Raw genomic sequence first — 57,671 nt, 5'->3', positions numbered from 1 at the left:
TAATTAACCGCACACATTCTTCGTAAGTAATGCCGCTACTTCGAGCCATGCGGTAATAAGATAGTTTGACTTTTAAACAGTCGCCCTGTGAAGTAGATTCAGTTCCAGATTCAGCAGCAAAATATTGAATTAATCTGGCAAGACGAACAATAGCTCTTTCAGACACTAATCCGTGGACTGTTTCATGCAATTGCTGAATTCGACTGTTAAAAACCATCAACATTTGTAATGCAATTTCGGGATTTTGCCCAATAGCTTTTAATAAAGCATCTCGCTCTACAGTGAGAATCTCACAATCAGATTCAGCAGTCACAGTTGCCGGAGAAATTCCATTTCCTAACAAAGCAGGAGCCGCAAAAATTTCTCCAGCAGCTAGGGCGCGGAGAATCGTTTCTTTCCCCGTTATTGCTGTTTTGGTAACTTGAATTGCTCCGCTAACAACAGCATAGAGTTTTGCTGGTAAGACATCACCCTCATGCAGAATAATCTCTCCTTTGCGATAGCGTTGCACCTGAGTGTAAGGTTGCAAATTTACTTTATCTGCTGTTTCTAAACCTGCAAACACAATAATTTGCGAAAGTTGTTCCAAGGATGCCTGCATAGCCCTATATTGCAAAGGCTGGACGATGATGAATCCAAGGGTTAGCTGCTTCTAATTGGGCTGCTAGGCTAATGAGTGTGGCTTCAGCAGCAGGTTTACCAATTAGCTGCACACTGATGGGCAAACCCTTACTATCAAAGCCGACAGGAATTGCGATCGCAGGTTGTCCAGTTGCATTCGCAGGTGGACAAGGAGCAACCCACTCAATAATATTTTGGAATGTCTCTTCTGGACTCAGAGAAGCCCATTCGCCAACGCGGATAGGTGAATGTAGATAAACTGGCAATACCAGCACATCCACGGTATCGAAGAACGCCACAATTTGCCGCGCCACAATCTGCATTTGAGAAACTGCTTGGAGGTACTGGGCAACAGAACTTGTGCGGGCAAATAGCCAGCGATTCAATGGCTGCAAGGCTTCAACAGGAAGTCCTGATGCAGCTACCCCAGCTTGCCAAACGATTTGAAATGGTTCAACTAAACCGCTAAAATCTGGGGATTTCTGTTCAACTTGGTGGCCAAGTTGTTCTAATAACTGGACTGTTTGGCGGACACCTTGCTGACAGTTGGCATCAGCTTCTCCCAAAGGATAAATGCTAGTGTCAAAGGCAATTCTCAAAGCACCGAGTTTTGTCTTAGTGGCGGCGAGAAATGATGGTTCAGGATCCGGTAGCCAGTAAGGATCGCCTGTAACATAACCAGATATGGTATCCAAAAGGGCAGCAGCATCAGCCACAGTCCGGGCGATCGGGCCATTGGCGGCAATTCCAGCAAGACGTTCGCCGACGGGTGCTTTACTCACCCTGCCCCTGGATGGTTTAAGTCCCACCAAACCACAACAAGCCGCAGGCCCCCGAATCGAACCACCGCCATCAGAACCTTGAGCGATCGCACACAATCCTGCTGCTACCGCCGCCGCTGCCCCACCACTGGAACCGCCAGGGGTGTATTCTAAATTCCACGGATTTCTAGCTGGGGGGAAACCCGTAGGTTCGCTGTAAGGTAATGAACCTAATTCGGAAGTGGCTGTTTTACCGAGAATAGTAAACCCAGCTTGCTTAATCCTCGCTACAACACCATCATCATAGTTAGGGATATTGTTTAGTAATGCCGGGTTTCCAAAGGTACAGGTAACACCTGCTACAGCATTGAGGTCTTTAATGGAAATCGGCACACCAAAAAATGGCGGTAGTTCTGAGGTAGTTGTTAATAATTCTGTTTTGGCTTTGGCATCTGCGATCGCTAATTCTGCCGTCACCGTAAAATAACTTCCTAATTGGGGATTTAATTGCCCAATTCGTTCTAAATATATTTCTACCAACTCTAGTGGTGATACTTCCCGGCGACGAATTAATTCCGCCAACTCTAGTGCTGGGGTAAATGCTAAATCAACTTCATTCATAGGTTAGTGAATGGGTAATTTTATCTTTCTCTGGGATTTTGAAACTGAAATTGTTACTTTAGCAGGATTTGTGGGAATTATACGTTTTATAGCTCCTGAGATTTGTGACTAATTTAGGATGCTCAGATGCAACAGACGAGGTTATGTTCTTACTCAAGCCATTTTAATTGTTTTGCATAAACTTTCGACAAATCCCTAAGGGGTATTTATGGCTAACTTAGAAATACTTGTTAGTGAATTGCCAACACTGATTCAGAGTCTAAAACTGACTATTGGCGATTCTAATGAAATCATGGAACAAATTATCCTGATAAATAATGCTCAGGAACAACTACGGAATCTTAAAAAATTAATTGCTCAGGAATTAAGATTTGAACACAGCAAAAATTCTGCGATCGCTACACTTCCTCGAATCATTACAGTCGCTACTTTGTTTATCCCTAGTCTGGGATTAGTAGATCCAGTCATAGCTGAAAAATTCGGGAACTCAGAAACTAAAATTTCATTAACTGATTTACAATCGAAAATTGATAGCTGGATTGAATGGGGTTATTTTTTGCAAGCAATAGCCGCTGATATTCTTAGTGATATGCAACTAGTAAATCAACTAAATTCTGATATTAGTCATCTAAGCATAGCTACTGAATTTAAAGCACTTAATGAAAGCTTAAAGATTAATTCAGACTTTGGGAAAGCTAATCTTATACAACGTCAACTTCAAAATATTAGCAACGCCAACAAAGAATTATTACAGTTACAGCAAAAGTTAAATTATATTTTTCATACTATTAAAAACAGTCGTAATTTATTAAATATTTTATTAGGAGTTTCTGCTTTTTATGGTAAATCTGGCTTCGCTTTAGAGTGGTTAGATGATGACCACGAATTAATTATATCGAGTGGGGGGAAATTTCAAGAATTGACAGATATTCTCAATGATTGTGATTTCTTTAAAGAACAAATTGCTGCTTTAATTATTCAAGGCGATGCTTTAAGTGAACAAGCAGAAAAAGCCCTGAACAAGATTGAACAGGAAAGCAATAAAGAAGCAATCATTAGTCAGAAAGTAGAAATAGTACCAAAGTTTTGGACACCAAAAATAGCCCGTTCGGCTTTGATTATAGCCTCAAGTTTATTAATCTTGGGTTTTGGTGGTTGGAAAATTAAAGAGCAAAGTCCCAAATTGCAGCAGATGAGTCTTAGTTTAACTCAAGAAGGAAGTGCGAGTGCTAAGTTTAAATCTGCCCAAAAACTCGGAATGGAAGCTGCTTCTCTAGTTCAAAATCCACCGCATCCTCTAAAAGTTTGGGAAAAAGCAGAAACTAAATGGCATCAGGCAATAATCTTATTAGATAGTATTCCTGATGAAACATCAGTTTATGAACAGGCAAAGAAGAAATTAGCTTACTATCAAATTAACTACAAATCTATTAGTAAAAGAGTATTAATTGAAAAGAACGCTGTAGCAAACTTAGAATCAGCTAAAAAACTAGGAATAGAAGCTAATTTATTTCTTCAAAATTCACCTCATTCGCTACTAGTTCGGCAGCAAGCACAAGGTAAATGGAAACAGGCAATCAATTTATTAGAAGCTATTCCAAAGAGTACCTCTGTCTATATACAAGCTAAAGAGTTGCTTCCTATTTATAAAAATAATTCTGACTTCTGACTTATGGGTGCTGAATTCTTACTATTTTACGGATAATTTATTGCATCATTGCTTTGGCTACTATAGCAATCTATATATTGAGAACTAATCCAGCCTTCTCTTCCTACAACTCTGGTGTTTGAAGTATTAGTTACACGCACATTAACCCAAGGTGTTGGGGGGTCTTGAAGTGATACAATATGAGGCTGAAGTAATGTGACATTATTCCCATTATCTAAACCTGCTGTTGACTTTCCGCCAGCTGTAGCACGTAAAGCTAATTGCCCTGATTTCAAACCAGTTACTTGGCACGTTGCAGGCTTAACTTGAGCTACATTGCCAGTACATTTTAAGCTATTACTACTCATCCAACCTTCTAAGTCTTTTTCCGCAAGACTATTTGTATCGATAACCCTAACGTAAATCCAATTTTCAATCCCTTTAGCTAGTACTTTTAACTTTGCGTCTTCATATAAAGTAATTATGCCTCCATCTTGAATTTGTCCTTGCGGTTTTTGTAGGTATAAGAAAAGTGCTTCTTCATATCCTAGTTTCTTGGCTTGACAAGTCACTTGCCTATTAGCACTTTTTGGAGTAGCAGCGTTTGCTATTGGTAACAAATTAAGAGTAGAAAGCCACAGATAAAATGCAGCAAAAGAAATGTGAGGTAGAGATTTAAGAAAATTTGCCATTTTGAGTAAAGTAAGTACAAGTATTTTTTCCTACCTTATCCGTGATAAATTTCATCGTCCAGCATAATTTTACCTAAATCGATAAGGCGAAGAAGACAGGATTTAAACCTGAGTTGGTATTAATATTCTCTGCGTTCTTCTGCGTTTACCTCCGTGAACCTACCTGAAGCGCATCTACTTTCATAAAAATAAAGAGGCAAATCGCCCTATTTTGACGCTTCACCTCTCTCAACAACAAATAATTACAACTAACAATTACAGCTTAGAACGGTCAGTCAAAATCTCATAACCAGTCTCTGTCACCAACACTGTATGCTCAAACTGAGCCGACAACGAATTATCCACAGTGACTGCTGTCCAACGGTCAGATAATGTCCGGGTGTGTCTAGAACCCGCATTTAAAATTGGCTCAATTGCCAGCGTCATCCCGGCACGGAGTTTAACATTTGGCATCTCGCGGGTACGGTAGTTAAATACTGAAGGTTCTTCGTGCAGATTACGACCAACACCGTGTCCAGTAAATTCTTCGACTATACTAAAACCGTTAGATTTCACATGATCTTCAATTGCTCCGGCTAGGTCAAGCAGGTATACACCAGCCTTTACTTGTTCAATGCCCTTATATAAAGCTTCTTCTGCTACGCGAATTAATTTAGTAGCTTCTTGCGTCACTTCACCGACAGCAATTGAAATACAAGAATCGCCATGAAAGCCCTGGTAATAAGCGCCCGTATCTACTTTTAATACATCTCCCACCCGAATCACTTTCTTAGGACTAGGAATGCCATGCACTGCTTCATTATTGATACTGGAGCAGATGGAACCTGGAAAACCGTGATATCCTTTAAAACTCGGTGTTGCACCCATTTCACGGATGCGTTTTTCTGCATAAGCATCCAAATCAGCCGTTGTCATTCCTGGCTTTACTAGCTCGGAAATTTCTTTTAAAACAGTTGCCACAATTGCCGATGCTTGCCGCATGATTTCAATTTCACGCGGCGATTTAATTTCAATTCCTCGGCGTTGCTTTTTAGCAGGTGCAGGCTGAGTCGCTTGAGAAAGTAAGTTACTGAAAATGTTCATAGGAAATTAATAATTACTGGTGGCTCTGGCGCTGAAGTATTAATGCTTTCTCTAGATTACTTGAGAAATAATATCTATAATTTAAGTTATTTTAATCCCTGATAGGGATTCTTCCATTGTAGCCGCTAACGTATATATAATAACACATTCACCTACTCCTAATGTGTTGGATTTGAATCAAAATCGCCATAACTTATTTTTTGCTGCACACTATGGGACTGAGATAAATTATCTTTAATTGAAACATTAGATCGCTGTCAAATACTGAGTCAAATAATTTTTAATTTCTGATGGCAATTTCTCCAATCATACCTGCTTCCGTATGTCCCGGTATTGGACAACGTAAGCCATAAGTGCCAGATTTCAGGGGCACAAATACCCATTCTGCCTCAGCACCCGGCTTGAGTTCTAATTCGTGAATAGCTCCTTTGATTTCTACTTTGCCTGCTTGGATTTTTTGTGTCCAGATGCTATCAGCAAAATCTTTAGCAGTAAAATAGTGCTTCAGTTGGCTGGGATTGGTAAGCCTGAGTTGATAGCGTTTACCAGCCTCGAATTCTAAATGATTTGGTTCAAACTTGAGTTCGTTCGCTGAATTACCTAAGCTCACTGTAATTTCTGTGGCTGGTTGTTTGAGCAAATCACCAGACAAATTCGCCCCCATTGCTGGAGTAGCAACGATGAAATTTAGAGCTAGGAGCAACGTTATGATCACGTAGTTCCGTCGTAATATTTGCACCCAAGCAGGAGTTGGTAAAGTAAGAGATTTAATTACAATTTTGTAAAAATGGTTGTAAATTTTCATCACTAGTTCTCAAAAGGCAATACTAATGAGCAGGAACAATTAATAGGCAGTGGGAAAAACCATTTTACCTATTCTTTATATTATCCATGCCCAGTGCCTATCTCTACCTAATGCTTTTCTCTGCTAACATAGATGGTCCAGCAGTAACGACTACGATTTGATCTGGGTGGAGTAACTCACGAGCCGCTTGATTAACTTGGGTAAGGGTGACTTGCTGAATTTTGTCCGTGAAAGAGTGCAATTCTACTTTATCGAGTCCGTACACCTCATTCATCAAAATTCTGTGTGTTAATTCCTCTGGGTTGGCCAGAGAAACATTGTAGTTGCTGATAAGGGTGCGTTTAGCTGTTTCTACTTCCAGTGGAGTAACGCCTTGTTGATGGATTTGCTGTAGCATTTGGCGGGTGCTAGCGATCGCTTTACTGCTATCCTCTGGACTAGTTTGCATTTCTATCAAAAATGTGCCTGTATTCTTCCCGGCTTGGAAGGAGCTATAAATTCCATAGCTCAAACCTTGGCGATCGCGCACTTCTGCACCTAGTCTACTAGATAGGGTATCGCCTCCCAAAATCTGGTTCAATACTAAGGCTGCGTGAAACCGAGGATCATAACGGTTAATAGCTGTGTAACCCATATAAGTAACGGCTTGGGCTTTACCTGATAAAACTGGGTTGACACTGACTATTTTCTCCGGCATTGGCACCGTGGGATATTTTAATGTTGGTGCTTGGCCGCTAACTTCCCAGTTACCAAAATCATTTTGAATGAGCGATCGCACTTTGTCTAGATCAAAATCTCCCACCAGTGCTAGCACTGTCGTGTCTGGACGATAATGTTTAGCTTTGAAATCAATCACATCCTGGCGCTGAATCTTCTGCAAACTCTCCTCTGTGGGAAAGGTATGTAAGGGATGTTTTTTCGGATAAATTGACTGAACAAATATTCTTCTGGCTACTTCTGATGGCTCATCTAATTCCAGTTGCAAATCAGTTAAAGTTTGTTGGCGATACAACTCCAACTCTTTTGCTGGAAAGGTACTATTTTTAACAACATCTGCCAATATTTCAAGGATTATCGGCAAATCAAGAGCTAAACTATCACCCTCAATCCGCACACCTTCACGGTAGGCTTCAAAGTCGAGACTCGCTCCTCTTTCTGCCAAAGCTTTGGCAATAGTTAATACATCCTTGCTCTTGGTGCCATTTAGCAAATTATCTGCCACAAAAGCAGCTAGTCCAGCTTTCTCATCTGGATCAAATTCCTTGCCGGCTTGAATGTAACCGCTCAGGGTAACGGTGGGAGTACTATGATCTGGCAACAGTAATAACCGCAATCCGTTGGTAAATTTGAATTGCTGTGGTAATACTTGTGCAATCGCATCTGTAGCTAAATCCACAGGCGGTAAGTATTTCGCCACCTCAGAAGGAAGCACAGGTGCGCCAGGAGAGAAATTCTCTGTTGTTTGGGCTGAGTCTGGTTTGTCACTAATCTCTGTTATCCGCTTCTGGGTTGGTTCAAAAAAGCCTACTTTCCTGGCTCCTTTGGTGAGGTATTTGTTAATCACAGCAACAATATCTGTCGGCTTCACCAGGCGAACAGCAGCCAAATAGCGATCTGTGTAGCGATAATCACCAGCAGTTGTCTCATCATTGCCCAATTGCATTCCCTGAGAAGTAATATCACGGTTACTCAAAATTACATCTGCTGTTAATTGGGTTTTGGCGCGTTCAACTTCTTCTAATGTCACACCTTTTTCTGCTAGATTGGCGATCGCACTACTCAACACTGAGTCAATTTTTTTCAAATCTTGTTTAGAACCAGCCGTCACCAGCACCTCATACCAGCCAGATTCTCGCAAACTGGTAACAGATGCTGTTAATTCACTAGCTAAACCTGATTCCACCAATACCTGATAAAGTCTAGAATTCCGTCCCTCTGTCAAGATGTAATCCATTACATCCAGCGCAGGCACATCTGGTTGATTTACATTCGGTAGCGGATACACCACTTGTAAAAGCCGCCCTGCTCCCGGTTCTCGCAATATTATGGGAGTGCTGAGTGTTGAGTGCTGAGTGCTGAGTGCTGTTAGCGGGGCGTTTAGCCCGTGTTGAGTGTTGAGTGTTGAGTGTTGAGTGTTGAGTGATGGAGAAATAACTCCTGCCCCCTGCCTCCTGGGTAGTTTACCAAATACCTCTTTAACTATTTCGAGGGTATTTGCAGTTTTAAAATCTCCAACAATTACTAAGACAGCATTATCGGGACTGTAAAAATTGCGGTAATATTTCTGTACCTGCTCAACTTCAAATTTCTCGACATCAGCTTTGGTACCACCGACAGGCAACCCATAGGCATGATTGGGAAACACCGCCTGCATTACAGCACGGTTGAGGCGATATTCTGGACTATTTTCGTAACCCTGCAATTCGGAAATTACTACCCGCTTTTCACTCGCCAGATGTTCTGGCTCAATTTGGGAGTTTTGCATTCTGTCTGCTTCCAGCATTAAGAGCGCTTTCAGCTTGTTTCGTTCTACAGTACCGTAATATGCAGTTTGGTCATAGCTGGTAAAAGCATTGGAATCACTACCTAAAGCACTAAACAAACGTCCAAATTGAATCGGACGATTGAGAGTGCCTTTAAACATCATGTGTTCCAATTGGTGGGCAATGCCATTTACGCCCGGTTCTTCGTTGCGTGAGCCAACCTTGTACCACACCTGCACCGTCACTACTGGCGCAGTATGCACTTCCTTTGTCAGGATAGTTAGACCATTCTCCAGTACTGTCTTGCGGACATTTTCTGTCAGTGTTGAGGGCATTATTCTTTTTGCTAACAAGGTTGATTGATATTTTTCTTTGTTAGATATAGCAGCATGTTGGCTATGAACAGGTTGATCGCTCAACAAAAAAACCGCTACTAACCATAAGCTTAAAAGTAATAACGGCACGGGATATTTATAAAATCTGGAAAATCCGTACATGTATTTAGCAAATATATCTGTAAATTAAATTACATATTTGTTTTAGTGAGTGACCATAGTTTAATCGGGCAAAAAAATCTGTTACCTCGGTAACAATACAGAAAAACAATATATTAGCAATAAAGATAATAAAAAAGCTAAATTATGGGAGTTTTGCTAAAACCCGAATGAATTCCAGAGGTAAGCCATCAGTATCGGCGATGAAAGCCACTTCGTAAATGCGATCGCCTATTTGCTGTTGTGTCGGTTCTAAAAGTACTTTCAACGGTTGTAATTCTTCGATTTGACTCTCAGCCGCAGTTGATACACGTTCTTGTAAATTTGTCAACCAGCTAGGTAAATCTGGTGTAATCTCAGTTAAATCGAACGAGAGATGATAGTAGCCCACATAATGTTCGTCAGCAAAGGCATCTGGGGCTGGTTTTGGTTCGGGAATTTGGATCAGTTCAATTCTGCCGCCCAATCCTTCCATCCAGCAAGCTAAGGTGTAGCCTGTAGTAAAGCGTTCTGAGATTGTAAACCCTAAATGTTCGTAGAAAGCGATCGCTCGATGAATATTCGCAGTCCGAATAGAGGCGTGGTGCATAATTTGTCATTAGTCATTGGTCATTAGTCATTGGTCATTTGACTAATGACTAATGATCCTTACTCAAATAACCTGAAATAAGGGTAGCGCACGGGGACGCCAGGCTCTTTTTCCAAGTCAAAATTGATCACTTCCCAACAGGGATCTTCTGAGGTATCAGGGCTAAACTCGACTGGTAAGCCGTATAGTCGAGCCGCTGTAGCTTCCGGCTGTCCAGAACGCCAAGGCGTGCTGCGCTCTAAATAGCCACTCATCAATTCCTGATAGCGTCGAGCAATAATCACTCTTGTTGCTCGATAGCCTTGGGTATAGAGCTTGTCTAATGCTTCGTGAATTTCAAACCGAATACCATCGGGATGAGTATGCTGTCTATACCATTCATTATTCCACCTTCGCCAATGACGCCCCGATTGCAAATGGATTAATTCTCCATTTTTAGGATTAGCTTCAAACGCGCCATGACGCGGACACAAATAGGTATCTGTTAATGTCAGCGCCGGAATGGTCTGGCGACAATGGGGACACTGTATTTCAGGCCCAAACATTGGGTACTGCAAGCCTGGATTCATCATGAAGTGCATACAAACATAATTTTGTCTTCACCAGCACTAGTGTATTAGATTATACACTTCGGCTCCACCACTTTGGGATAATTGCTTACTGCTGCACAGACACGGAGTTGCGGCAGGAACATTGTTCACTAGTGTTTTCCTCACTGTAGAGGCTTGACGCTGTGATATCCTAGTTGTGCAACCAGCCTCAAAGGTTGGAGTTTCTCCAGTGTTCCTGGGTACCATATTCATATTCTATCGTGTCTACCGCTTCTTACTGGACATCTGTCGATTTTTCTCAAGCTGCCTTTATCGCAGCTAATGCTGTTGTTATGGGTTCGGTAAATATAGCAGCAGGGGTAAGCATTTGGTATGGAGCAGTCGTTAGAGGAGATGTGGAACGGATTGAAATTGGCGAATGCACAAATATTCAGGATGGTGCAATTTTACATGGCGATCCTGGTTTTCCGACAATTTTAGAAGATCATGTGACCGTCGGGCATCGCGCTGTGGTACATTCCGCTTACATTGAGCGTGGAAGTTTGATTGGCATAGGCGCAGTGATTTTAGATGGGGTACGAGTGGGCGCTGGTAGCATTATCGGTGCTGGCGCAGTCGTAACCAAGGATGTACCTCCCTTCTCCCTAGTTGTAGGCATTCCTGGCAAAGTGTTACGGCAAGTAACAGAGACAGAAGCCGCAGAACTTATTGAACACGCCCAACGTTACCAAAAGTTAGCTTTAGTTCATGCTGGCAAGGGTACTGATATCGGGTTTAGCAAGGCTTAGGGAGTGGGGATGAGGAGCAGGGGGAGCAGGGGGAGCAGGGGAGGCAGGGGAAGAAGAATTATTGCTCAATGCCCCATGCCCAATACCCAATACCCAATAATTTAAACATTCTTTACATTTGTATTTGGAAAAGTTGCCCACTTCAGCTAAAAATAAAAATGAGAGCAGTTGACAAAACTTTAATTTCTACTTAAAAGAGGGGTTCTAGATATGGATATCGATTACCGTATAGCGATCGTTTTAGCACCAGTTGTGATTGCTGCTAGTTGGGCAGTGTTTAATATTGGTGCTGCGGCTTTAAGACAAATTCAAGGCTTTTTGGATAGAGAAGCTTAAATACGGCTCAATAACATCGATCTTCAACCGACTGTTTCTCTTCACAGAGGCAGCCGGTTTTATTCATAATGATTAGGGCATTGGGCATTGGAAAATAATCAATACTTTTTTCCCCCTGCCTTCCCACTCCCCCACTCCCCACTCCCCCTGACTTGGATATCAATTCTGTAATACAACCCCTGCAACGCTTTGGTGTCCATCTGGGACTCGATCGCATTGTCAATCTATTGGCAATTCTCGGCAATCCCCATCACCAAGTTCCGGTAATTCATGTTGCTGGCACCAATGGCAAAGGTTCAGTCTGTGCCTATCTTTCCTCGGTACTCACTGAGGCTGGTTATCGTACAGGACGTTATACTTCCCCGCATTTAGTTGATTGGACGGAACGTATTTGTCTGAATGAACAGCCAATTTCTTCTGAAGAATTGAGCCAATTATTAGAAAAAGTGCAAGCGGTTATTGGTGCTGATGATGAGGAGATCCCCCCAACCCCCCTTAAAAAGGGGGGCTATTTTCCACCCTTAAAAACGGGGGCTAGGGGGGATCAAGCCTTATCGAAGAAGTATGGTAACCCGACTCAGTTTGAAGTAATTACCGCAGCGGCTTGGTTATATTTCGCCCAGCAGCAAGTGGATGTGGCTGTGGTAGAAGTCGGACTAGGAGGGCGCTTAGATGCTACAAATGTCTGCTCAGAACCTCTAGTTACTATTATCACTTCTATCAGCCGGGAACACTGGCAACAACTTGGCCCTACCGTTGCTGATATTGCTAGAGAAAAAGCTGGTATCCTGAAGCCTGGATGTCCCGTTGTGGTTGGTGTATTACCACCGGATGCAGAGAAAGTTGTGCGATCGCGTGCCTTAGAATTACAATGCCCGATTTTTACGCCTCAACCTGCCCGTCAAAAAGAACCAGGATGGGCAGAATATCAAAATATTCAAAATTCAAAGTTAATTAAATACCCTTTGCCCTTAGCTGGACAAATTCAATTAACTAATTCAGCTTTGGCTTTAGCCGCTTTAGAAATTCTCCAACAACAGGGTTGGCAGATTTCTGAAGAAGCCATAATTAACGGCATGGCAAAAACTAAATGGCCGGGGCGGATGCAATGGACTACCTGGAAAAACCATAAATTATTACTTGATGGTGCCCATAATACAGCCGCGGCCCAAGTTCTTCGCCAGTACGTCAATAGCTTAGACGCAGTTAACCATGAGCCAGTCAATTGGGTTATGGGAATGTTTTCCGATAAGGATCATGCTGATATTCTTGCTGCCCTGCTGCGGCCAGGCGATCGCCTTTTTTTAGTACCAATACCAGTAGAATCTTGGCCTGGTAGAACTTCCGCTGATTTAGACTACTTAGCAAACCTAGCTTACAGCCTCTGTCCAAAATTAAGCGATCGCCAAATCCATCCAGATTTATTCACAGCATTAGAAGCCGCAACCTCAACCGCTACCACAGACGATTTAATTGTTTTGTGTGGTTCCCTTTATTTAGTCGGCGATTTTTTGCGAAAAGGGAGTAGGGAGTAGGGAGTAGGGAGTAGGGAGTAGGGAGTAGGGAGTAGGGAGTGGGAGAGGTGGGGGAGATGAGGGGGACAAGGGGGACAAGGGGGACAAGGGAGAATTATTGAACAAGTTTCTTCCTTGTCTCCCCCCTCTTCCTTGTCTATTTCCCAATGCCCAATGCCCTATGCGCCATGTCCAATCCCCTAATTTATCTATTGTTCCACTCTTGCGCCGCATCCTCTACGGCTTTATCTACAGTCTTCTGGTCTAACATTGCTGCTTGCAAGTTCTCGTAAACTGCCTTTTGCAATTTCTTAAAATCCTTCAAAGTAGGGGTTAATATTTCAGCTTGTTGCAGTTGTTGGGCAGTGATAACTCGCGCTTTTTCAACTGTTGAAGCATTAGCTGGCACATCTTTAAAGTAGCTATCAGACAATGCCTTGACTGTAGAAGGTAGAACATTTGCAGCTTTAGCAAAGGCTAATTGATTTTCGTCATTGGTGACAAATAAAGCAAATTTCACAGCGCCGTCTGGTTGTTTGCTATCGCGGGGAATAACTATGTTCATCACCGCCACATTCTTCTTGCCTGTGTCACCAGTGAGTTGAGGTGCTATTTCTGAAGCTTGAGCAATTTTTGGGGCATTATTTGCGATCGTTTTCAGAAACTCTGGTCCAGAAGCTAGAAACGCAGTCTCTCCAGATTGGTATAAATCGATCGCGTGGCGATGTCCTTGCGTCAAAGCTTCTTTCGGAAGCAATCCTTTTTTATACAAGTCTACCCAATACTGAAACGCGGCCTTACCTTGTGTTGAATTAAACGCCGCTTTTCCCTCAGCATCTACTAGGGTGACACCCATTTGCACAAAAGATTCCAGCACTTCACCGGAATCTTGTGGTACAAAAGTCACAAAAAAGGCATATTTACCTGTCTTATCTTTAATTTGTTGGGCTGCCTGTGCCAATTCTGCGTAGGTTGCAGGTGATTTATTGATACCTGCCTGTTTTAATAAATCAGTGTTATAAATGGTTAGCCGTGTGGTGAGATACCAGGGAATCCCAAAACTCTTGCCATTCAGCGTGCTTGCTTTCCATATATTCGGTAGATAGGAGGAACGTACATCACTTGGGACTTTCGCATCTAAATCTAACCAGGCATTTCGTCCGGCAAGTTGGGAAGCAAAACCCGGATTGAGGTTAACTACATCAGGTGGCGTTTTTGCTGAGACAGCTGTTAAAATTTTGTTCTCCATCGCTGCCCAAGGTACATCGACCCAGTTAATCTTTATACCTGGATTTCGCGATTCAAAATTCACAATTAGGTTTTTGAAGTAGTCGCTAAATTGAGGTTGGAGTTGCATTGTCCAAAACTCAACAGTTGCCGTGCCTGAAGTAGCCTGTTTTGTGCCTGTACCAACATTACTTGTGCTGCAACTTACAATCCAACTGGTTAATAATCCCAGCAGTGTAAAAGCAACAAGTTGTTTAAATTTTCGCAATTGAATCATTTTCCCAGTATTTTTACGCTTGCTCAGTGTGAAAAGCTTAGATCAAAATTGTCGAAATTATAGGCTAAATAAATTACCTAGCACCAAGTCCATTTCTTAGTATCATTTAAATTTTCAATTTAGCAGTCCAGCGGGCACAAATGTGGTAAAAAGCTTCAATAGTCTGTTTGGCAAATCGAATAAAGGGGTCGGCATCGAACTTGCTCCCGAACGGGTAAATGTAGTTCAGCTACGCAAGCAGCGTCAAGGCTTGAAACTAGAAACCTTTACATCAGTACCAGTTCCCGAAGGTGTAGTTACTGATGGTCAAATCAACGACCCCGCAGCAATGGCGCAATTAATCCAGCAGGCGCTAGCTGAGAGTAAAATCAAAACTTCTCGCGTTGCCACCGGTGTACCAGGGCGAGATTCCATCGTTCGGATCATACCAGTGCCAGCAGAGTTAGATGACAAAGAACTGCGAGAAATGGTTCTCAACCATGAAGCAGGTTTATATTTACCCTATCCTCGTGAAGAAGCTGATGTAGATTACCAGAAACTTGGGTACTTTGTAGATGAAGATGGCATTGAAAAAGTACACGTACTCCTAGTTGCCACCCGCAAGGAGATAACGGATACCTACATCAGTACATTCGAGCAGGCAGGATTACAAATTGATGTTTTAGAAATTAACAGCTTTGCTCTAATTCGGACTATTCGCGAGCAACTGCGACAATTTGGGCCGCAAGAAGCAGCAGTACTAGTTGATATAGAGTTCGACAGTACAGAAATTGCCATCATCGTTAACGGAGTGCCACAATTTTCGCGCACAGTCCCAATTGGGACTTATCAAATGCAAACTGCCTTAGCAAGGGCAATGAGCTTACCCACATCACGAGATATGGAACTGTTACACGGAATGGTTATTCCCTCAACTCCCATAGATGGCGGAAAAACTGGTGTTACCGAAGTCAATCCTGGTATGGCAGCGATATTAAGAGTGTTGGCAGAACTAACAGATGAACTGCGCCGTTCCATAGATTTTTACCTGAATCAAAGTGAAAATTTGGAGGTAGCGCAAATTATATTAGCTGGGCCAGGTGGTGGACTCCAACAGCTAGATGAATTCTTTACCCAACGATTGAGCTTGCCAACTACCCAAATAGATCCTATAGGGGCTTTGTCTTTGGAAGTTGACACTGATAAATATCCACAAGTGCAACGCTCTGGATTGGCGATTGTACTTGGACTAGGAATGCGGGAGGTGTAACAAAATGTACAGCCTAGACGTTAACTTTCTAAAAGACCGCCCAGCATACCACAAAAAGCCTGAAAACAAGGGAGGAATAGCCCTAAAGTTTCCTACGGGGGATTTGACACTACTGTATGCGGGAGTTGCAGTAGGTGTAGGTCTTCCAGCTTTATTGGGAGTTGGTTTGTGGTTTTTGCAAGGGAAGATTGTTGAATTAGAGGGAACAATAGCACAACTAGAGCAAGAAGGCCAAAGGTTAGATACAGAAATAGGAAATATTAACAAAATCAAAGCCGAAACGAGTGCAATTAAAGGGGAAACCCAAGCCTTAGTCACTGTATTTGACCAAATTCGACCTTGGTCAGCAATGCTGCAAGATTTGCGCGATCGCATCCCAGCGACAGTACAAATCGAGACCATCAAACAAATCCCGCCTATTGCCGCAACGCCAGGTCAGCCATCCAACAATCCTGCTGGGGGATTAGAAATAAGTGGATTGGCTCGTTCTTTTAACGATGTCAATGATTTCTTATTGATTTTACAACAGTCTCAGTTCTTGAAGTCTACAGAAAGCAGAATTCTGACAGCAGCATTAGTAGATGCTCCCTTAAGTCCTGGTGTAGGTCAATCTAGCAATGGTGTAATAATTAAGCCACCCCAAGTAGTTAAATACACTATTCAATCGAGTATGAACGATGTTCCAGCTTCGGAATTAATCCGGGAGTTGGAAAAAAAAGGCACAGTGGGTTTAGTAGCTCGAATTCGTAGTATGCAACAAACAGGAGTCATTTCAAAATGACGCTGAGTGATGATTTAAATTTTGCCGAACATGGTGGTGAATTCGATTCGGCAACGCCAGCCCACCCCGTGGTATTTGGTATTGCCTTCACACCAAAAATCATTGGGATCTTGGTAGGGGTAATTGGTTTAGCAGGAGCAGGTTATATATTTTTAAACCTGCTGATGCCAGCTTGGGAAAGCTATCAGCAACAGCAAGCAAAAAGCACTGAACTGCAAGGGCAAATCGAGCAAAAAAAAGCCAGTATCAAACAGATTGGCAAAGTTAAAGACGAGCTAGCACAGGCAAAACAGCAAAAAGTTCAGGTTTTAGGTTTATTTGCTAATGAAAAAACCTTGGATACATTGCTGTTGGATCTGAACCGCTTAATTGAGTCTGGTAGTACTCCAACTTCGATGAATGTAGTGAGAGCCAAACTCAAGAGATTTGTGCCAGTTTCCCAAAAACCAGAACCGATTACCGATGGAAGTCTAGGAATACTAGTTAACGGTAAGCTGCAACGCAGCAGTATCAATGCCGAAATTTCTGGAACTTATGAGCAAACACAATCGATAATGCGTAACATCGAGCGTTTACAGCCTTTGTTAATAGTTAAAGATTATCAAGCAAATTTGGCTCCAGTAGAGGCAAGATCCCCGTCAGATAAAACGCCTATGCGGGTAGGCCCAGCAGCGATTAATACATCATTCCAGTTACAGGTATTGATGCCACTTAGTGCAGAAGAAGTAGCCGCGGCAGCAGCTAAAAATGCTCCGAAAAAATAATAGTGAAGAGTTGTAAGTCGAGGCGAATAGCCAAGGCGAATAGCCAAGGCGAATAGAATTCGCGGCTACACAAACATAGACGCTTTGCAGCTTCCCGCAGGGTAGTCCGCCTCCGCGGACTAAGAAGAAATTGAGGGTTTAGACCCACGTTCACCCTTGGCATTTCCGCAGGATAGGTGGGTAAAGTCTCGTGTAGACGCGGTTTATAACCGCCGATTTAACTACTCAAAATTGTTGGTAAACAAGGTTTTATTAGGTGAGGAATGAACTGTGAAACAACTTCACGGTAATAGTTTTATATTAGGTACCGCCGCTTTTGTATTTTTGGCAGCTCAACCAGTTTGGGCACAAATTAGTCAAATTACTGATGTACAGTTAAAGCCAGTTGCTGGTGGAATTAGTGTTGCTTTGAAAACTTCTTCAGGGTCGCGCCCCCAAGTTTTCACCACAAAAAGAGGCAAGGTTTTAGTTGCAGATATTATCAATACTCAATTACGATTACCACAAGGTAATAGCTTTCGTCAAGATAGCCCAGCACCAGGAATTGCCTCCGTTGAGGTTAATCAGCTTGATGCCAATAGCATCCGGGTGACGGTAACTGGCAGCAACAACGCACCTGGCAGTCAACCCGTGGTGCGATCGCCAAATGGAATTACACTCAGCTTTAGCCCATCTACTGGCACTACAGCATCAGCACCAACGCCAACAGCGCCAACAGCGCCAACAGCCACAGCACCGCCGGCTTCTACTCCAGCCCAACCTGGTCAAAAGCCAGATGTTCTCGTTCCTAACCCGGAAGTCACCATTGACGGACAACCTGCACAAGCTGCTGGGCCAGGTCAACCTCTGAGTCAGGCTCCACCTTTCTTACCTAGAGCCGTCGCGCCACCTGTGGGAGATATTGCTATTTCCGCTACCGATGCTTCTCCTAGCACGATTGATTTAGGAACTCAGGAACGTGTACCCCGTTTAGTACTGCGAGATGCGCCAGTGCGTGAGGTTTTGTCATTGCTTGCCCGTGCTGCTAGTTTGAACCTGGCTTATATCGGAGGTGAGCAAGCTGCTGGAGGTCAAGGTGGTGCTGCTAATGCACCAGCAAGCTCTCAAACTATTTCCCTAGATATCGAAAATGAGCCAGTGCAAGATGTGTTTAACTACGTTTTACGCTTGAGTGGTTTAGAAGCGAATCGTAGTGGTCGCACGGTCTTTGTAGGGCCTAAATTACCTAATGCAACGCGTGACATGGTTATGCGTAACCTGCGACTCAATCAGGTGACAGTCGGAACCGCTTTGAACTTTTTGGTTGGCTTAGGAGCAGAAAGCGCCGTCAGCCGTGAACGACAAGTTACCAGTGTTAGTGCCGTAGCCGTGGGTACTGCGGCTGCTCCCATCACCCAAACTCAGACGACCACAGAAACCAGACTCGAAACTCAACGCGCTGACTTTAAAGACTCTAACCCATTACTGAGAGGTTTACAGGCATTAGGAGATGAGCGCACAAATTCGCTCACCTTAATTGGCCCTCCTAGACTCATTGAGATTGCAATGGCTCAACTAACTCAGCTTGATATCCGCCGTCGTCAAGTGGTAGTTAACGTCAAGATTATCGATGTCAACCTCTTGAATACCCAGGGCTACAACACCAGCTTCTCTTTTGGGGTTGGTAACAACTACTTTAGCAATGATGGTGGTGTCGCATCTCTGAATTTTGGCGGTTCCAGACCAGCTACTAGTGCTGAAGTGAGAAATAGCTTGACTAGGACACCAGTCATCGAGAATGTAACTAACGCTCTTGCATCACCATACACTTTTACCAGAAGTCTTCTTGCTGGTTTGCAAGCTCAGGTTACAAATGGCAATGCCAAGATTTTGACCGATCCAACCTTAATTGTGCAAGAAGGTCAGCAGGCTCTGGTCAACCTGACTCAAGAAGTAGTGGGAAATATAACTCTCGAAACAACGGATACTTCTGGTGGTTCTAGAACAGAAAGAACAATTGAGAAACAAAAAGTTGGCTTAACCTTGAGTGTAAAAATTGAGCGGATTGACGATAATGGGTTCGTTTCTCTATCAGTTGCTCCTACTGTCAGCGCTCCTTCAGGCTCAGAAGACACAGGAAGTGGAAATATTATTTTAGTGTCTGAGCGCTCCCTCACTTCTGGCTTAATTCGCTTACGAGATGGTCAGACACTAATCCTGAGTGGCATCATTCAAGACCAAGATCGGACAAGTATCTCCAAGGTTCCTATTTTAGGTGATCTTCCACTTATTGGTTCGCTGTTTAGAAGTACAAACAGAAATAATCAGCGCAATGAAGTGATTGTATTGCTCACACCTCAAATCATGGACGACTCTGAAAACTCCTCCTACGGCTATAACTACAATCCCAGCCCAGATGTGCGGCAAATCCTTGAGCGTCGGGGGTTAAAAGTTCCGGCGAGGTAACAAAGATAACAAGCAAGTGAGTCACCCCTGGCTTCAATCTTCCTCTGTTACTGCCAAGCAGTTCATAGATAAATCCTAACCATTCTAAGAGGATGTTTGAAAAGTTGTTTGTGATGTATCAAAGACTTATATATCCTCCTAAGTCCCCCTTTTTAAGAGGGACTTTGATTTTTTTCCCTTAAAAGGGTTATGGTGTAAACACAACTTGAAAAAGCTTGGTTTCCTATTCTTTTATCGCTCCTATGCAGAGTATAAAAATGGCTGATTAATATCTGCTGCTTACAGTCAGATATTAAGTCAGAGTCTCAATGAATGAGAACGCAAATTGAGAACTTAAGTTAGAGATTTTTCGCACTATATCCAAGGCTAGAACCTAGCTCTATAACTGTCTCTCCAGGCTGAAAGTTTGCCCACTCAAATAATTTCTTGGTAGCTATTCTTGCACCAGGATGCAGATATTTTTTACCCGCTGCTGCTAAAACTTCGTGTCCGGTAGCTGTTTGGAAATTGAGGATAGTGTTGGTCATCTCTGCGACCTTCTAAACTTGTCTTACCCTCAAATTCTCAGGAATTTATGATATTGTCTCTGAGGTAGCTCATAGAAACAGTATTACTTTGCTTTCCACTCGTGATCAAGCATAGCGTAAAGAAAATTGTCGTACCATCTGCCTTTAATTAACTCTTTTTCCCGCAGATGACCTTCACAACGCATACCAATTTTTTCTAATACCCTTACAGAAGCAACATTCTCTGCAACACACCAAGACCAGATACGATGCATTCCCAGTTCTTCAAAGCCAAACTTTAAAATGGCCTGTGCTGCTTCTGTTGCATAACCTTGTCCCCAATACTGAGCGTTCAATTCATAGCCGATGTTTGCTTCCCGCAGTTCAGAATCGTTGACACGGATGCCACAATTGCCAATAAGCCGATTTTCTTCTTTCAGGACAACAGCTAACTGAAATTTTGTTCTTGGTTGCTCTTTTTGCTGGTCAATAAACATCTGTACAAATTCGCAAACATCCTTCTGTGTGCGATGTGTCCAATAGCTATAACGCAAGTACAAAGGATCAGATTGATAGGCAAAAACCGCTTGCCAATCTGCCTCTACAAAGTCACGCATTAGCAAGCGGTGTGTTTCTAAGATCATGTCTTTTCTTTATCAGCCTAGTACAGGCAATCTAGGAATTTAGCTTTTACATTTTGCACCTTGAGGGGTAGCATCGGGATAATAGGTAATGATCGCTTTTTCTTTACTGACAAAAACTGTAGGAAAGGATTTACCTGTTTCTTGGTCACGTACATTATAAATACACGCTCCCTCATTATTACCTTGGAGCTTAAATACTTTCGTGGTATCTAAAAGTATTTCTTCGGCATTGCTGAGGTAGCCATAGCCTTTGATGACATCTGTTACTGTCCGATTTTTCTGCTTAATCACTACACCCATTGTATAAATTACATTAGGAATAACTTCCTCTCGTCCTTGATTATTTGGCAACCGTCCGCCTATTCCTTCATTTTGTAACTGTAAATATCTGCCGTAAAAATGTAAGCCACCTATATCATTGGCGTTATATATTTCACCACAAAATATATGCTCAAACCCTCGGCGTTGAAACCAAATATTCGTTAAATCTTCGAGGAATTGTGCTTTATTCTTACGTCCTGGACGCAGTTCACCGCCGCTAGCTTGCTGAAGTTTCTGCAAGACATCTGGGTAATAAGACAATAACTGTTTAAAATTATTAGAACTCACTCTTGTACCAATAGGGCCACAGAGTTTTAATACAGCCTTGTCAAAAGGATTTAGCTGCGGTGGAGGTGGTGTAATATCTACCGGTCGCCCTGCGGGGAAACGAACAGGAACCGGGTTATCTACATCATCAAAAAACGGCAGAAGTTGCGTATTTGGCTGAGGCTGCGCCTTCACTGAATTTTGCCAGCAAAATGAGGAAACCAGTAGCAAAAAAGCAAACAAATTTACCATCTGCTTTGACCTATTGGTTAGAGAATTTAGCTGCATAAATTTTAGATTTATTACTTAGATGGCAATACTATACAAAGTTTAATTTAAGGGAAAGTATACTTTATAAAAAACCCGGTTTTTTTTAATAAACCGGGTTTATGAAGTTATTTACAAGTCTGTTGATTTGGAATTTTAAATTGTTGATTACGCTGTCTTAAACTAACTAAACATGGTGCGTAAATCTTTGAAAACTGCCACTAAATCTACATCAGCTAATGGAATGATTAAGTTGCCTGATCAATTTTTTGTACTTCATCATCAGAGAGTTTCAGATTGATAGCTTGTGCTGAGTCTTCAATGCTAGAAACCTTGCTAGCACCAGGAATTGGCAAAATAGCAGGTGACTTGGAACGCAACCACGCCAGCACAATATTATATACTGACACGCTTTTTTCTTTAGCTAACTTAGCGATCGCAGGGATATCTTGCAAGCCCTGATGACGACGCCTACCACCAAAGGGACTCCAAGGTAAAAAAGTCAATCCTTGCTGTTCGCAATATTTTAATACGCCGTCATTTTCTGGCTGTCGTTGCCAAGGGCTGTATTGATTCTGGACTGAGACAATATCCACCACATCCCGCGCCCGCTTAATTTGTTCAACAGAAAAGTTAGAAACTCCCACAAACCGAATCAAACCAGCCTCTACTGCTTCTTTAACTGGCGCAAGGGATTCTTCAATGGTGTAATTAGTATCGGGAGAATGATATTGCCAAACATCGATGGGTTTAGCACCACCTAACGCCTCAAAGCTAACTCGAATTGTTTGGCGTAAATGTTCTGGGTTGCCGTTGCTTGTCCAGTTTCCATCGGGACGCATCAACCCACCCTTAGTTGCCACAATTACTTGGCCAACATCGCCTTTGTAACTAGTAAGTGCCTTGTGAATTAGTCGCTCGTTGTGATGCTTATCGGACTCATCTTTGCAGTAAGAATCGGCAGTGTCAATAAATGTAATACCCAGATCCAAAGCTCGATAAATAACTTGGATTGACTCTGATTCGGAAGGGCGATTAGAAATTGACATGGGCATACCACCCAAACCGATCGCACTCACAAAGATGCCAGTTTTTCCTAGCTGTTTAGTTTCCATGCTTCTAGCTATAGCTTTCTGCCCCAATTATCTATCAGTTAGCCAAAGCTTTTGTAGCTATTCATCATAAATCCTCCCTGGTACTTAGATTTAGTGAGCGGTGAACGGGCTACCAAGGGAATACTCTACTCAGGGTTTAAGTATTCTATACACAGGCACTGATGAAAATTGTCGAGGAAACCCGTACCAGATTGCAGCTAAAGCATCGACCACTCAGAGATTGGCTTACTGGGTGGTGTATTCTTACTTTATGCTTAAGCTTTTTGATTTACTGCTTATTTTTTGAGTTTGCTTCAGTTAAACTAACTTGCGATCGCCTCCCATCAAACCAAATTAATTGTGAGTTGAGGCGGTTCACTTTGGTGGGAAGTATGGAGAAACTTAAAATGTTTGATCCGCAGGAAGCATACATTCTTACAAAGACTCATAGCAAAGGGGGGAAAACCTATCAAGTTGTGATTGTGACTCCATTTCGATACTTTGCTCTTTTATCCCATGTTAGCTATCAAGATAATCAGGAAATTACCTTTAAAATTAACGATTTTATTAAATCTGGGCAAACTTCCCTATTCGTGCAGCAAAATCAGCACAATTATTTATTTTTCTTAAGTTTATTTTTATTGATTATGATAGCGATCGCGACTTTTTTTGCCACATCACCTATAACTACCTGTACCTTCTATAAGAGTATCGATAAGGTATTTATCGAACGTAAAAGCCTGCGTGTAAACCAAGTTATTGAACATCCACTAGAAAATATCCTGCGTTTTGATATCCAAGAAAAGCAATTTAAATACTCCAAGCTTTATCGGGCTGTAATTGTGCTGAAATTCTTCAAGGAAATTCCAATTAACCCACAATATACTGATGAAAGAAGCATCCGATATGCAGTTTCTAGGATACACTCATTCTTAAAGTTTTAACCAAAACTACCCACAGGATAGCCTGTTGACCTAAATTTTTTGGCATTAAGTTCGCGCAGGTTATAGTCCAATAGGCTTGGGTTATTTTTGGCCCTCAACCCATGCCAGTCGATTCCCAGACGCTCTAAAAAGGGTGGTTGGGGAGAATCTTAAATCTTAACTGACCTGTCTTGGGTTATAGCTGCGACTTCAGTATCGTGGGATCGTTTTGCTCGTTAACACAACCTAGTCAACTACAAATACCCACTTTGTCAGTTTGTTTAATTAAGCTATGTTTGATAAATAAAATAAGTAGCCTAAATAATCGGCTGTTATTCCACACTTGACATAAAGCATAGTGAGTGCTAAAAGACGACTGCCAGAAACCACTGCCCATGTCAGAATTACCCGCCAATCCTGGCAACACGGCTTCCTTGAGGGTGAAGTGAGTGCCGGTGAGTTTGAGTGGCATTTTCAGTGGCATTTTCGCCGGGGAGAACTTGCCGTCAAGCCTTCCCAAGGCCGCGCCTTAATCAAAGAACCCCTTGGTCGATTCTTGGAGCAACAAGATTACCAGCTAGAGCCTGGAGGAGATTATGCTTTTACTATTCGGGCGGAACTTTAAAAGTTAAGAGAGACGTGATTAATCGCGTCTGTACAGGAGTTAGGAGTTAATGACCTAATTCCTTACTCCTGACTGCTGAGTGCTGATTGAGTGAGGCGATTTAAGTATCTTTCGATTAAGAGGATGGCAACAATGTCATCTATCGGTCTTGGTGGCTGTCGCAGACCTTGTGGCAATAGCTTTGTTAGCCCCTGGGGCGGAAACATTTGCCAATAGCGATCGCGTGCTTCTAAGGTTGTGTAGCGCTCATCCACTAAAATAATACTCAGAGGTTCTGTCAATTCCTGATATAACTGCTGCCTCCACTGCTTGGCTGTAGTTTGGTCGCCCATTACCATTAAGGAGATAGGAAACTTTTGACGCAGTGTCTCAATGGTAGCGATCGCCTCTTTTGCTAGCACGACCTGATGATAATACAGTTGCCGATCCAGCCCCATTACCGCTAAACCACACTTATCTCGACCTGGATCAAACCCTAATATGACTGGTTGCGTTGCTGAAAATTCACTGGAAGTCATAAGAAATTCAAAATTCAAAATTAAGAATTAGAAATTAAGAAATACAATCACAGCAACTATTTTGGCTGCTGTTCAATATCTTTAAATCTTACTAATAACAGTGTGCAAATACTTTTTTAAGTACTAAAGATAATTTGTCCGTTGACTATTGCCACTAATTTGACTCTCAATGGCCCGGCTGTATAAGTGTCCTCTGCTGCGATCGCTTTGATTTCCAATGGTTGATTGTACTGTCTTAATTGGTTGACAAAGCGCAGAAAAGTACCGTCTACTTGGACATTTTCGATAATTCCGGCGTTACGGGCCCGAAATTGAGAAGCAGAAATCAGTATTTCCAGCCGTTGCTGTAACTGATAGGATGTCATGGTTTTGGAATCGGTAGTAGTTGTGGCCAGCACTGCGCCTTCCGAAAAAACCAATTCATTCCGAGCTGTATCGGCGAAAAACTCTATCTGTTTTTCTCCCCTGACATAATTACCAGCAGAAAAAATTCGCACCACGTATTCTTGACCATCCTCAATCTGCTTACTCAATTTTTCAACCCTCTCCTGGGTGAAGCGTAGTAGCTCTGCATTTGCAGGATTTGCGCCAGGCTCACTTAATTCGAGGTTGGCATTGCGGTTAGCTTCTTGTAAAAGTTGTTCCACTGCCTGACGAGCAGCAGTAGGTTGCGTAACACGAACTACACCCGCGGCCAGAACTTGACCGCGAACTAAGGCCAGCTTACCTAGACGCAGGTCGCGGTAGGACTGATAATATTTTTCTAACCTTGCAACTTCAAGTTCTAGTTGCTGCTGTTGTGCTTCTAATTCTTTGAGGCGCGATTCCCGTTTGGCAATCACTTTCTCTCGCGCTGCAACTTCTACATTACGCTTTTGAATCAGTTGATCTAGTTGGGCGATTTTGCGATCGCGTTGTTCTACGGCTTCTTGACGGTTAGCAAGTTCGCGATCGCGTTTTTCAATTGCTGTTTTGGCTTCGTCAATAGCTTTTTTAGCTTCAGCGTACAATCGTTGACGTTCTGTCTTCAGTTGCTCAACTGCCGCTTGTAGCTCTTTTCTCTGATTGTAAACGCTTTGCAATTCAGCTATAGCTTTTTGGTACTGACTTACAACTTGTCCTAGCTGACCTTGAGTGCGTTGGAGTTGAGTTTGAGTTTGGGCTTGTTGACTAATGGTGCGGTTCAACTGAGCTTGTGTTTGGAGTTGTTTGGCATTGGCCGCTTGCAAAGATTTATTAATTGCCTGCAAGTCTTGTTGTGCTTTTGCTTGGGCAATTCTTGCTTGGTTTAGCTCGCTTTCTACCTGGCTTTTTTGAGTTTCTGCGGTTTTTAACTGTTCCCGCTTCTGTCTGAGGTCTGTTTGAATATCCTCTAACTCAAAGACTCCTTTTCGCAAGCCTTCGTCGGCAGCGAATAAAATTCCTAAGGTTGATGCTGAAATCAAACCGCCCGTAAAAATAGTTACCACTACAGCAGTATTTTTCGGACGAAGGTTAAAAAGTGAGAGGCGGGCTTTGCCAACTCGTGTGCCGATGCGATCGCCCACGGTTGCAATTACGCCTCCCAAGATTAAAATTGCTGCGATGAGGATGTATCCGGTGGTCATCTTTAGCTACCGAAATCCTTCCAGATACAGCCTACTACTTTTAAGCATTGTCTGGAAAGAAGTGGAAATTGGCAATAGCTGAAATTACTCAATTTTAGATTTACCTCTAGCTATTAGTGTCATTTTTGAAAATAGAACACGTGCCGATTCCCCTTTTTCCAATTGCATTTATGTGAATTGCCTACTTAAGGTAACAGGTTTATGCACAGTAATCTTCTTTTTGTGAATAGAAATCATCTTTTTCTCACGCAAATCCCCTAGTAGCCTAGTAACGGTAACACGAGTTGAACCAATTGCTTCTGCGATCGCTTGATGAGATAACTTCAGATCAATTGTGATTCCATCTGCACAAGGAACACCAAAATCCCGACAAAGAATTAGCAAAAAACTCACCAACCTAGAACCCATATCTCGGTGGGCGAGAGTTTCAATCATCATCTCTGTTTGTAAAATCCGCGAAGACAGACCTCGCAGCATTAACATTGATAATTCTGGATTTTCCTTAAGTGCTACCTCCACCTGTTCAATTGGTGCTGACAGTAATTCCGCAGGCGTAAATGCAACCGCGTGGTAAAACCGATCCGATTTATTTCCTGTCAGCAATGACAATACACCAAAAACACTATTTTCCCGCAGCAACGCTACCGTTATTTCCTCTCCTGCCTCGTACACCCTGGAAAGTTTAACAGCACCTTTCAAAAGAAAATAAACTCGTTCGGCAGGATCGCCAGGAAAAAAGATCGTTTTATTGCGTTCAAACGTTTCCACAACTGGCGGAAACGCCCCGGTCGCCATCTGACGAAAAACATTTGCTAGGGCTTTATCTTGTGTCACGATCATCTCCCTTCCCCTACCCAATGCCGGAAAAACAAAAACTGATTACCTAAGAATACACCCGAAAAATGAATATAGCACCGTCAACCTTTCTGTACTTTCCTATACTCAAACCAATCTCTTCATAACTCTTTGTTTATTATGATACATAATTGTTGATCCTTTCAGCTACTAATTGTTGATAAGTAGTTCCAATAGCTTTATTTAAAAGGTTTTTTAAAGAACAAATAAAGATATCTTGAGAAAATCTTTAGGAAAAATCAATAATTTTGTCTTAGCAAACACCCTTATCAATATTCATTTTTGCAAATCCTGTATAAAACAAAGACAAAAGGTGGCTCAGATTCTAGTATGCTCCTAATGATCGATCGCATTAACAATTTCTATGCTAAATCTGACTGGAAAAAATGCCCTTGTTACAGGTATTGCCAATAACCGCTCGATCGCCTGGGGCATCGCCCAACAGCTGCATAAAGCCGGAGCAAACCTGGGTATTACCTACCTACCGGATGAACGCGGCAAGATGGAGAAAAAAGTTGCGGAGTTGGTAGAACCCCTCAACCCCAGCTTATTTCTTCCCTGTAATGTCCAAAATGATGAACAGATTCAATCTACCTTTGACACAATCCGTAATCAGTGGGGAAAGCTAGACATCCTCATCCATTGTTTGGCCTTTGCCAGCAAAGACGATTTGAGTGGAGATTTTAGCGGGACTTCTCGTTCTGGCTTCAACACCGCCTTAGAAATTAGTACCTACTCGCTGGTGCAGTTAAGTGGTGCAGCTAAACCTTTGATGACTGAGGGAGGTAGTATCGTCACCCTCACATATTTAGGCGGTGTCAGAGCAATCCCTAACTATAATGTCATGGGAGTTGCCAAGGCGGGATTAGAAATGAGTGTGCGTTACCTAGCCGCTGAACTAGGGCCGCAAAATATCCGCGTGAATGCCATCTCCGCAGGCCCCATCCGTACTTTGGCATCTTCAGCGGTGGGTGGGATTTTGGATATGATTCATCATGTAGAAGAAGTAGCTCCCCTACGACGCACCGTCACTCAACTAGAAGTGGGTAACACTGCGGCTTTCTTGTGTAGTGATTTGTCCAGTGGTATTACCGGACAAATTCTATATGTAGATGCAGGATATGAAATCATGGGAATGTAAGATAATTTGGGGAGTGGGGAATAGGGAGTGGGGAGTAAGTGAAGAATTCTTCTTACCCATTCCCCATTCTCCATTCTCCATTCCCAATTCCCTATGCAAACAACCAATCGTCAAATTAATTCAAGCTACGACCAGTTAAATACAACCCCTCGGATTGCCACTGTTCACCGCACCACTGGTGAAACTGATGTGCAAGTTACGATCAACTTAGATGGTAGAGGAACTTGCACAGCAGCAACAGGTGTTCCGTTTTTAGATCACATGTTGCATCAAATTGCCTCCCACGGGCTGATTGATATAAATGTCCAAGCCAAGGGAGACTGGGAAATTGATGACCATCACACCAACGAAGATGTAGGTATTACCTTAGGGCAAGCTTTTAACCAAGCACTAGGAGACAGAAAAGGGATTGTCCGCTTTGGTAATTTTCTTGCGCCACTGGATGAAGCCTTAGTTCAGGTAGCGTTAGACTTTTCTGGACGTCCTCACCTCAGCTACGGCTTGCAAATCCCTACCCAGCGTGTAGGAACCTATGACACCCAACTAGTACGCGAATTTTTTGTGGCAATCGTGAACCATAGCCAAATGACACTTCACATTCGGCAATTGGATGGCATTAATTCCCATCACATTATTGAAGCAACATTTAAAGCCTTTGCAAGAGCAACACGGCTGGCGGTGGAAATTGACCCTCGTCGTGCTGGTCTAATTCCCAGTTCTAAAGGCGTTCTATGAAAGGAGTCAAATTGGATATTGGGCATTGGGCATGGGGCATTGGGCATTGGGCATTGGCAAGAAGACTTAGGGACAAGGAGAATTGGGGACAAGGGGAAAGATTTGTTGCAAGTCCCCTTGTCTCTTTATTCCCCATTCCCCATTCCCCATTCCCCATTCCCCATTCCCCATTCCCCAGTCCCCAGTCCCCAATTCCCATTCCCCATTCCCCGATAATTGACACACTGCTCAGTGATGGTTATTATCAGCCTACTGGGTAACTTGTAATTAATACCAAGCTGGTAATTAGTAATTGAACCGAGATGAAGTCTGTTGCAGATGACCCTGATTCTCAACTTAATACGACTGACACTGCGCCAGTAGTCCTGACTTCTGAGTTACGAAAAGTCTATCGCACTGGTTTTTGGCTAAATCAAAAAGTCGTATCTCTCAAAAACTGTTCTTTAACAGTTTATAAAGGCGAAACCTTTGGGTTGTTGGGGCCAAACGGTGCTGGGAAAACCACCCTGTTAAAATTATTGCTGGGAATTATTCGTCCTAGCTCTGGACGAGGATTATTATTGGGTGAGCCACTAGGCGATCGCACTATCAAGCAACATATTGGTTATCTGCCGGAAAATCCCTATTTATATGACTATCTCACTGGCTGGGAATTTTTGCAGCTAGCCGCTGGGCTATTCCAAATTCCCAAAAGTACACAACGCCAACGCATTCCCCAACTGCTGGAATTAGTGGGTCTATCCCAAGCTGATGCCCGCAAAAAGCTGCTGCGTCGCTATTCTAAAGGAATGCTACAGCGTGTCGGTATGGCACAGGCACTAATTAACGAGCCAGATTTGGTTTTTCTGGATGAACCGATGTCTGGTCTTGACCCAGTGGGACGCTACCAAATGCGGGAAATTATTTTGGCACTAAAAGCCGCCGGAAAAACGATTTTTTTTAACAGCCACGTTCTTAGTGAAGTAGAACAGATTTGCGATCGCATTGCTATCCTCGCTCAAGGTGAATTAATTTGCTCTGGTTCCCTGAATGAACTCTTAGGTAAAAACGACACATATCATGTAAAAGGTCAAGGTGGTGACTGGGAAATTCTCAAAAAATGGATACCCACTCTCAGATTTGAACCTGATGGTTCCTGGCAGGGCACACTACAAGACGATTACTATGATTTTCTCGCTAGTCTTCGTCTCATGGAGGGTAAAATTATTGCCATGAACTTGTCGCGTTACTCCCTAGAAGAGTTTTTTATTCAACAAATTGAACAGAAAAATAACTCGCTTAATTAATCTTGTTGCCAAATAGGAAGTTTTGGGTAGGCTTGAGAAACTAAACCCATAATTTATGGCTTTTTGAGTTTATCTTTCTCAAACCAAGCTACAAAAAATCAAATTCCAATCTCTTTTTAGGGTTATTTGTATTTATTTAATGAAATTGTTCAGAATTTGGTTAGTTCAAGCAGATTTAAATTCACGGTTTAAATGTCGTAAAATTGACTTTGGCAAGAAAATTTTATTCGTAAGTACTTTATTGGTTAACAATAATTTCTTGTATAAACTGTGTTTATTTGCATAATACCAATTCTGTATGAAGATGCACATAATCAGTCCCCCCTTGTGAAGGGGGGACGGCGTAGCCGGGGGGTAAATATATGCAGCTTCACAAAGAAACGGTATAAGTCCTAATATTTTTTGATAACTCTTATATTCAAGTTGGGTGAACTTTAGATTAACTTCACTAAAAATTCAAATTCAATAGATAAATTTACTCCGGAAAATGACACTTTTCGAGGAAAATAAGAGTGTCGGGGAACTTGAATACTTAGGTATAGTCAAAATAAAAATGTTAAGACAGTACTTTATTGATCGTAGTTTCAGAGTCTCAGGTAAATATGCTTAACACAACTTTGTTTAAATTCCTAACTCAGCCAGTTGTGGGTGTGGCTTTGTTAACTGCTGTCAATGCCGTTGTGCCATCTGTCAGTCTAGCTCAGGGACAACCACTACCACCAACAACACAAACACCAAGTACACAAACACAATTAGATACTAATTATTCATTAGGAGGCGGCGATCGCATCCGTGTAAATGTATTTGAAGTACCTGAATATACAGGCGAATATCAAATTCCCCCAGGTGGAGCAATCAACTTACCTTTAATTGGCAGTGTGTCAGTCCTCGGTCTAACAACTGAACAGGCTGCTGACGAAATTGCCAGAAGATATGCTCGCTTCCTCAAACGTCCTTTAATATCAGTCAATTTGTTATCGCCTCGTCCGATAAATGTTTCCGTTGCTGGAGAGGTAACACGTCCAGGAGCTTATACCCTGAACTTGAGCGGAGGCGCGGGAGACAATCCAGGCGTACAATATCCCACTGTACTAGCCGCATTGACAACAGCGCAGGGTGTAACCCTGGCTGCGGATGTTACTCAAGTTCAATTACGGCGTAAAGTAGGACGCTCCTCAGAGCAAACCGTCACCGTCAATTTGAAGGAATTCATCCAAACAGGCAGGTTATCACAGGATATTACCTTGCGAGATGGAGATACCATCGTTGTGCCAACAGCAACCACCTTCAACGTGGCAGAATCTCGCAATATATTTGCATCCAACTTTGCCGCCAGCCAAACCACACCTCGCACGGTAACAATTATTGGTGAAGTTAACCGTCCCGGTTCGTATCTTGTCACCCCAGCCAGCACAGATGCACAGGGGGGCGCAGCCGCTAACAGTGGTACTACCACTCCCAATGGTTTACCAAATGTGACACGAGTTATTCAACTGGCTGGGGGAGTTACAGCACAGGCTGATGTTCGTAATCTCAAGCTACGCCGACCTACAAGAACTGGCTCAGAACAAGCTATAGATATCAATCTTTGGCAATTATTGCAGAGTGGTGATGCCAATCAAGACATTATTGTGCAAGACGGAGATACGATTGTTATTCCGACGGCAACTGAAATCAACCCCGCAGAAGCCACTCAATTAGCTACCACTACTTTATCTCCTGCACGCATTCAAGTTGGTGTGGTAGGCGAAGTTAAAAAGCCAGGGTTAACAGACGTTCAGCCGAATAGCTCTTTAAATCAAGCTATACTCGCTGCTGGAGGCTTTAATGATGCGAGAGCTAGTAGTAGTGCTGTTGATTTGATTCGCCTCAACCCTAATGGTTCTGTCACGAAACGTATAGTAAAAGTGGATTTCTCCGCTGGGATTAATGAGCAAACTAATCCTATACTCCGTAATAATGATGTTGTGGTAGTTAACCGATCTGGTATAGCTAAAACTGGCGATACCACAAACACTATAACTGGACCTTTGGGTGTTATTTTTAATATTCTGAGGTTGTTCGGAATCTAGTTTAAAAGACGGGTGTAAATAGGGGACGTTGCTTAACCCTCTTCGTCCCCAAAATTGCATTATGTATAGATCAAGGCTTAATAGTTAAGAGTTAACATAGCTTATTTAATCATTTGTGAGAGATAAAAATTCGTTTTATTGCGATTGCTATAAAAAAACAACTATAGGCTCATAATTGCAGCATGAAATTAGCTGTTGTACTGCCTTTTGAGGGCAAGAATAAATGGATGCGTTTAAATATGATGTGTAGAGCCGTACTCTCGCAGAGAAGTAAGCTATGCAATCTCTTATTCCAAAAAGATTAGTAGGCTAAAATACCCTTCATTATACTACTACGGACAAGCAAGTTACGCACTGGCTCGATACAGGATAAGACAAGATTAGGTAAAGAACTGGCTTGTCTTTAGCGATCGCTTCCTCGAAAATCTTATTTTCTATCCCATTGTAGGAAACTTTTAAGTAGTATTACTCATTGACAAATACTATACACCTAAAGATTTTACTGAAAATTCTTAATCTATGATTGATAGGCTTTTCCAAACTTTGCTTTAGTTACTCTCATTTTGATGAGAATGAGAATACTTTAAAATGCAAGCCTATAATTTATCGGCTTTATCTTACTTATAGTTATTTTATGATTCTCATTATTATAAGAATTATTTAAGTAAATTAACTAATTGATAACAGATCTACTATCTTAACCACAGATCCCGCGTATACACAGTACAATGATGTCGAATTGGAAATGACGCCATTTGTACAGTTGCTTGGTGTCCATTAATGGAGTAAGTCTGGATACTGAATCATTTTCCTTCAGTACTTTTACTATATAGATGCTATTTTTTGGAAGACGAGCTAATAAGGCTTTTCAGCCATATTTACGTGAAAATTCTCAGGTTGGAACCTGATAAACGGTGTATAAACTTACAAATGGCAGTTACACAACCGTATCCAATACTGAGTAACTGACTAAGGCTAGAGCTACTGACCGTTGACGAATCAGTTTTTGCAACATACCCTATTTTTTCCCTATGATGATTCATGGTTTAGGTTTTCTCAGTTTGAGCGCATCTCTTGTACTTCCCTGGGCATTAACAGGTCTGGTTCAAGGACAGAAAATAACAGAATCTTTAGTTAAAGATGTTCGTCAGTCATTCACTGAGCAAGAAATTCCACTACCAAGCCGCAAGCTGATCAGCAAGGTTCCAACTGCGACAACATATTATGTTAGTGGTGAAGGAAACGATAGAAATAGCGGACGTACTACTTCATCCGCCTTTAGGACAATTCAAAGGGCAGCAGACCTAACTAACCCTGGGGACACGGTACTCATCATGAACGGGGTATACAAGAATGCACACCCAACTGGATCGGTAGTAGATATTAAACGCTCTGGAAGGTCAAATGCATGGATTACGTATAAAGCATATCCTGGACATCGGCCGAAACTTAAGCACAATGGATGGCATGGAATTCAGATTTACAATGGAGCATCATATGTTGAGGTAAACGGGCTGGAGGTTGAAGGTAACAATGACAATATCAGCTATGGTTATGCGCGGAGTCAGAGGTATAACACATCAAACCCACTAACCAATGGAAATTGCATCAGCATAGATGGATCAAAAAATCGTCGTCCCCACCATATACGTATTCTCAACAACAAAGTACATGGTTGTGGAGGTGTAGGCATTGTAGCCATTGAATCAGATTATCTAACAATAGATAATAACGAGGTGTTCAATAATGCTTGGTACGCAGTTTACGGCTGTAGTGGCATTTCGCTGCTCAACAATTGGAATTCTGACAACAGCCAAAACTACAAGATATTTGTGACCAGAAACAAGGTTTACAACAATCGAATGCTCATTCCCTGGATTACTACTGGCAAGATCCAAGACGGTAATGGCATTATTATTGATCGTGGCATGAATAAGCAAAAGGGATCAAGAATAAGTGCGTATCGAGGACGTACTTTGATTGCTAGTAACATCACATATAAAAATGGTGGTGGCGGAATTCACGTATTCCAAAGTGAGAATATCGATATTGTCCACAACACTAGTTATATGAATAACCAGAGTCCGGAAATTTCATACGGGCAAATTTCGGTCAATAGTTCAAATAATATCAACGTTCTCAATAACATCCTTTATTCTGAGCGTGGGAAACCGATAAATATGAACGCCCGTGGTAAAAACGTCAGGTTTGACTACAACATCAACGCCAATAGTTCCTCGATAATTGCTTCCGGACCTCATGATATGATTGCAGATCCACAGTTTATGAATGCCTCGTATGGGGATTTTAGACTGAAGTCGACGAGTCCGGCAATTAATAGTGGTATGAAGTTCAATAGTGTAACAACCGATTTTGAAGGCGACTCTCGCATAAAGGGTTCAGGAGCCGATAGAGGGGCATACGAAATTCGGTAGTGTAGTGTGGTAGAGTTAGTAGTTAAAAGTATGGAATTGGGTTGTATTGCAAAATGCTGATTGATACAGTATTTATGTTTACAACCCGTTTTTATCACTCACTGTTGGCTCATTTATTAGGAACTCAGAAAAAATGTATTGTATTAAGAAATAATCAGGATTTCAGCGTTTGCGAAAATAGGTAATACCTAACATCAGGCTACGATAATTTATGGGTAATTGCGTGCTAAACATAGCTGTTGCTTTAACGGCAATGATTTTTTTGTATATTCAATCCCTAGTCAAAACTAGACTCCTGATTTTTCCTAACTCTAAGAAAAATAAAATGGGCGAACTGTAAGTTTTAACCTACATTCCCCATATCAAATTATCACATGAATCAGGATAATGGTTTATTAATATGTCTTGGAGTATTTCCTAACCTTTAAAGGTTTTATTTTTTTGCAAGTCCTTGAAACTCTTTTGTTAACTTTGGTGGTTTAAAATATTCATGATCGTGGTACAAATAACTACTAGATTCATTTTTATCAATGATTCCATTCACCACCAAGCCTAGTACGTTGTAATTAGATCTTTCTAACATCTCTTGAGCAGCGTTAGCACTGTTAGAATCAATTACCCCAGGTCGAGCTACTAACAAAATACCATCAGTCATTTGGCTTAAAGTCAAAGCATCGGCTGCCAAAAGGAGGGGAGGAGCATCAATAATTACAAAATCATAGTTCTCTTGAGATGAGAAATTTTCAATTAATGATGCCATCCGTTTTGAGTCAAGCAAAGCAAGGGGGTTGGGAGGTCTAACCCCAGCAGTTAAGACATCAAGATTATCCATTACCTTAGAGACAGTAACGTCAAATTCAGCCTGACCTACAAGAACCTCACTCAAACCAACTGCATTAGTTAGATCCCAAAGATGATGCTGAGAAGGAACTCGCATATCTGCATCAATTAATAAAACTTTACGCCCTAGTTGAGCGATCGCTGCTGCCAAATTGGCTGAAACTGTAGACTTGCCTTCTTTAGGAACTGCGCTAGTTACCACAATAGTTTTCAGCACCTTATCTGAACTTAAAAATTTCAGATTAGCTTGAATCATTCGGTAGATTTCGCTAGTTAAAGAGTAAGGCGTATCTCTAACAGCAATTTTTGGAGTTATTGATTCTCCGTTTGAATCACGGGAGCGAACCTTTTTAACTGACAAAGGAACGATTCCCAGCAACGTATATCTAAATACATCCCTGATTTCCTTAAGTGTATTCAGAGATCTATCTCTCATGCCTAGCAAGAGAACAGTTGTAGTGGCCAAAAATAAACCGAACATCACTCCTAGCAGCAAAACAATAACTTTTTTGCCTGCTACTGGATCTTTGGGCACTAAAGCCTGAGCGATAATCCGCGAACTGGCTGTATTTGTATTCTCAACTAACTGTAATTCTTGAACCTTTTTCAAAAGAGTTTGATACGTCGATTCTGCAACTTCAACTTTCCGTTCTAACTCCCTTTGATTTTGTGCTAACTGGGGTATAATCTTCACTCGCTGCTCGTAGGTAGCACGGGAATTATATAGAGAGGAGAGTCTTTTAGCTAAACCAAAGCGCTGTACTTCTGACTGCAGAAAATTTTGGATCAGGTTTTGTCTGAGTTCTCCAATCTGCAATAGGCTCTGCGGAATTTGTGTTTGATTACCAACAGTCTGACCAACTTGCTGTTGCAGGAGTGATTTTAAGCTAGCTTTCTTTGCTTCTAAGTTAATGATTACGGGGTTGTCATCTAAGAAACGGCTACGCTCAATCGCTAACTGTCGGTCGGTTTCTTGAAGTTGTGTAAGAACTCCCTGGACTGCTGGCGACTGACTGAGGGCACTCACAGCGATCGCTTCTTGAGAATTTAGCTCTACTTTCTGTCGCAGTTCATTGGTTTGGGCGTTTACCTCATCCAGTTGAGCCTTAACAGTATTCATCTCATTGTCTAGATTTCCAATAGTTGCAACGGCTGACCTTGTCTCCTCTGATAAATCTGCAATCTGATGCTTTTGTTTAAATATACGTAGTGCTACTTCCGCATTATTAACAGCCTCTTGAGTTTTAGGAAGCTGCTTGGCCATAAATTGACGAGTTTCTGCTGCCTCAGAGCGATTTGTCAGAATGTCATTTTCTAAATAGAGACTCATGATTGTGTTCACCACAGCCGCCGATTTTTCGGGGTCAGGGCTGGTATAGCTAATTCGCAATACATCTGTGCCGCCAACAATTTTTAGGATCAGAGATTTTCGTAGTTTCTCTACTTCCAGAGGTTTACCTTCTTCGTCTTTAAGTCTTAGTTTATCTATTGTTCGCTGCAATAGAATAGGTGAAGAAATAACTTCTATTTGAGTATTTATAGGATTTTGAGTCGCTAGCAGGGATTTTAAATCTCCTGGATCTCCTCCTTCATTGTTATTAGGTAAAAGATTAGATCCTGCTACTTTAAAAGAAGGAATTCTAAATAACAGTTTTCCTTCGGCTTCATAGGATGGCTTCATAAATTGTGTAGCTATAGCACTGAGCATAACTGTAGCTGCAAATATTGCAGTAGCAGGTAGCCACCATCGTTTTAATATCAATAAGTAACGACTCAGGTCTAAATCGATAGATTCTCTAGATTCCATAGATTTTTCTGGCATAAATCTTCAAAAGTACAGGTTTTAAGCAAGAAACTAAAAATTGACTTAGAGAACGCACAAACCACTGCAATTTACAAGACTGAAACGATTTGACAATATCACAATAGTATAAACTATCTAAGGTACAAATTTAGTCACCATCCCAAATTTAAAGTAACTACTAGCTTTGCCAAGTTTGATCATAAGCCTTTAACAGTTTCGGAGCTTGATATTAACACTTAAGTATCTTCTCCATACTGTGTAGTCCCTCAACTCCTATTTAAAAAATAATCAATTCTCTTTGGTTCACCCATAATACCCATGTACCTTAATTATGAATTAGTTACTTACTCTACTGTAATTGGGATTTATGTGCATTCGGCAAAAACGGGAAAGTCGAGCACATTAAAAACTATAGAGGAAAAACACTTGTTGTCACCTTAGATCCTAGATAAAGCTTCAAAGCCTCATTTTATAATTAAAAAGTTCAAGAAAAGTTTTTCCTAATAATAATTACCACCCTGCTCAATACTTGTCAGGTTTTGGAGAAAAGGGGTATAGGAAAGGAAAAATAAAAAACCTTTAATCCAAAACCAGTAAACTTTTCCCTAAATCAAATTGCAGTTTAAAATCCGAAAATCGATTACTATTGCCACCCTGTTGGAGTATAGCTATAACTTAATATGATAATCTTGAGACTATTAATTCGACATATTAGCTCTAATTTATCAACACTTTGTCTATCTTTGGGTCTATTTTTGATTGATTTATCAAGGAAAAAATCACAACTTTAGATTTGATTGCTTTTACGATATTTAAAATTTTGCCTAGCCTTCTCCTGAAATTGCGTAAGCCTATGGATTTTATTTTTACGAATTGGAATTTGCGCGTGTAGAAAGTTTACTTGATAATATTGCTGATACATAAAGTATCCATTCCAAACTATTTTGCTCTAGTAAGGTAGTTTCAGTTAAATTTGAAAAAATCATATAGGTAAAATAAATTAAAAGCCATAAATTTTCAGATGTTTGATTCCATCGCATTAAATATAGCGCTCTTAATAAATTAATAACGAACCCAATTAAAAAAACCAAAACTCCTAGTAGACCCAAGGCTAGCCAGAGATCCAAAAAACCATTGTGAGCATTAGGAGCATTCCATTGTACGGTTTGTATAACAATAGAAGACTCAACACTATCATCCCAAAATGCTCCATAGCCATATCCTAGCCACGGTTTTTTTGCAATCATCTCCAACACAGCAGGCCATAATTCTGAACGTCCAGTGAGTGTTGTGTCCTTGCCTACTGAGCCTAGAATTTGATCAGATTGTGAGACAAACCAAGTATAAAAAGCTATGCCAACTGTTGATAGCAACGTTACAACAGGTATCATTACTTTATACTTTAAATTTAAAATTCGAGAATATATAAGATAACTACCTGTAATGATTAAAAAATTCACTACAGATGTTGCTGATTGTGAAAATAATATAAGTAACCCAGAAGTAATATAGCCAAGCCATGAAACCCAGCGATTTTCTCGATTAGTCATGGCAAGAAATAAAAATATTGCTCCACCAAGTACAAATCTTTTGCCAAGAATGTTTTTCTGTGCGTATATGCCTCGCCAAGCACCTATGTGAATACTGCTTACAATACCGTACTTTGGTACTAATAGAACAAACAATAAACACATTATTGCTGAGATACCAAACATGTATGCATATATCTTTAGCTGTTGTTTCAAGGTGTAGCGTGAAGCTAAATAAAGCCCAAAGAGCATTGTTCCTGTTAGACCTACAACACGGCGTATAGTAGTATCTGGATCTAAAGACCAAAAACTAGAAAATGCACAAACCCCGAGCAATATCCAAATAAATTTATCTCTGCTAAAGACATAAGTAACCTTCTTCCAACGTAGAGTAATTAAGGAAAGGCTAATTATATATGTAAAAGTATAAAGCAATCGAAATATAGTTCTATCACCCTCTTTTACAGTAAAGCCATCCGTTAGAAAAGCGTCTAGCGGGGTTCCTGAGTAGAGCATCAAGCAAGTGACTGCAAGTATTTGTTCGGCAGAAATTAAAAATTTCCTCATTTTTTATTACATGTAACATCATGTATACATATAGAAAATAGATTAAGCAAGTCAGAAATTTGCGGTTTGTAGTATTAGTCGATGTTGAGAAATACTTTGTTTCTTAAATTTCTAATTAAAAGTAATGAGTATATTACTACTAATGCCTCGTTTTTATGGCTTCTTGATAAACTTCCACAGTTTGAGCGGCAATATTGAACCAATTTAAATCTTGTTGACAACGAGCTAGTGCCGCAGTTTGCATCCGCTGTTGCAAGCTGCGATCGGTTAATAAACAAGTTATGGCATCAGCTAGGGATCGAACATCACAGGGGGGAACTAACAACCCATCTTTTTGATGCTGAACTATCTCAGTCAATCCCCCTACTTCAGAGGCTACAACCAGTGTTCCCATTCCATAAGATAAGGCTGCCACACCACTTTGAGAAGCTTCTATGTATGGCAGAACTGTAACTGTGCTGCGTTGAAATAGATTACTTACTTCTTTAAGGGGTATAAAGTCATTGATAATCTCGTAGCTTTTATCATCATAGCCATTAGGGAAATATTGTTTTATGTTTTCTCCCCGTCCAGCAATAATCAGCTTCACATCAGGTACACGTTCAGCAATTAAAGGCATAGCTTCGAGCAAATATTTTAATCCTTTATAGGGCAGGATGCGTCCAAAAAATAGCAATGTATTTGGATCACGAGGCTGACTATTGTGATTATTCCGACGCTGATACAAACTACCAAGTTCTCCATGCGGTATAACATTGACTCGCTCTTGAGGTAAACTAAATTGTTCAATTAGAATCTTTTTTAGTTGATGAGCATGGACAATCAATTGTTGAGAACGGTAGAAGGCAAGACGCTTGGTATACTCTGAACCAAATACAGCCATATTATCCCCTGGGTGACGGAATATATCATGGATAGTTGTCACCAATGGCGGCATCTTGTTGAGTAACAAAGTCCAATCGTACCAAGGATCGTTAGTTTCTTGAACATGTAAAACGTCTGGCTGTATATCTTTGATGATCTGCATCATACTGCCCATAGCCAATAGGTTGCGTGGATCGCGAATTCGTGGCTTTTTAAAGCTAATGACGCGGATGTTAGAATCAAGAACATTGATACAAGCATCTGAGACTTTTTCCGGATGAATTAGCGTTAAATCAACATATTTAACTAGACTGTTTGCTAATTCGATAGTGTAGTCTTCAAAGGCAAAATGTAATAACGCAACTTTAATCATAATTAAGATTATATATTTAACAAAGGTGGATGCTTTACTAAGGAATTTTATTTATATTAAACAATTAGTGATCTCTTAATAGTTTTATCCATAAAAAGCGAAGCCCGCCAAAGGTATGAATAGCTAGAAAAATCACAAATAGAAGATAGGCACAAGTCGTAATAAGTAGAGTGAATATAAAGTTCAAGCTAATTTTAGCTAATAATATAAATACAGGTAGCATTAAAATGCTTATTACTAACGGTCGACGCATAATTCGCCATAAATCTAATGTAAATAGGCGAGTATAGGTGAAATAAATAAACTGGCTAAAGCTAAGAATAGTCATTAATAATGCCATTAAAGCTGCACCTAGTAACTGGTATTGAGAAACTAATGCCACACCTCCCAAGCTCCCTAACGAAGTTGTAATAACCACTTCACGCAGATTAACTCTCTCAAAACCATTCGCTACAAGTAGAAAGGAGAGTGAACGGGTAAAAGGCAGAAAAAAAAGTGATATAGCAATTAAACAAAGGGCTAGGTTTGCTTGAGCAAAACTAGAATCATAGATAAAAATTAGTAGATCTTTACCAAAAAACAACAGCCCAATAAATAAGGGTAATGCCATAATTAGGAGAATTTCAATACTATTTTCCGTGATCTGCCTCTGCTTTTCCCGTCCTTGATCTACTACTTTGGAAAGCCTGGGAAATATTGCTACAGTTATACTGTTGGCAATAATCAAAAATGGTTGTAGGAGTTGTACTATTGCACCGAAAAGGCCCACTAAAAACTCATTACCTAACAATGAAAGAATCAAGATTTCAATTCTACTACTAACTACAGCTATTGCTTCAATAGCAAAAAATGTCCGTGCATTTTTAATTGTATTCCATACAAATTCTTTATCAATCTGCCATTGTATTTTGACGAACTGTGTGATCAAAATCCATTCAATTACGAGAATTAATGTTTCCGACAAAAATAGTATCGTTCCCAGATATTCAATTCCATACTTCAGTTGCATCGCCCAGATCATTATTATTAGGCGTAGTGCATAGACTGGGACTGTAGCAATGGCAATCAAATGCATCTTTTCTTTAGCTTGGAAAATTGCCTCTGTTACGTTGGAAAGGGCAAAGGGAATGATAGTTAAGCCCATTATGTAGCAAAGAGTCGAGGTTTTGGAACTATAGGGAAGTAAAAATACTACAATCACTAACGCCCCATAACTGAGCAAACTAAATATTAACTGTAGCAAAGTACCACTCATCAAATAAACTGATGTTTTTTGTGGTTCACGGGTTAGTTCTCTTGTAAATAGTGTCTTTAGTCCCTGTGAAGCAATGCCCACAAAGATAAAGTAGTAGCTATAGGCTAGTAGATACTGGCCTATAGCTTCAGCTCCTAAATTACGAGCAATAGCAGCGGTTAGTACAAAAGCTGTAATGCTTTGGGCTAACCGATTGGCTATCATTGAGAGAGAATTAGTTATGAATTTATACTTTTCTACCATTCTTAAATTTTAATTCACCTTAATTCGCTCATTTTGAATCGCCAATACATATATGTCTCATAACTTAATTATTGCTATCCTCAATAATTTTTTGATTTACTTTGAGTTTTTTTCTAACCTTAGTAGGCACCTTCTTTTTTCAAAACTACCATAACTGTTTTGAGAAGAATTTCAAAGTCTAATCCAAGCGACCAATTTTCAATGTAGTTAAGATCAAGATTTATCACTTGTTCAAAATCTAAAATATCTGAGCGGCCTGAAACTTGCCAAAGACCTGTAATACCGGGTAAGACCTCATGCCGAATAAAATGATGTTCAGAAAACTTATCTACATCTCTAATAGGTAAAGGGCGAGGTCCTACTATACTCATTTCTCCAAGGATAACGTTAAAAAGTTGAGGTAATTCGTCTAAGCTGTAACGTCGAAGAAATTTTCCAACACGGGTAATCCGAGGATCATCTTTAATTTTGAAGATAATCCCATCTTTGGTTTCATTTAAAGCTTCCAGTTCTTTCTGTAATTTTTCTGCATCAGACCTCATAGTTCTGAATTTCCATACTTTAAACTGTTGCCCATGTAAACCTATCCGGGTTTGTCTGTAAAATACTGTGCCGGGAGAGTCCAGTTTGATGGCTATAGCTATAGCTATATAAATAGGAAATGATAACATTACAAATAAAGTCGCGAAGCAAAAATCACAAGTGCGCTTTATCCAAAAATCTTTACCTGTAATTATTGGACAATCTAAACTTAGACAAGGCATTCCCCCTATTTTATTAAATTCTACGTTTTTATAAATTGGTTTTAATTCCATAGGTAGAATATGGACTTGGATGCCAGATGCTTGAAATAGCCAGCATAAAAACATTCTATTTTTTAGAGCATCCCAAGATATAAAAACTTCTGTTACACCTAATTCATTAAGTTCATTCAATGTTTGTTGACGTTTATATCTATCTAATGAATTAGCATTAGCCGTTCCAGAGACAATATAATGCTTTTCTTTTTTTATAAAGCTAGCTATCTGATCATGATCTTGAGGATCACAAATGATGAATACAGAAGAACGAACTATTTTTTTCTGCTTACGCAAATATTCTAGAGTAAAATTTATAGCGTATCTACCAGTACAGATAAATAAAATACTTAACAACCAAGATAATAATATTAATCTTGGACGTGTAATATCAATAACTGGTTTATATAAAAAACAAACTAGGAGTATTAATCCATGAGCAAAAGTTAGCGATTTTATAATATTGAGATAGTCATAGCGTTTTTGACCTTCTCGATAAATACCATCGACAGCTAATGATCCTATTTGAATCCCAATAGTTATTAAAATCGGCAAATAATGACTCGATATATACGAAGCAAAATGCCCATAGTAAGATTGATATCCGGCTAAAACCCAACTAAAGCACAAAAGAGTATAGTCTACTAAAAACAATGTTGTTAATCTTAACCACCACGAACCTTTGCGTACGCTGACAGATGCAGATGCACGTAAATCTAAAGGCACTTCACTGAATTTATTTGTTGTAATGCTTTGATTACTCATAGTTAGGAACACTTGGTGTAGTTAAAATTTGATGGAAACTTACTATTAAAACAAGTGGGGGATCTCACATTTTCTTTCAAAGAAACCTTAGCGTTTGTAGCCTACTATTAATCATTGTCTTCGCACTAACTTTAAATTCTTGCTCAAAATCAAATCATCTTCCAGAGACATTTTGAATGCTGTTACTACCCAGATACTTAGCTTTCGTTCCAGGGTAGAATCAATTTCAGGCTGGAAATTTTGAGCTTTGATGCCAAAAAAGTTTTGTTGGTAAGTTAACTTATATAGTTTAATAAAACCCCTGACGTAAATAAAGTAAGTCAGGTAAAAGATATTAAGATTTTTAAGGTGCGTAAGAGTTGAACTGATTTACTACAGTCTGATTGGAGAGTTCCACTTTTATTTAGACAATGTATACCCTCGGAAGTTACTGTAGCATATTTAGCTAGATTAATTCAGCTTTGCTTAAAAGTTTTTTGTTTTTTTACGCATAATTACTGATTAACAAAACTTACACACACAAGGTACAACAAAATGCATCAAAAGTTTGATAATCGTTACAAAAATTTACATAACGCAATATACAAGTTGAAATTGAGTGAGTTTTATAGGCATTTCTAAAAAATTGGTAATAAATTAATATTAATAATATTTAATATTTGGAAGTCTTATCATATCTGCATTATAGGCATTTTACCTCGTGGCAGAGAGTCATTTTTTCGACTTTACACTATTTTTACATCTGAAGAAAAACAATGAAGATTCGGTAATAATTATTTTTTAGTTCGGCAAATTTTCGTAGAAAAAGATAAAGTCTTTTCAGTTATTTATTATATTTTAACAATATAGTTATACAAAACAAAAAGTTATTTATTAGCTAAAGGTAAAGCCGGAAATTCAAGGCTTTACCCTAGCTGCGCCTCAACAACGGAATCATGCAATATTTAAATGTAAAAGCATTTTAAAGTTTTAGCTAAAAATAAAATACTTGGTAAAAACATGGTGATTAATATGTTAAATAAAAATCGATTAGTTAGAATTTTAAATGTCAATTATTTTTAAAAATGCATATATTTAGCTTGGTTCCAGCACAACAGAAGCTTTTCGCGCATTTCCCTGCCTTTAAGACTAGCTAGTTTTTATTGATATAGCCTCAGGTTTTTATCTAAGGGCATTAATATGCAACCTTATATAGAACTTTGTATGAAAACATTTACAATAAATAATAAATTAATAAATCGCATTTGTTGATGGAGTTGATATATAGAAAATGCAGATAAATAGCCAGACTCCAGAGTATAAGCAAAATATTCCGTTAAATACATTAACTGACATCATCGGCACTCAAGCTCTAGATGAATGGAATGATACCCAAGTGGTTCATCACTATCTGTGCATCCATCAGATGTTTGAGATGCAAGTAGAGCGATCGCCCCAAGCAATTGCTGTAGTATTTGAAGATATACAACTTACCTATCAGCAGTTAAACAAGCGGGCTAATGAACTAGCGCATCACTTACGTACTTTAGGAGTTGGGCCCGAAGTACTAGTGGGGATTTGCCTGGAGCGCTCCTTGGAGATGATCGTAGGAATACTGGGTATTCTTAAAGCTGGAGGCGCTTATGTGCCTTTAGATCCGGCATATCCCCCAGAGCGTTTAGCTTTCATCTTATCAGATACCCAGACACCAGTGTTGTTGACCCAAGAGAAATTGGTCAAGAACCTACCACCGCATCAAGCACAAGTGGTTTGTCTAGATTCAAATTGGCAAGGTAACATTCAAAACAGTCAAGAAAATCCTGTAAATCAAACGACGGCTGATAACCTCATCTACGTAATCTACACATCTGGTTCTACAGGACAGCCCAAAGGTGTAATGATCCCTCATTGTGGTATCTGCAATCAACTATACTGGCGGCAAACAACCTTTAAATTAACTCAAGCAGATAAAGTCTTACTAACTATTTCTTTTAGCTTCGACCCCTCAGTGTGGCAGATATTCTGGCCATTATGCTTCGGGGGGCAATTGATCATGGCTCGTCCTGGTGGACATCAAGACACTGCTTACCTTGTGAAGGTGATTACTGAGCAGCAAATCACTGTATTGGCCTTAGTCCCTTCTATACTGCGTGTCTTACTGGAAGAGGAAGGAATTGAGAATTGCCGATTTCTTAGGCATATTACCTGCGGTGGTGAAGCTTTACCTGGCGAACTCATAGAACGTTTCTTTGCCAAACTGAATTTGGACAATGTTTTCCATAATTGCTATGGCCCGACAGAAGCTTCCATTGATACCACTTTCTGGACTTGCCAGTGTGGCAGTAATTACAGCATTGCTCCCATTGGTCGCCCCATTACTAATGCAGAGATTTACATCCTTGATGAAAATTTGCAGCCTGTGCCTGTTGGTGAATCAGGTGAACTGCACATTGGCGGTATTGGTCTAGCGCAAGGCTATCTTAACCGTCCGGAATTAACCGCAGAGAAGTTCATTTTCAACCCTTTTAGCTCTGAAGTTGGGGCACGTCTTTACAAGACTGGAGACTTGGCACGTTTTCTACCAGACGGTAATATCGAATTCCTCGGTCGTATTGACTATCAGGTGAAGATTCGTGGCTTCCGAATTGAATTAGGAGAAATTGAAGGAATATTAGGGCAACATCCGGCGCTGATACAGACTCTAGTCATAGCTAGAGAGGATATTCCTGGTGACAAGCAACTCGTAGCATATATTGTTGCCAACCCAGAGCAAATTCCTACTCAGGTTGAATTGCGTAGCTTTTTGCAAAGTCGGTTGCCTGAATATATGGTACCTGCCAGTTTTGTATTTTTGGACACCCTGCCATTAAGCCCCAACGGCAAAATAGACCGCAGTGCTTTACCTACACCGCATACATCTAATCTTAATCTGTCAACTAACTTTGTCCCACCCCAAAATGCTACAGAAGAAGTCTTAGCTAACATCTGGGTAAAAGTTTTGCGTCTGGAACAAGTAGGCATTCACAACAATTTTTTTGAATTGGGAGGTCATTCACTGCTGGCGACTCAAGTCATGTCTAGGATTCGCAAAGCTTTTCAGATAGAAATGCCGTTACAGATATTATTTGAGAATCCAACGATCGCTAGTTTAGCTCAAGCGATCGCTCAAACCCAGATTCCAGAAAATGATCCCCAAAATCAGACTATTCCTCTAATAGCCAACCGGGAGTCAATCCCTTTATCCTTTGCCCAGCAGCGAGTGTGGTTTTTGGAGCAGTTGGAACCTAACAGCCCAGCTTATATTATCTCCAATGCACTGCGGTTAACGGGCGAGTTCAACGCGAGTATATTGCAACAGGCACTAAATGCGATCGTTATCCATCACGAAGCACTGCGAACAAACTTTATTACATCACCGGACGGTAGCCCCATACAAGTTATTGGCAAGCCTCGGCCAGTTGAACTCAAGATAATTAAAGTAACACAAGAGCAGGTGCAATCTCTGCTAAATCAAGAGGCGCGACGCCCTTTCAACTTAGAATCAGACTTGATGCTGCGAGCTAGCTTGCTCCAGATAAACGAACAGGAGCAGATACTGTTGTTGGTGATGCACCACATCGCTTCAGATGGCTGGTCAATGGGCATTCTCTGGCAGCAGTTAGCATCTCTTTATGAAGCCTTGTTGAGCGGTAAGCCTTCTCCCCTGGCAAAATTACCCATTCAGTATGCCGATTTTGCTGCCTGGCAGCACCAATGGCTATCGGGTGAAGTCCTTTCCAGCCAAATAAACTACTGGAAAAACCAGTTAGCAGGCGCTAATACTGTACTGGAATTGCCCACCGACCGACCACGACCGCCAGTGCAAACTTACCAGGGGGCGGCTCAATCCCTGGTGCTACCGCAGACTCTGAGTGCATCGCTCATTGAACTCTCGCGTCAGGAAGGTGTCACCCTATTTATGACCTTGCTCGCGGCCTTTGGGACAATCCTGCACCGCTACACTGGGCAAGAAGACATTCTCATCGGTTCTCCCATTGCTGGACGTAACCGTTCTGAAATTGAAGGGTTGATCGGATTTTTTATTAATACCGTCGTTTTACGGACTGATTTTTCTGGCAACCCCAGTTTTCGTTCAGTGCTGAGTCGAGTTCGTCAGATGGCATTAGCTGCTTATGCTCATCAGGATATGCCCTTCGAGAAACTGGTAGAAGAACTGCAACCAGAGCGAGATACCAGCCGTAACCCACTGTTTCAAGTGTGGTTTAATATGCTCAACTTAAAGGACATCCAACTGGAACTACCTGGAGTGGTGATAGAACCAGTCCCGATGTTAGAAACGGCTTCTAAGTTCGACTTAACCTTGTATGTGACAGAAAAAAATCAGGGAATCCAACTTGATTTAGTCTACAACACTGATCTATTTGCTTCAGAGCGGATGATGGAAATGCTGCATCAATTCCATCATTTGTTGAATCAAATTGTTGCTGCAACGGAATGCCAGATTAGTTTGTATTCTCTTGTCACACCAGAAGCCAGAACTTTGCTACCAGAACCAAGGGCGGTTTTGCCAGAACCGAGTTACGAATTGGTAACAACAATGTTTACCTCTTGGGTAAATCGTACCCCAGAACATTCAGCACTCCGTCAAGGATCTCGCACTTGGAATTATGGGGAATTGGGCAAAAGCGCTCAAGCTTTAGCAGGGGTGATGTTGGATCACGGAGTCCAACGGGGAGATGTTGTAGCCGTGTTTGGGACAAGAAGCTTTGGGCTGATTGCGAGTATGGTCGCTGTACTCTTGAGTGGCGGTGTCCTACTTACCCTCGATCCAAAACTTCCCAGCGATCGCCACTTGCTCATGTTAAAGGAAGCTAAAGCTAAATATATACTATATATTGATAGTCAGCCTTCAAAAGATAAAGAAGTATATAAATCTTTAATTATCATCCGTGTAAACCCTGATACAGGGGAAGCGATAAATTCAGCCCAAGACAACACTGAAGCAATAAACTTGCCTGAAACCACTGCCGATGATCCAGCTTATATTTTCTTTACTTCTGGCACCACTGGTATACCTAAGGGGGTGCTGGGATGTCACAAAGGGCTGGCGCATTTTCTCAACTGGCAGAGGCAGACATTTGAAATCGGTCAGCAAGACCGGGTTGCCCAATTGACAGGTCTTTCCTTTGATGTAGTTCTCAGAGATATCTTCTTACCTTTAACTAGTGGTGCAACCCTGTGTTTGCCAGAGGAAGGGGATAACCTAGAACCAACTAAGATTCTGAATTACTTGGAACATGAGCAAATTTCTGTGCTGCACACAGTTCCATCGCTGGCGCAATTATGGTTAGCCAATGTGCCGTCAGGAGTCTATCTACGTAACTTACGCTGGTTGTTCTGTGCTGGAGAACCTCTCAAGGAGACACTTGTATGTCGGTGGCGGGATGCTTTTCCCGAATCAGGTGAAATTGTCAATCTCTATGGGCCGACAGAGACAACTTTGGCGAAGTGTTATTACAAAATACCTGTTGAGTGTACACCAGGAGTACAACCAGTAGGATTGCCGCTCCCTGAAACCCAAGCACTAGTTTTAACACCAAATAACCAGTTGTGTGGCATTGGTGAACCAGGCGAAATCGTTATACGAACACCATTCCGCACTTTGGGTTATATAAATGCTCAAGATGAAAACCGTTCTCGGTTTGTCAAAAACCTCTATCGGAATGACGAGCGAGATTGGCTTTATTATACAGGCGATCGCGGTTGCTATCTTCCAGATGGCTCTCTAGCAATTCTCGGTCGCCGAGATCATCAAGTTAAGATCCGTGGGATACGCATTGAGCCAGGGGAAATTGAGACGGTGTTAGCCCAACACCCGGATGTGCTCCAAACTGTAGTAATAGCCCGTGAAGATGTTCCCGGAGATCAACGTTTAGTTGCTTACATTATCCCCAATCAAGACTGGGCATCTACAATTAGTGACATACGGAGCTTCCTCTTGACAAAGCTTCCCCAGTACATGCTACCTTCAGCTTTCGTCTTGCTGGACACCATGCCTCTCACCCCCAATGGCAAGGTAAACCGCCGAGCCTTACCTGCACCCGACTTATCAAGGCAAGAATCGGAAGCTACGTTTGTTGCTCCCCGCAATGAAGTGGAACGCCAGTTAATAGAGATTTGGGAACAAACTTTACGTGTCCAGCCCATTGGCGTCAAGGATAACTTCTTTGAGCTAGGAGGACACTCGATCTTAGCAGTAAAACTGTTTTGGCAAATTGAGAAAACATTTAATAAAAATCTGCCTCTTGCTATTCTCTTCCAGTCAGGGACTATAGAGGCTTTAGCCAAAATAATTTGCCAAGAAGATTTAGCAGAAAACAAGGCTTTAGTAGATACCTTAGACAAATCAAGAGCTACCTGGTCATCCCTAGTAGAAATTCAACCCAATGGTTCCAAGCCGCCTTTTTTCTGTATTCACGGACTGGGTGGGGAAGTGTTGTGTTTCCGTGAATTGGGATTACATTTGGGGTCAGACCAACCATTCTACGGATTACAACCACAAGGACTAGATGGAAAACATCCTTTCCATACGCGGGTTGAAGACATGGCAACTCACTACATTCAAGAAATCCAGACCCTTCAGCCCAATGGCCCTTATTTTCTGGGAGGTTATTCTTTTGGGGGTGTAGTTGCTGTCGAGATGGCTCGGCAACTCCAAAAGCAAGGCGAACAAGTTGGTATTCTAGTTATGCTTGATAGTTGTCGTCCAGGTTATAGCTGGCGGGCGTCATTTTTCAAGCGAGTTTTCTTGCATTTAAATAATATTGTTCAACAAGGGCCAGCCTACCTTTGGCAAAGGGTTGTGAGATGGAGTTATTGGCGTAAGTCTCATCTCCAGAATACATACGACCGTTACTTGGAAGTGGCACTAGATATACCTGTAAGTGACAAGCACTTAAAAATTATAGATGCTAACACTCAAGCCGTTAGTGAATATATTTTCCCAGTTTACCCTGGTCGAGCTATCCTCTTGCGAACAGAGGATCAAAATCGGGACGAAGCTATAGGCACACAATACGATCCTCAATTCGGCTGGGGTGAAGTAGTTGCTGGAGGATTAGATATCCATTACGTTCCCGGATCTCACCTTGACCTACTTAATGAGCCGCATGTACAGGAGTTAGCCGAAATATTGAGAAATTGCTTAATTCAAGCGCAGTCTCCAAAGAATTAATCTATTGAAGGAGGCAGGAAGCAGGAGGCAGATGGCGAAGCCTCTCCCCTTGGGAGAAGGTTTTACCTCAGTTGGGGATTCAAACCCCTCCTGAAAAAGAGCCACCAAATTTTCAATTTGGAGTTCTTGTCTTAAACCCTTCCTTGATAATTTATTTTTTGGGAGTCCTTAATTATTGTGGCACTGTAGACTTGAATGGCTGTTGTTTTAGATTTTAAGCTGGTAAGCAATCCACAATCTACCGATGCTATATAGACGATTTGGACGCACAGAATTACAGATGCCAGTGTTTTCCTGCGGTGGCATGAGATATCAGTTCAAATGGGAAGATGTTCCTAATAATGAAATTCCTGCTGATAACCAGGCGAATCTCGAAGCGACTATTAGAAGGGCAGTTGAGGTTGGGATTAATCATATTGAAACTGCTCGTGGTTATGGCACTTCTGAAATGCAATTGGGAAGAATTCTACCTAAATTTCCCCGCGAAAAGTTAATTGTTCAGACTAAAATCAGTCCAAAGGCAGATGCAAAAGAATTCCGGGAGACATTTGAACAATCATTGCAAAATCTTCAGCTAGATTATGTAGACCTTTTAGGGTTGCACGGCATTAATCATGCTGAGTCGTTTGATGACAGCATCCGTCCCGGTGGCTGTTTGGAAGTAGCGCAGCAGTTGCAAGCAGAGGGAAAAGTTAGATTTATTGGCTTTTCTACACACGGTTCAACAGATATGATTGTGCAGACAATTAATACCAATTTATTTGATTATGTCAATCTGCACTGGTACTACATTAATCAATGGAATTGGGCGGCAATTGAAGCAGCTAAACGCCACGATATGGGGGTGTTTATTATTAGCCCATCTAATAAAGGAGGTTTGTTGTATGAACCCCCACAAAAATTAGTAAATCTTTGCGCCCCTTTGAGTCCAATGGTGTTTAATGATTTGTTTTGTTTGAGTCATCAGGAGGTGCATACCCTGAGTCTGGGAGCAGCAAAACCAGAAGATTTTGATGAACACCTGAAGACCTTAGAATTAGTAGATCGGGTATCAGAAATTTTGCCTCCGATTTTAGCAAGGTTGGAGGCAGAAGCGATCGCTACTTTGGGAGAAGATTGGGTAAAATCCTGGGAAACAAATCTACCAACCTTTGACCAAACCCCTGGCGAGGTAAATATTCGAGTAATTTTGTGGCTGCGGAATTTAGCGATCGCCTACGATCTGGTAGACTATGCCAAAATGCGCTACAACCTGCTTGGCAATGGTAGCCACTGGTTCCCCGGCAACAAAGCTGATCGGCTAGACGAATTAAACTTGCAGCAATGTCTCGCCCGCAATCCTCACGCCGACAAAATCCCCCAAGTTTTGGCGCAAGCCCATCAAATGTTGGCAGGTGAGGCCGTCCAACGTCTATCGAAGACTTGACAAATTGTAGAAATGGGGAATGGGGAATGGGGAATGGGGAATGGGGAATGGGGAATAGTAAACAATAATTGTCAATGCCCAATGCCCAATGCCCTATTCCCAATCCTAATCAGATTTTTCCATATCCAGTGATTTATTTCCTTTAGGTACGACTAGCACCTTATCAACGCGGTTACCATCCATATCCATCACTTCAATTCGCATACTTTGCCATTCAAAATGATCTGCTGCGGCAGGAATACGACCTAAATGAGTGATCACAAAACCGCCTAAGGTTTGATAACTGCCGCGTTCCTCTGATTCCCACTCTTCCATACCAAAAAGTTCCAAAAACTCTTCTACAGGCAACATCCCATCCAAAAGCCAGGAACCATCCTCGCGTTGCACAGCTTGTGGATGATCCTGTCCATCTGTTGAAGGAACATCACCCACAATTTCGCTCATAATGTCGTTAAGAGTGACTAATCCTTGAATCACGCCATATTCATCCACTACCAGCGCCATGTGAGTGATGGTTTGTTTGAACAATTCCAAAACTTTCAAACCACGAGTGCTTTCTGGGACAAATATGGGCTGTCGCAATCCCACTGTCAAGTCTAGCGGTTCTCCTCGGAAACTTCTGGCTAATAAGTCGGTAACTGGGATAACACCCAATACATTATCAAGTCCCCCCTGACAAACTGGATACCGAGAATAAGCACTATCAACCATTTTGTGACGATTTTCTTCGGCAGAGTCGTCTAAGTCTAGCCAAACAATATCGGGACGGGGTGTCATTAAGTAGCTGACAGGGCGATCGCCTAAACGAAAGACTCGCTCTACCATATCCTGTTCAGCTTCCTCAAAGGTTCCCGCCTCGGTGCCTTGCTCAATTAAGATTTTAATTTCTTCTTCGGTGACTTGCGGTTCGGTAGAAGCTGTAATTCCCAGTAATCGCAGGATCAAATCGGTAGAAGCGCTTAAGAGAAAGACTACTGGAGAAGCGATCGCCGCCAAGGCTTGCATTGGAATAGCTACAATTGATGCAATCCTTTCTGGGTTGTTTAATGCCAGACGCTTCGGTACCAATTCGCCAACAATGAGTGACAAATAGGTAATAAGCAAAACCACTATTCCGAAAGATAGCGGTTCACTATAAGGTGCTAAGAAGGGCACAAGTTTTACATAGACTGCCAGTCGGTTGGCAATTGTTGCTCCTCCAAAAGCACCAGTCAGGATACCGATCAGAGAAATACCCACTTGAACGGTTGACAGAAAATGATTTGGAGACTCAGCTAGTTTCAATGCTGCCTTTGCCTTGGCATCTCCTTGATTGGCAAGCTGCTGTAGCCTAACTTTCCGTGCAGAGACAATCGCCATCTCAGACATAGAAAACACGCCGTTGGCAATAATTAGCACCAAAATGATTAAAATTTCAAAAGTGATGGAGGACATGTTTAAAATTGCCGCTTATCAGAGCGAACGTAGCTCAGTACCTAGTATCTAGTATTAAAGGTGCTTCTATAAATGCTTTTACTGTACACAAAGTAATAGTTATAGTTCTTAAGTTTATTCGTCGCCGTGCATTATTCTTCCACCAAAAGAATAAGAAGGCTGTTAACACTTTTAAAATAGTTGAGATAAACTGCCTCAAGATTTTCTGATCCACAAAGACTCCCACCGCTAGTAGTACTTATGTCATTTTCTTCTATTGTGCGTGCCTTAGCGCGATCGCCACTTACCACTGAATTTATTTCTAAGCTAAACCGACAACAAGAATTGCGGTTAAATGGCATTCCTCGACTCCCCAAGGGTTTGGTGGCTTCGGCATTAGCGCAGTCTCAGGGCAAGGATTTGTTTGTGGTTTGCGCCACTCTTGAAGAAGCTGGACGCGTTTACGCACAATTGGAGGCAATGGGATGGCAAACAGTACATTTTTATCCCACCTCCGAGGCTTCTCCCTACGAACCTTTTGACCCGGAAACTGAGATGAGTTGGGGGCAAATGCAGGTATTGGCAGATTTGGGCATAGGGCATGGGGCATGGGGCATGGGGCATGGGGAAGAAAACCATCCCAATTCTCAATTACCCAAGATGGCAATTGTGGCTACTCAAGGGGCACTGCAACCACATTTACCACCACCAGAAGCTTTTGGGAAATTCTGTCTTACCTTGAAGCGGGGGATGGAATTGGACTTGAATGCCTTCAGTGAGAAAATAACTATTCTGGGATACGAGCGAGTACCTCTGGTGGAAACAGAAGGACAGTGGAGCCGGCGGGGCGATATTGTTGATGTGTACCCAGTTTCATCTGAGTTTCCAGTTCGGCTGGAATGGTTTGGTGATGAAATCGAGCAAATGCGGGAATTTGACCCAGCAACCCAACGTTCCGCCCTCGACAAAGTTGACCAGTTAATTCTTACCCCCACTAGCTTTGCTCCCATCGTCATGGCGGCACTGAAAAGTGCTGAGTTCCGAGTGGTGAGTGCTGAGTTAAATTCTGACTCAGCACTCAGCACTCAGGACTCATCACTGATTGAGGGAAGTCGTCGCTTTTTGGGGTTGGCTTTCGAGCAACCAGCATCCTTGTTAAACTACTTATCGGAAAATACCCTAATTGCTATTGATGAGCCAGAACAGTGTCATGCTCATAGCGATCGCTGGGTAGAAAATGCCGAAGAACAATGGAGAATGGGGCATGGGGAGGAATCTACTCCCACTCCCCTAGCATTGCCGAAAATTCATCGGTCGTTTGATGAGTGTTTGGCTGATGTTGCCAAATTTAAAACATTATATTTATCGGAACTGTCAGAGGAAAATGATGGGATCAATCTTTCTAGCCGATCGCTTCCAGTCACGCCGCACCAGTTTGCGAAACTAGCTGAAACCATCCGCCAAGAACGTGATCGCAATTTCTCGATCTGGCTGCTTTCTGCTCAACCTTCGCGTTCCGTCTCACTGTTGCAAGAACATGATTGTCCGGCTCAGTTTATCCCCAATCCCCGCGATTACCAAGCAATAGATAAACTGCAAATAAACCATATTCCTATAGCCCTAAAATATTCTGGGCTTGCGGAATTAGAAGGTTTTATCCTGCCGACATACCGAATAGTAATTGTTACAGATCGGGAATTTTTTGGGCAGCATTCTTTAGCGACTCCCGGCTATATTCGCAAGCGTCACAAAGCTACTTCTAAGCAAGTCGATCCCAACAAGCTGCGTCCAGGTGATTATGTGGTTCACAGAAATCATGGTGTTGGCAAATTTGTCAAGCTGGAAAGTTTGACCATTAATAATGAAACCCGTGATTATTTGGTGGTGCAGTATGCTGATGGGTTATTAAGAGTCGCAGCCGATCAAGTAGGTGCTTTATCCCGGTTCCGCGCCGGAGGTGATAAAGCACCGGAACTCAATCGGATGACTGGTAAAGCTTGGGAAAATACCAAGAATAAAGTCCGCAAAGCGATCAAAAAATTGGCGGTGGACTTGTTGAAACTGTATGCAGCGCGATCGCAACAACAAGGTTTTAGCTTCCCTGGTGATATGCCTTGGCAGGAGGAATTGGAAGATTCTTTCCCCTACCAACCCACAACGGATCAACTCAAAGCTGTTCAAGATGTAAAACGCGACATGGAGAGCGATCGCCCAATGGATCGCTTAGTTTGTGGCGATGTCGGTTTTGGAAAGACGGAAGTGGCGATTCGTGCTGTTTTTAAAGCAGTCACCGCCGGTAAACAAGTGGCACTCCTTGCGCCAACGACAATTTTAACACAGCAGCATTACCATACACTCAAAGAACGTTTTGCACCGTACCCGGTAAATGTCGGTTTACTCAACCGTTTTCGGTCTGCTGAAGAACGCCGCGAGATTCAAAAACGATTGGCAACGGGTGAATTAGATGTAGTGGTTGGTACACACCAAATTTTAGGTAAAGGTGTATCATTCAAGGATTTAGGACTGTTGGTGGTGGATGAAGAACAGCGCTTTGGGGTAAACCAGAAAGAGAAAATTAAAAGCTTGAAAACTCAAGTGGATGTGCTTACCCTTTCTGCAACTCCCATTCCCCGGACTTTGTATATGTCCTTGTCGGGAATTCGGGAAATGAGTTTGATTACCACGCCACCCCCAACCAGACGCCCGATTAAAACCCATTTATCACCGATAAATTCCGAAAGTATCCGCACTGCAATTCGTCAAGAATTAGACAGGGGTGGACAAGTATTTTATGTAGTTCCACGGGTGGATGGAATTGAAGAGACAACAGCCAATTTACGAGAAGTTTTACCGGGAGCTAGGTTTGCGATCGCTCACGGTCAAATGGATGAAAGCGAGTTAGAATCAACCATGCTCACCTTTAGTAATGGTGACGCAGATATCCTCGTTTGTACGACAATTATTGAATCTGGCTTAGATATTCCACGAGTCAACACCATTTTAATTGAAGATGCTCACCGCTTTGGATTGGCACAACTGTATCAATTACGCGGTCGTGTAGGGCGTGCAGGTATCCAAGCTCATGCTTGGTTATTTTATCCAAAGCAACGGCAATTATCTGATGCAGCACGGCAACGATTACGAGCGATTCAGGAATTTACTCAGCTAGGTTCTGGGTATCAGCTAGCGATGCGCGACATGGAAATCAGAGGCGTGGGTAACTTGCTAGGTGCAGAACAATCCGGTCAAATGGATGCCATCGGCTTTGATTTATATATGGAAATGCTAGAAGAAGCAATTAGGGAAATCCGAGGACAAGAAATTCCGAAAGTGGAGGATACCCAGATTGACCTTAACCTGACGGCGTTTATTCCGGCAGATTATATCACCGATTTGGATCAAAAGATGAGTGCATACCGGGCGGTGGCTACAGCTAAATCTAAATCAGAATTAAAGCAGATTGCAGCCGAGTGGAGCGATCGCTATGGTAGTTTACCAGTCCCTGCAAATCAACTTTTGCGAGTCATGGAACTCAAACAGCTAGCAAAAAAACTCGG

Annotated in this window: 41 protein-coding genes (1 of these 41 running past the window's edge); 19 read left to right on the top strand and 22 right to left on the bottom strand. The window is 41.6% G+C overall.

What is annotated here, in order from left to right:
* Window positions 1–601 carry the 5' portion of a Crp/Fnr family transcriptional regulator gene (locus tag VB740_RS01840; protein ID WP_323198387.1) on the bottom strand. It extends 98 nt beyond the left edge of the window, so only the first 601 of its 699 coding nucleotides appear in the window; its start codon is at window positions 599–601; its stop codon lies beyond the left edge, outside the window.
* A 4-nt stretch (window positions 602–605) separates the two neighbouring features.
* Complete coding sequence (locus VB740_RS01835) at window positions 606–2,003, bottom strand: amidase (RefSeq protein ID WP_323198386.1); 1,398 nt, start codon at window positions 2,001–2,003, stop codon at window positions 606–608.
* A 208-nt stretch (window positions 2,004–2,211) separates the two neighbouring features.
* On the opposite strand from VB740_RS01835, the gene VB740_RS01830 reads away from it, so the two are divergent.
* Window positions 2,212–3,672 (top strand): hypothetical protein, encoded by a 1,461-nt coding sequence (locus VB740_RS01830; protein ID WP_323198385.1) that lies wholly within the window; start codon window positions 2,212–2,214, stop codon window positions 3,670–3,672.
* Between the two features lie 26 nt (window positions 3,673–3,698).
* Here VB740_RS01830 and VB740_RS01825 read toward each other — a convergent pair whose 3' ends face one another.
* The 6 genes from VB740_RS01825 to VB740_RS01800 form a co-directional block, all read right to left on the bottom strand.
* Window positions 3,699–4,343 (bottom strand): hypothetical protein, encoded by a 645-nt coding sequence (locus VB740_RS01825; RefSeq protein ID WP_323198384.1) that lies wholly within the window; start codon window positions 4,341–4,343, stop codon window positions 3,699–3,701.
* 255 nt (window positions 4,344–4,598) lie between these two features.
* Complete coding sequence (map, locus tag VB740_RS01820; protein WP_323198383.1) at window positions 4,599–5,426, bottom strand: type I methionyl aminopeptidase; 828 nt, start codon at window positions 5,424–5,426, stop codon at window positions 4,599–4,601.
* Between the two features lie 280 nt (window positions 5,427–5,706).
* The gene (locus VB740_RS01815; RefSeq protein WP_323198382.1) at window positions 5,707–6,231 is read right to left on the bottom strand and encodes a cupredoxin domain-containing protein; all 525 of its coding nucleotides are present in this window, start codon (window positions 6,229–6,231) and stop codon (window positions 5,707–5,709) included.
* A gap of 103 nt (window positions 6,232–6,334) precedes the next feature.
* Complete coding sequence (locus tag VB740_RS01810; protein ID WP_323198381.1) at window positions 6,335–9,211, bottom strand: pitrilysin family protein; 2,877 nt, start codon at window positions 9,209–9,211, stop codon at window positions 6,335–6,337.
* Between the two features lie 142 nt (window positions 9,212–9,353).
* Window positions 9,354–9,797 carry a VOC family protein gene (locus VB740_RS01805; RefSeq protein ID WP_323198380.1) on the bottom strand — a complete coding sequence of 148 codons (444 nt, stop codon included), beginning with the start codon at window positions 9,795–9,797 and terminating at the stop codon, window positions 9,354–9,356.
* Window positions 9,798–9,856: 59 nt separating this feature from the next.
* Window positions 9,857–10,369, bottom strand: a complete 513-nt coding sequence (locus VB740_RS01800) for a TIGR02652 family protein (RefSeq protein ID WP_322719723.1) — start codon at window positions 10,367–10,369, stop codon at window positions 9,857–9,859.
* A 239-nt stretch (window positions 10,370–10,608) separates the two neighbouring features.
* Here VB740_RS01800 and VB740_RS01795 point away from each other — a divergent pair, with 239 nt between their 5' ends.
* The 3 genes from VB740_RS01795 to VB740_RS01785 all read left to right on the top strand — a co-directional run bounded on the left by VB740_RS01795 (window position 10,609) and on the right by VB740_RS01785 (window position 13,007).
* Window positions 10,609–11,136 (top strand): gamma carbonic anhydrase family protein, encoded by a 528-nt coding sequence (locus tag VB740_RS01795; protein ID WP_323198379.1) that lies wholly within the window; start codon window positions 10,609–10,611, stop codon window positions 11,134–11,136.
* A 210-nt stretch (window positions 11,137–11,346) separates the two neighbouring features.
* Window positions 11,347–11,472 carry a photosystem II protein Y gene (locus VB740_RS01790; RefSeq protein ID WP_012411301.1) on the top strand — a complete coding sequence of 42 codons (126 nt, stop codon included), beginning with the start codon at window positions 11,347–11,349 and terminating at the stop codon, window positions 11,470–11,472.
* 152 nt (window positions 11,473–11,624) lie between these two features.
* Window positions 11,625–13,007 (top strand): folylpolyglutamate synthase/dihydrofolate synthase family protein, encoded by a 1,383-nt coding sequence (locus VB740_RS01785; protein WP_323198378.1) that lies wholly within the window; start codon window positions 11,625–11,627, stop codon window positions 13,005–13,007.
* Between the two features lie 184 nt (window positions 13,008–13,191).
* Here VB740_RS01785 and VB740_RS01780 read toward each other — a convergent pair whose 3' ends face one another.
* Entirely contained in the window at window positions 13,192–14,490 is a 1,299-nt protein-coding gene (locus tag VB740_RS01780; RefSeq protein ID WP_323198377.1) for a sugar ABC transporter substrate-binding protein, read from the bottom strand.
* 142 nt (window positions 14,491–14,632) lie between these two features.
* Here VB740_RS01780 and VB740_RS01775 point away from each other — a divergent pair, with 142 nt between their 5' ends.
* From VB740_RS01775 to VB740_RS01760, 4 genes are all read left to right on the top strand, one after another.
* Window positions 14,633–15,739, top strand: a complete 1,107-nt coding sequence (locus VB740_RS01775) for a type IV pilus biogenesis protein PilM (RefSeq protein ID WP_323198376.1) — start codon at window positions 14,633–14,635, stop codon at window positions 15,737–15,739.
* Between the two features lie 4 nt (window positions 15,740–15,743).
* The gene (locus tag VB740_RS01770; RefSeq protein ID WP_323198375.1) at window positions 15,744–16,520 is read left to right on the top strand and encodes a PilN domain-containing protein; all 777 of its coding nucleotides are present in this window, start codon (window positions 15,744–15,746) and stop codon (window positions 16,518–16,520) included.
* Window positions 16,517–17,284 (top strand): pilus assembly protein PilO, encoded by a 768-nt coding sequence (locus tag VB740_RS01765; RefSeq protein ID WP_323198374.1) that lies wholly within the window; start codon window positions 16,517–16,519, stop codon window positions 17,282–17,284. The genes VB740_RS01770 and VB740_RS01765 overlap by 4 nt, the downstream gene beginning before the upstream one ends.
* A gap of 270 nt (window positions 17,285–17,554) precedes the next feature.
* Complete coding sequence (locus VB740_RS01760) at window positions 17,555–19,729, top strand: AMIN domain-containing protein (protein WP_323198373.1); 2,175 nt, start codon at window positions 17,555–17,557, stop codon at window positions 19,727–19,729.
* A 338-nt stretch (window positions 19,730–20,067) separates the two neighbouring features.
* Here VB740_RS01760 and VB740_RS01755 read toward each other — a convergent pair whose 3' ends face one another.
* The 4 genes from VB740_RS01755 to VB740_RS01740 all read right to left on the bottom strand — a co-directional run bounded on the left by VB740_RS01755 (window position 20,068) and on the right by VB740_RS01740 (window position 22,849).
* Window positions 20,068–20,256: a hypothetical protein gene (locus tag VB740_RS01755; RefSeq protein WP_323198372.1), complete on the bottom strand. Its 189-nt coding sequence runs from the start codon at window positions 20,254–20,256 to the stop codon at window positions 20,068–20,070.
* An 83-nt stretch (window positions 20,257–20,339) separates the two neighbouring features.
* A complete protein-coding gene (locus VB740_RS01750; RefSeq protein WP_323198371.1) occupies window positions 20,340–20,879 on the bottom strand; it encodes a GNAT family N-acetyltransferase in 540 nt (179 codons plus the stop codon).
* A 39-nt stretch (window positions 20,880–20,918) separates the two neighbouring features.
* Complete coding sequence (locus tag VB740_RS01745; RefSeq protein WP_323198370.1) at window positions 20,919–21,719, bottom strand: EndoU domain-containing protein; 801 nt, start codon at window positions 21,717–21,719, stop codon at window positions 20,919–20,921.
* Window positions 21,720–21,982: 263 nt separating this feature from the next.
* Window positions 21,983–22,849 carry an aldo/keto reductase gene (locus VB740_RS01740; RefSeq protein ID WP_323198369.1) on the bottom strand — a complete coding sequence of 289 codons (867 nt, stop codon included), beginning with the start codon at window positions 22,847–22,849 and terminating at the stop codon, window positions 21,983–21,985.
* Between the two features lie 161 nt (window positions 22,850–23,010).
* Between VB740_RS01740 and VB740_RS01735 the strand changes: the two genes are divergently transcribed.
* Both VB740_RS01735 and VB740_RS01730 read left to right on the top strand, forming a co-directional pair.
* Window positions 23,011–23,772, top strand: coding sequence for a hypothetical protein (locus tag VB740_RS01735; RefSeq protein WP_323198368.1), 762 nt, complete (start codon window positions 23,011–23,013; stop codon window positions 23,770–23,772).
* 334 nt (window positions 23,773–24,106) lie between these two features.
* Window positions 24,107–24,376: a DUF3146 family protein gene (locus VB740_RS01730; RefSeq protein WP_416289012.1), complete on the top strand. Its 270-nt coding sequence runs from the start codon at window positions 24,107–24,109 to the stop codon at window positions 24,374–24,376.
* Between the two features lie 62 nt (window positions 24,377–24,438).
* Here VB740_RS01730 and VB740_RS01725 read toward each other — a convergent pair whose 3' ends face one another.
* The 3 genes from VB740_RS01725 to ntcA all read right to left on the bottom strand — a co-directional run bounded on the left by VB740_RS01725 (window position 24,439) and on the right by ntcA (window position 27,341).
* Window positions 24,439–24,894: a resolvase gene (locus tag VB740_RS01725; protein WP_323198367.1), complete on the bottom strand. Its 456-nt coding sequence runs from the start codon at window positions 24,892–24,894 to the stop codon at window positions 24,439–24,441.
* A gap of 116 nt (window positions 24,895–25,010) precedes the next feature.
* Window positions 25,011–26,501, bottom strand: coding sequence for a DUF3084 domain-containing protein (locus tag VB740_RS01720; RefSeq protein ID WP_323198366.1), 1,491 nt, complete (start codon window positions 26,499–26,501; stop codon window positions 25,011–25,013).
* 168 nt (window positions 26,502–26,669) lie between these two features.
* Window positions 26,670–27,341, bottom strand: a complete 672-nt coding sequence (ntcA, locus tag VB740_RS01715) for a global nitrogen regulator NtcA (protein ID WP_322678644.1) — start codon at window positions 27,339–27,341, stop codon at window positions 26,670–26,672.
* A gap of 379 nt (window positions 27,342–27,720) precedes the next feature.
* Between ntcA and fabI the strand changes: the two genes are divergently transcribed.
* The 6 genes from fabI (at window position 27,721) to VB740_RS01685 (ending at window position 35,025) form a co-directional block, all read left to right on the top strand.
* Window positions 27,721–28,497, top strand: coding sequence for an enoyl-ACP reductase FabI (gene fabI, locus VB740_RS01710; RefSeq protein ID WP_323198365.1), 777 nt, complete (start codon window positions 27,721–27,723; stop codon window positions 28,495–28,497).
* A 93-nt stretch (window positions 28,498–28,590) separates the two neighbouring features.
* A complete protein-coding gene (gene hisB, locus VB740_RS01705; RefSeq protein ID WP_323198364.1) occupies window positions 28,591–29,232 on the top strand; it encodes an imidazoleglycerol-phosphate dehydratase HisB in 642 nt (213 codons plus the stop codon).
* Window positions 29,229–29,492 carry a hypothetical protein gene (locus VB740_RS01700; RefSeq protein ID WP_323198363.1) on the top strand — a complete coding sequence of 88 codons (264 nt, stop codon included), beginning with the start codon at window positions 29,229–29,231 and terminating at the stop codon, window positions 29,490–29,492. The genes hisB and VB740_RS01700 overlap by 4 nt, the downstream gene beginning before the upstream one ends.
* A gap of 42 nt (window positions 29,493–29,534) precedes the next feature.
* The gene (locus VB740_RS01695) at window positions 29,535–30,518 is read left to right on the top strand and encodes an ABC transporter ATP-binding protein (protein WP_323198362.1); all 984 of its coding nucleotides are present in this window, start codon (window positions 29,535–29,537) and stop codon (window positions 30,516–30,518) included.
* Window positions 30,519–31,120: 602 nt separating this feature from the next.
* Window positions 31,121–32,590, top strand: a complete 1,470-nt coding sequence (locus tag VB740_RS01690; RefSeq protein WP_323198361.1) for an SLBB domain-containing protein — start codon at window positions 31,121–31,123, stop codon at window positions 32,588–32,590.
* A 1,031-nt stretch (window positions 32,591–33,621) separates the two neighbouring features.
* Entirely contained in the window at window positions 33,622–35,025 is a 1,404-nt protein-coding gene (locus VB740_RS01685; protein ID WP_323198360.1) for a right-handed parallel beta-helix repeat-containing protein, read from the top strand.
* A 433-nt stretch (window positions 35,026–35,458) separates the two neighbouring features.
* Here VB740_RS01685 and VB740_RS01680 read toward each other — a convergent pair whose 3' ends face one another.
* The 5 genes from VB740_RS01680 to VB740_RS01660 form a co-directional block, all read right to left on the bottom strand.
* Complete coding sequence (locus tag VB740_RS01680) at window positions 35,459–37,687, bottom strand: GumC family protein (RefSeq protein WP_323198359.1); 2,229 nt, start codon at window positions 37,685–37,687, stop codon at window positions 35,459–35,461.
* Window positions 37,688–38,535: 848 nt separating this feature from the next.
* Entirely contained in the window at window positions 38,536–39,765 is a 1,230-nt protein-coding gene (locus VB740_RS01675; RefSeq protein WP_323198358.1) for an O-antigen ligase family protein, read from the bottom strand.
* Between the two features lie 139 nt (window positions 39,766–39,904).
* The gene (locus tag VB740_RS01670; protein WP_323198357.1) at window positions 39,905–41,002 is read right to left on the bottom strand and encodes a glycosyltransferase family 4 protein; all 1,098 of its coding nucleotides are present in this window, start codon (window positions 41,000–41,002) and stop codon (window positions 39,905–39,907) included.
* 64 nt (window positions 41,003–41,066) lie between these two features.
* Window positions 41,067–42,500 (bottom strand): oligosaccharide flippase family protein, encoded by a 1,434-nt coding sequence (locus tag VB740_RS01665; RefSeq protein ID WP_323198356.1) that lies wholly within the window; start codon window positions 42,498–42,500, stop codon window positions 41,067–41,069.
* Window positions 42,501–42,619: 119 nt separating this feature from the next.
* On the bottom strand, window positions 42,620–44,062 hold the full coding sequence (locus tag VB740_RS01660; protein WP_323198355.1) for a sugar transferase: 1,443 nt from the start codon (window positions 44,060–44,062) through the stop codon (window positions 42,620–42,622).
* 1,270 nt (window positions 44,063–45,332) lie between these two features.
* On the opposite strand from VB740_RS01660, the gene VB740_RS01655 reads away from it, so the two are divergent.
* A complete protein-coding gene (locus VB740_RS01655) occupies window positions 45,333–51,275 on the top strand; it encodes a non-ribosomal peptide synthetase (protein WP_323198354.1) in 5,943 nt (1,980 codons plus the stop codon).
* 244 nt (window positions 51,276–51,519) lie between these two features.
* A complete protein-coding gene (locus VB740_RS01650; RefSeq protein ID WP_323198353.1) occupies window positions 51,520–52,701 on the top strand; it encodes an aldo/keto reductase in 1,182 nt (393 codons plus the stop codon).
* 105 nt (window positions 52,702–52,806) lie between these two features.
* On the opposite strand, the gene VB740_RS01645 is transcribed toward VB740_RS01650, so the two are convergent.
* Window positions 52,807–54,135: a hemolysin family protein gene (locus VB740_RS01645; protein WP_323198352.1), complete on the bottom strand. Its 1,329-nt coding sequence runs from the start codon at window positions 54,133–54,135 to the stop codon at window positions 52,807–52,809.
* 240 nt (window positions 54,136–54,375) lie between these two features.
* On the opposite strand from VB740_RS01645, the gene mfd reads away from it, so the two are divergent.
* Window positions 54,376–57,671, top strand: a 3,296-nt coding sequence (gene mfd, locus VB740_RS01640; RefSeq protein ID WP_323198351.1) for a transcription-repair coupling factor, incomplete at its 3' end; no start/stop codon positions are given.

The sequence above is a fragment of the Nostoc sp. UHCC 0251 genome (assembly GCF_034932245.1).
In the GTDB taxonomy this organism is placed as follows: Bacteria; Cyanobacteriota; Cyanobacteriia; order Cyanobacteriales; family Nostocaceae; genus Nostoc.
This window is presented reverse-complemented; position numbering and strand designations above follow the sequence as displayed.

Coding starts and splice junctions, on each gene's coding strand:
- VB740_RS01725 (WP_323198367.1), bottom strand. CDS start 24,894: ATGACTTCCAGTGAATTTTCAGCAACGCAACCAGTCATATTAGGGTTT.
- VB740_RS01815 (WP_323198382.1), bottom strand. CDS start 6,231: ATGAAAATTTACAACCATTTTTACAAAATTGTAATTAAATCTCTTACT.
- VB740_RS01735 (WP_323198368.1), top strand. CDS start 23,011: ATGAAAATTGTCGAGGAAACCCGTACCAGATTGCAGCTAAAGCATCGA.
- VB740_RS01750 (WP_323198371.1), bottom strand. CDS start 20,879: ATGATCTTAGAAACACACCGCTTGCTAATGCGTGACTTTGTAGAGGCA.
- fabI (WP_323198365.1), top strand. CDS start 27,721: ATGCTAAATCTGACTGGAAAAAATGCCCTTGTTACAGGTATTGCCAAT.
- VB740_RS01830 (WP_323198385.1), top strand. CDS start 2,212: ATGGCTAACTTAGAAATACTTGTTAGTGAATTGCCAACACTGATTCAG.
- VB740_RS01655 (WP_323198354.1), top strand. CDS start 45,333: ATGCAGATAAATAGCCAGACTCCAGAGTATAAGCAAAATATTCCGTTA.
- VB740_RS01670 (WP_323198357.1), bottom strand. CDS start 41,002: ATGATTAAAGTTGCGTTATTACATTTTGCCTTTGAAGACTACACTATC.
- VB740_RS01665 (WP_323198356.1), bottom strand. CDS start 42,500: ATGGTAGAAAAGTATAAATTCATAACTAATTCTCTCTCAATGATAGCC.
- VB740_RS01800 (WP_322719723.1), bottom strand. CDS start 10,369: ATGATGAATCCAGGCTTGCAGTACCCAATGTTTGGGCCTGAAATACAG.
- ntcA (WP_322678644.1), bottom strand. CDS start 27,341: ATGATCGTGACACAAGATAAAGCCCTAGCAAATGTTTTTCGTCAGATG.
- VB740_RS01700 (WP_323198363.1), top strand. CDS start 29,229: ATGAAAGGAGTCAAATTGGATATTGGGCATTGGGCATGGGGCATTGGG.
- VB740_RS01835 (WP_323198386.1), bottom strand. CDS start 2,003: ATGAATGAAGTTGATTTAGCATTTACCCCAGCACTAGAGTTGGCGGAA.
- VB740_RS01810 (WP_323198381.1), bottom strand. CDS start 9,211: ATGTACGGATTTTCCAGATTTTATAAATATCCCGTGCCGTTATTACTT.
- VB740_RS01695 (WP_323198362.1), top strand. CDS start 29,535: ATGAAGTCTGTTGCAGATGACCCTGATTCTCAACTTAATACGACTGAC.
- VB740_RS01770 (WP_323198375.1), top strand. CDS start 15,744: ATGTACAGCCTAGACGTTAACTTTCTAAAAGACCGCCCAGCATACCAC.
- map (WP_323198383.1), bottom strand. CDS start 5,426: ATGAACATTTTCAGTAACTTACTTTCTCAAGCGACTCAGCCTGCACCT.
- VB740_RS01805 (WP_323198380.1), bottom strand. CDS start 9,797: ATGCACCACGCCTCTATTCGGACTGCGAATATTCATCGAGCGATCGCT.
- VB740_RS01650 (WP_323198353.1), top strand. CDS start 51,520: ATGCTATATAGACGATTTGGACGCACAGAATTACAGATGCCAGTGTTT.
- VB740_RS01780 (WP_323198377.1), bottom strand. CDS start 14,490: ATGATTCAATTGCGAAAATTTAAACAACTTGTTGCTTTTACACTGCTG.
- VB740_RS01790 (WP_012411301.1), top strand. CDS start 11,347: ATGGATATCGATTACCGTATAGCGATCGTTTTAGCACCAGTTGTGATT.
- VB740_RS01740 (WP_323198369.1), bottom strand. CDS start 22,849: ATGGAAACTAAACAGCTAGGAAAAACTGGCATCTTTGTGAGTGCGATC.
- VB740_RS01825 (WP_323198384.1), bottom strand. CDS start 4,343: ATGGCAAATTTTCTTAAATCTCTACCTCACATTTCTTTTGCTGCATTT.
- VB740_RS01765 (WP_323198374.1), top strand. CDS start 16,517: ATGACGCTGAGTGATGATTTAAATTTTGCCGAACATGGTGGTGAATTC.
- VB740_RS01685 (WP_323198360.1), top strand. CDS start 33,622: ATGATGATTCATGGTTTAGGTTTTCTCAGTTTGAGCGCATCTCTTGTA.
- VB740_RS01660 (WP_323198355.1), bottom strand. CDS start 44,062: ATGAGTAATCAAAGCATTACAACAAATAAATTCAGTGAAGTGCCTTTA.
- VB740_RS01645 (WP_323198352.1), bottom strand. CDS start 54,135: ATGTCCTCCATCACTTTTGAAATTTTAATCATTTTGGTGCTAATTATT.
- VB740_RS01675 (WP_323198358.1), bottom strand. CDS start 39,765: ATGAGGAAATTTTTAATTTCTGCCGAACAAATACTTGCAGTCACTTGC.
- VB740_RS01690 (WP_323198361.1), top strand. CDS start 31,121: ATGCTTAACACAACTTTGTTTAAATTCCTAACTCAGCCAGTTGTGGGT.
- VB740_RS01755 (WP_323198372.1), bottom strand. CDS start 20,256: ATGACCAACACTATCCTCAATTTCCAAACAGCTACCGGACACGAAGTT.
- VB740_RS01745 (WP_323198370.1), bottom strand. CDS start 21,719: ATGGTAAATTTGTTTGCTTTTTTGCTACTGGTTTCCTCATTTTGCTGG.
- hisB (WP_323198364.1), top strand. CDS start 28,591: ATGCAAACAACCAATCGTCAAATTAATTCAAGCTACGACCAGTTAAAT.
- VB740_RS01680 (WP_323198359.1), bottom strand. CDS start 37,687: ATGCCAGAAAAATCTATGGAATCTAGAGAATCTATCGATTTAGACCTG.
- VB740_RS01720 (WP_323198366.1), bottom strand. CDS start 26,501: ATGACCACCGGATACATCCTCATCGCAGCAATTTTAATCTTGGGAGGC.